This is a genomic window from Alitabrizicola rongguiensis, from assembly GCF_021491355.1.
GTDB classification, from domain to species: domain Bacteria; phylum Pseudomonadota; class Alphaproteobacteria; order Rhodobacterales; family Rhodobacteraceae; genus Aliitabrizicola; species Aliitabrizicola rongguiensis.
In genome coordinates, this window is sequence record NZ_JAKENF010000001.1 from 1122966 (window position 1) to 1179294 (window position 56329).

A 56329-nucleotide genomic window follows, 5' to 3' on the forward strand; every position below is an offset into this window, starting at 1 on the left:
ATTTCGGCGAGCCGGCCGACGGTCGGGGTTTCGTCCGCCAGCATATCTCCGATGAGCAGCATGGCAGAGGACCGGAAATCAAGCTCTTCCCGAAGCGGCAGCCATACCCCCCGTTCCTGCGCCATTGAGGGATGGCGCAGAAGCAAACAGTCGGCAATGCCGGGCTCGATCTTCACGTCAAGAGTCGAACTCGTGGCAATCTCGATCGGGCAGTCGAACCATGGCCGGATGGCATCCACGCTGCCCCTTGCGTCGGTTGGCACCCTGATTCTGGCAATGTGGCGCCCGGGAAAGCCGGTCGCCCGGCAAATGCTTGCGACCATTCCGAGGTTATACTGATGCGTAAGATGCGCCGCGTCTTTGTCAAAGGACTCTGGCAAACGGAACCGGACGGTTGGCGCATCGGGGTGCGAGTCGATGCTGATCCGTTGATGCGTACAGAATCGCGGTGAGGCGAGCGACACCAAGGTTAGCAGGTCGCGTGGTGTCTTTGCGGCAACCGCGAGCTGTCCGAGCCTGCCAAGTTCCCAGAAGCTGTCGCTACTGATCACGCGCAGCCCAAGGTCCGATGCCCCTTCCGCACGCGCTACCCGATGCAGAAACGACAAAGCGGCGAGCATCGCCACTGGCCGCTCTGTTTGGTCAAGATCGACCCGCCCAAGCCCAACTCCCGACAGATAGCGATCGGCAGAACCGCCATTGGCTTCGATCCATGCGGTAACCGGCCGGATGGAGCCAGTCCGGATCAGTGGAATACTGCTGGAAACCAAGAAACGCCCCCAAACAAACTAACTGCATAATTCCGCGCGAGAGCTTTCGACGGAGAAGGCAGGGTTGTAAAGGTGGCCGAACTCAGATTCAGCCCGACGGACGCTCGGAAGACGCCAAGGCAGCATCAAATTTGCGTAAATCGCTGGCCATCGCCATCCGGCGCTGTGCCAGGCTCGGCCGATTCTCGCTGTCATGCACTTCTGCCAAGAGGTCGTGAGCGACCGGATCGGCAGGGCTGGTTGCAATGGCAAGCTCTGCATGGAGCAGGGCAAGTTGGCCATCGCTGAGCGACATGGCTATTCGAGCCGCAGCAAGCCGCAAAGCCGATACCCTTGGGGCGAGCAGGATCGCTTGTTCAACCAAGACCTGAGCCTCCCTTGGCCGGCCGGCCGCATTCAGAAGGCCGACCAGGGCTTGCGTCGGTTCGGGAGAGTGGGGCGCAAGACCCGCAGCCATCGTGAAATGGGCGATCGCGCCATCGAGATTGCCCGCTGTGGCTTAGAGCGATCCCAGCCGTAGATGATAGCGCCAGTTCTGCGGGCACAGGCTCACCGCAGACTACGCCAGCCGTAACCTCATGCGTTGGCTTGCGGGCCTCGGCTCGATTTGCGACGCCGGATTTCTGTGCGATCCAGAGCCCTTGGGCGTAGCCCGGCCAGCGATGCCCATTAGGATCCGCGCCGTGTCAAGGTCACCTTTTTTGCTGCGGACAGGCCAGAGACCGTGTATCGGACTGCCGCCCTATCCGCGAGCTTTCGCGCCGCGAAACCGCAGCAACTGCGAAATGAGGTGCAGCTTGCCCGGAACCGGGTTTTCGACCGGCTCGCTGACAAGATGAGTTGGCGGCGCCCAAAGCCCGACGTCGTCGACGATGGCCGGGGAAAAGCGATGGGCAGGCGAGATGGCTTCTGTGAGCAGTTCGCGTTCGTCCGCAAGGTAGCGATAGCCGATCGATTGGCAACGCCGCCCGGGGTCGGCAGCCGCCTAGAGACCAAACGGAATTTGCCGCCCACAAGCCGTCCGACCGCTTGGTCGAAGCTGAAAGCATCTCGCGCAAGGCGAAAGTCCGAAGGACATGGCGCCCATGCCGAACGAAGTCGCCGATCCTGCTGGCCAGTGCATCCGAGAAGCGCTCGTCTTGTCGGAAAATCTGTTCCCCATCGGGGTTTCAATCATCCAAAGACGTCACATTCATGGCGAAATCCGCCTGCCTTGACCCGGGATGACCTGCCGCCATTGACGCCTTGGACCCAGCCCGGATACTGCAACCCACGGTCGGCAATCGGCCGCCCGACCATGCAAGGATCGATCTTGACCGTTTATCTGTACCAGAACGACCTGCCCGACAACCTCGCCCTTGGGCCAGTCGTTGCGATCGACACCGAAACGATGGGTCTTGATCCCCGTCGCGACCGGCTATGCGTCGTGCAACTCTCCTCAGGGGACGGGAATGCCCATCTGGTGCAGATCGCCATCGGCCAGACCTCCGCCCCAAACCTCGAGCGGCTCTTGACCGATCCGGGCGTGCTGAAGCTGTTCCATTTCGGCCGTTTCGACATCGCGGCGCTCAAGCGCGCATTCGGCGTCACCACCGCCCCAGTCTGGTGCACCAAGATCGCCTCGAAACTGGTGCGGACCTTCACCGACCGTCACGGGTTGAAATACCTTCTGGCGGATCTTGTCGGCGTGGATGTGTCGAAGCAGCAGCAGACATCGGACTGGGGCGCAGCAGAACTGACCGAGGCGCAAAAGGACTATGCGGCATCGGATGTCCTGTATCTGCACCGCCTGAAGGAAGAACTGGAGGCGCGGCTTGTCCGCGAAGGGCGGCTTGATCTGGCGCAGCGCTGTTTCGACTTCCTGCCGACGCGGGCCGAGTTGGACCTTCTGGGCTGGGACGAGCCGAATGACCTCTTCCACCACTGACAGCTTCCTGGACACGGCCCGCCGAGTCATCGACCGCGAGGCTGAAGCGCTCGCCCTGTTGTCGGCAAGCCTCGACGGCGCCTTCGATCAGGCGGTTCGCCTGATCCTGGATTCGACGGGGCGCGTCATCGTCTCTGGCATGGGCAAGTCGGGCCATGTCGGGCGCAAGATCGCCGCCACCTTCGCGTCTACCGGAACCCCTGCGCAGTTCGTTCATCCGGCGGAGGCTAGTCACGGAGACCTCGGCATGGTCATGCGTGGCGACGTGCTTCTCATGCTGTCGAATTCAGGAGAGACGCCGGAACTGGCGGATATGATTGCGCATTCACGCCGGTTCGGCATTCCTTTGATCGGGGTTGCCTCGCGTCAGGATTCGACTCTGATCCGCCAATGTGACGTGGCGCTGATCCTGCCTGCTGCACCGGAAGCCTGTGATACGGGAATTGTCCCCACGACCTCGACCACGATGACGCTTGCCTTGGGCGACGCGCTGGCGATCGCGCTGATGGAACATCGGCAGTTTACGCCCGAGCAGTTCCGCGTGTTCCATCCCGGTGGACGGTTGGGCGCCCGGCTGATGCGTGTCCGGGATCTGATGCACGACGGCATGCCTCTGGTCCTGGAGCAGGCTCCGATGAGCGAGGTGCTGCTGGAAATCAGCCGAAAAGGCTTTGGCGTGGTTGGTGTAACCGATGCCGATGGTTATCTGGCGGGCGTGGTCACCGATGGCGACCTCCGGCGGCATATGGACGGACTTCTGTCGCGCACCGCCGCGGAAGTGATGACACCCAATCCCCGGACTATTGGCCCGGACGCGCTGGCGGAAAAGGCCGTTGCCGTAATGAACGAACGCAAGATCACCTGCCTCTTCGTTGTGGACCCTGAAGGCAGCCGCAAGGCAGTCGGGATTCTGCATATCCATGACTGCCTTCGGGCTGGTGTGGTCTGAATGATGGCGCAGGCGGACAACGCCTATTCCCGGCTTATCCGCTGGCTGAAGATCGTGCTGCCCCTGGTCGCGCTGGCCTTGATGTCGTCGATCTTTCTGTTTTCGCGCAAGATCGACCCGACGGAGGCGCTGCCCTACAGCCGGGCAGAGCTGGATGACCGTGCGCGCGAACCGCGTCTGACCCAGCCGAAGTACTCTGGCATGACCAGTGACGGCGCGCTCATCACCATCGACGCGGCGGAAGCCCGACCGGATCTTGCCGATCCCGGGCGGGGAAAGGCGTCGCAGATGGTCGGAACCATGAAAACGCCGGATGGCGAAGTAACCGAGTTGACGGCAGAGGCCGGACAGGTCGACACGGCGAAACAGACCTATGCCATGCAGGGCAATGTGACGCTGACGAACTCCGCCGGCTATCGTATCGCTGCGCCCGTGGTCACCGGATCGACGGCCGAGACATTGATCGACGCCACTGGCGGCGTTGCAGGCCAGGCCCCGATGGGGCCGCTGACCTCGGATACCATGCACATCCGCCCTGACCCGAATGCGCCTGGGCAATACGTTCTGGTTTTCAACGGTCGAGTTCGGCTGATATACGATCCGAAACAATGAAAATTGCCGATTTGCGAGACCGGATGCCATTCATACTGCGCGCCATCTGCCTGAGCCTTCTTCTGATGCCGGCGTCGGACCTGGTGTGGGCTCAGGCGCAGGGTGCAAATGTTGCATTCGGCAGCATGAAGGGCGATCCGACCAAGCCCGTTGAGGTGACGTCTGACCAGCTTACCGTCAATCAAGCCGATGGAACGGCGATCTTCACTGGCAACGTGCTCGTCGTTCAGGGTGAAATGCGGCTGACCGCGCCGTCGGTCACCGTCGAATATGCCGAAACCACGAAGAAGATCACGCGGATGCACGCGACGGGCGGTGTCACGCTGGTGAATGGCGGCGAGTCGGCGGAATCGCAGGAGGCCGTCTATACGGTCGATGATGGCCATGTCCTCATGACGGGCAACGTACTTCTGACTCAGGGTAGCAGCGCGATCTCGGGCCAGCGCCTCAACGTCGATCTGGTGACAGGCACGGGTCTGATGGAGGGTCGGGTACAGACGGTTTTTGTCCCCGGCCAGACGTCAGGCGAGCAGCCGTGAGCCCTGATCCTGTCCTGACCGTGTCCGAAGGCTCGGCCGGGCTGCATGTGCGGCACCTGCGCAAGAGCTACAAGCGGCGTCCGGTAATCCGCGACATGAGCCTGCATCTGCAGCGGGGCGAGGTCGTGGCACTCCTTGGTCCGAACGGATCGGGCAAGACCACCTGTTTCTATTCGATCGCCGGGCTGGTTTCGCCCGAAGGCGGACAGATTATCATCGACGGGCGCGACGTGACGGGCCTGCCGATGTATCGCCGCGCGCGGCTTGGCATCGGCTATCTGCCGCAGGAGGTCTCGATCTTTCGCGGGCTCTCTGTCGAGGACAACATCCTTGCCGTTCTGGAGATTCGCGAACCGGATCAGCGTCGCCGGCGCGAACGCCTGGAAGAGTTGCTGTCGGATTTCTCGATCACCCACATTCGCCGGGCTCCTGCGCTGGCTCTTTCCGGTGGCGAGCGCAGGCGGGTGGAGATTGCGCGCTGCCTGGCTGCCGAGCCCAAATACCTGCTTCTCGACGAGCCCTTTGCCGGGGTGGATCCAATCGCGGTCGGCGATATTCGTCAGCTCGTTCATGACCTGAAGGAGCGCGGGCTTGGCGTCCTAATCACCGACCACAACGTCCGCGAGACTCTGGAAATCGTCGATCGCGCCTATATCTTGAATGATGGCGCCGTCTTGATGAGCGGGACGACGGACGAAGTGGTGCGGGATGAGAATGTTCGCCGCGTCTATCTGGGTCGGGATTTCCGCATCGGCTGAGTTCGGCGCATGGGTCGATGACAATCCCGTGACGATCCAGTTGACTTTGAACGCTGATCTGCCGCCAAATGAAGTGGATGCACGCGCAAGTCGCCCTTTTCGACTCCCCCAGCACAGGCAGGATTTCTGCCCCCTGTGAGGGCGTCCGCGCAGGACATGGGTTTTCCGAGAATTCAGGACGCGCAGGTGGCCGGGTCGTGGCACTCGCGCGTCTTTCTGGCCGAGCGACCATCTGAAGGAGCAACCATGCGGTACCAGATCAGCGGCAAGCAGATCGACATTGGGGAAGCGCTGCAGACCCATGTGAAAGCGGAACTGGGTGAGGTTATCGAGAAATACGCCCAGCGTCCGACCGAATGCATCGTGGTCTTCAGCCGGGTCGGCCATGAGTTCTTTTGCGAAAGCGTCATCCACCTGTCGACAGGGCTCACCGCGCAGGCAAAGGGTCATGCCTCTGAAATCTATGCAGCTTTTGAAAGTTGCCGCGAAAAGCTGGACAAGCAGCTTCGCCGCTACAAGCGCCGTTTGCGCAGCCATCACCGTGACCGTACGGCACCGGTTGAATTCGACCCCGGCTCCTCCTATATCCTCGCCCCATCCGAGGAGACCGAGGATGCGGAGCTTGATACGCTCCAGCCCATCGTGATCGCCGAGATGGAGACGAAGATTCCTTCGATCACCGTCGGCGAGGCCGTGATGCAGCTGGAGCTCGCCGGGCACCGAATGCTGGTCTTCCGCAACGAAGGACACGGCGGGGTCAATGTCGTCTACAGGCGCGATGACGGAAACATCGGTTGGATCGACCCGCGCAACAGCAAATAGCGCTCCTAGGCGCGGGATCTGATCAAAACATGGAACTTTCCAAGCTGCTGAAACCGGGTGCCGTGCGGGTTCTTGGCACCCTAACCAGCAAGAAACGCCTATTCCAGGAATTGGGTGACATAGGCGCCCAAGCCTATGGACTGAACGCAGCCGTGGCTGTCGATGGCCTTCAAGAGCGCGAGAGCCTCGGCCCGACCGGCGTCGGCCATGGAATCGCCCTGCCTCATGCCCGGCTCGAGGAGCTGCCCGGGATTGTCGGCATCTTCCTGCGGCTCGAAAAGCCGCTCGATTTCGACTCGGTCGACCGCCAGCCGGTCGATCTCGTCTTCGCGCTTTTTGCGCCGAAGGATTCCGGCGTCGATCATCTGAAAGCTCTGGCACTGGTCAGCCGCACGATGCGGGATCCTACTGTCTGTGCCAAGCTCCGGGCGAATACCGATCCGGCAAAGCTTTACGCCATTCTTACCGAAGCCCGCACCACCCAAGCCGCCTGAGCCTAACGCCAGCGCGCGAATCCGAAGGTGACGTAATCGCGCTGGAATGCCTCCTGCGCGGCACGCTCGATCCCGTCGTCGTAGATGGTCGCCAGGTCTTCCGGCGCTGTCGCCCCGGTATAGACATGCACGGGGCAACCCACCTGCCCGCAGAGTTCTGCCAGGGTTTCGGTCGCATCCGTCTCGCGCAGGATGGCATCAGGCGGCACGATCTGGGCAAATCCCTGGATGATCGCGGCCTGCGTTGCCCAATGGGCATCAACCTTCATGGCGGTCTGGCCTGAAAGGTTCATCCGCACAAATCGAAGGAAGCCCAGGAAGGCCGATCGACGCTGCTCTTGCGCAACCGTTTCCCCGATGGCGGGCAGATCCAAGCCGTGTTGCCGTTGCAGGGCGCGCCGAACGTCGCTGGCCGGTCCAGTCACGACCCGCTCAACGAAGGCTACATAAGCGCGCTCCACCGGATGGCGCAGGACTGTGAAGCTGCGATGGCCGGGCCGAGCCCGCTTCCATTGCCGCAAATCCTTTTGGCTGAGGCCACTATCCGTTCCGCCCCCGACTGCCGCCAGCCAGGCAGCCACCTCTGCCTCTGGGCCGCCCTTGATCGGCAAGAACAGCAGCGACGCGTCTCGGGCCACGATCATCGCCGGAACGGCAGGCCCTCGTCGGGGTTCGAAGTTCGGGGTGCGCGACAGGTTGAACCGATCCAGTCGCTGCAGCGCCGTCGCGATGGCGGCAGGATTGGAGACCTTTGTCTCGATCTCTTCCGGGTTCTGCTTTTTCAGGGTCGAATCCGGCGCCTCGATCGCCGCGTCCACCCCGAGAAAGCGGGCCAGGCCGGACAGCACCGCGACATCGCCGATATCCTCGTAGTCAAGATAGAAGGCGGTCTGGCCGCTGATCTGCAATGCGTGCAGGATCGACAGTTGAAATTCCTGCTGGGCGGCGACATGGGCTGCGAATTCCTCGCCATCGAACCTGACCTTGGCGGTCTTCAGGTTCTTTGGATTGCGCAGCATCCACTGGCCGGTTTCCTGTGCGATCTTCAGCGAGACGTAGCTGTCCAGCGGATTTCGAGTCAGCACGATCTTGGCGCAGCTGGCATCGGCCAGAACACTATCCAGGACCCTGACATCGTGATCGTGAAACAGACGAAAGCCGGTCAGGCCATCCTGCGCCGATCTGACCCGCGCAAGGACCGCCAGCGGATCGCGGTCGCGTGCTGCAAGGTCAAAGCCGAAGGCTTCGGTCTGATCCTTCTTGCCGATGAAATGCGGGTTGAACAGCTCGCCCAAGCAGTGGACCCCGGGAAGCGCGTTCAGGTTTGCCTCTAGAAAGTTGGACCCCGTCCTCATCCCTCCGAGCAGCACGAAACTGGTGAACCGACTCATGCTCTAGCGGACCAGATAGGGGCGGCCACGTCGGCTGTCGCCGGGCTGGCCATCGGCGCCAACAGGGAAATCGCCCATTAGGACAGGCTGCATGCCCTGGTTGCGCAGGTTCTGGAGGAACTGGCCAAAGCCGGTGAGATCCGTCATTCGCGGGACTTCGGTCAGGCGACGCAGCGACCGGGGGCTGATTTCGTCGACGATCGTCTGCAGCGGCTCCATCGGGTTCTCGATGAACTCTGCCAGCGTCCAGACCCGGACCCGCGCCTTCGACTGCGGACGGCGCAGCATGTCCAGATGAGCCAGCTCAATCTTCTGCAGTCGGGCTGCCTCGCGGCGGATCTCGGCGAAATTGAGGTTGGCCTTGAACAGCGGAATCGACCAGGCGCCGGAAATAACCGAGACGTGCGCATTCACGTCGGCCGCGACAATCTCGGATACCGTCTGTACATCGCGTGGTCCGAACAGGAAACACTGGCGTTCCCCGCGCGTGTTCCAGATCAGGCTGCTGAGGAATGCCGCGGGATTGCGGTCGCGCAGGCCGGCACCGTCACTTAGCGCACCGCTGTAAACCGTTTCTCCGCCCGCGAAATGCGCCCTGTCGGCCGCGAAGAGGTGGCCATGGACCCGCATGCCTGCTGCGCGCCCAAGCCAGGTGTCAAAGTTCTCGAAGACATCGGCAAAGCCTTCGAACACCGAGTAGGCCGAACAGGTGCGGCTCGGTTCCCAACCAGACCCTGGAAAGCGGCTTTGCATGTAAAGACCCGGGCGCCCTCGTGTCCGGCGTTCGACGGCCTTGGCGAACAGCCTGTCGATCTTGCCGGGATTGGGTTCCGCCCGAGGCTGACCGCCGATGTCATCAGACAGGAAGGTCGCGTAAAGCCGCTCGGCATGTGGCCAGATCTTGCGCGCTATGAAGCAGTCCGACCGGCGCAGAAGTTGCAGATGGTCGTCATAGAAAATGTGCGGCTTGCCCTGGAAGTCGAACTTCGAAAGGGTCAACGACCGGCTTTCGACCTGATCCGAATAGAGTCGCACCAGTGTCTGGAAGTAGCTTTCATCTGGGATCCAGACTTTGCGGAAATAGCGGTCATGCTCGGGCCGGCTGGGGCTTTCGAGAATGGCGGAAAGTGTCCGGCGGGTCAGGCACCACCATTGGCTGCCAAGATGCGGGATGACTCCGTCGGGTATGTTCCGGTGGAATCCCAGGTGGCGCTGAAGTTTCACGTAGACATCGAACAACCGGCGCTGTTTGCGCCACGAGAACGGGAACCTCAGCGTGAAGCGTTCCTCGTCCAGCCCGCCGACCGTCCAGCCGACATCGGTTGTCGTCACACTTTCGATGAAGTCGGTGTGCGGTCGGGCATCCAGATAGTCGACGAGTTCGGCGACCGGCCGCAGCGGCAGGCATGAGCCTGACGCCAGCATGACGTGGCGGACCTGCGGAAACTCCTTCAGCATCAGTTCGGCGGCGGTCTGCGTGGCAGCAACAAGGCCCCAACCACCCCATTCGCAGTGATGCCGCCGGCAGAATCGAATGTCCGGGACGCCCTTCAGCATTTCGTGCAGCCGATGGACCGGGCGTCGTCTGGTGCGGCGATCGACGTGGATGACGACGGGACAGCCGCGTTCCGCCAGATGGCGGGCAACCTGAGCCGCGCGATCCAGCGCCGTATGACACAGCATGATGAACCCGACGGTCATCCAGTGCTCGCCCTCATGCCCAGTTGCCCTTGGACATCAGTCCGAGGATCTCGAGCTGGCGCCAGTTGATGTATTTCTCTGACCACTTGCACCAAAGCTCGGGCTGGCGGGACAGTCCTTCACGATATGCGCGGTACTCGTGACTGGCGGCATAGTGTTGCCTGCGATCCATCTCCTCCTCGGCTTTGGCCGGGAAGGTGTCGAGAAACTTGGCATGCAGCAGGCATCCCGATGCCTTTTCCCCACCCTGTTCGTCATAGACAAGGTTCAGGCCTCGCGGCAGGAGCATGTGGGTGGAACTGGCAAAGACGTAGTTCCGGTGCCATTTTACCAGCGGGATCTTGTTCAGCGCCGGAGCCCGCGCCGGGGCGTCCTGAAAGAAATGCCGCGCTCGCGGGCCACCTTGTATCCACAGGTTGCCGTAGATCTTGTCTCGCGCGATCTGATAGTTTCCGGAGTCGAACCAACTCGCGATCTCGAACGGATCCTGACCTTCGCGATAGGCTTCTCCGTCGATCGGACCTTTCGGGTACATGTCGAGCAGCATGGCCGAGAAGGAACGGATCGCCGAACTGTCCAGCCAGTCGGTCAGCGCCCGAAGCGGGCGGGTATCGCAGAACGGATAGACGAAGAACTCGTCAGGATCGACTGTCAGCGTCCAATGCCCGTGGCCATAGCGGCGCAATAGCCCATTCAGCCAGTCCATCCCGAACCGGGCCCTCTTGTAGCTTGCCTCGGTATGCCAAAGTGAGACGTCAGGCTGTTGGGCAAGCCATTCGCGTGAACCGTCCGTGGAGTCATTGTCCACGATCAGGAAATGATTGACGCCCAGCTTGCGATAGTAGTCCAGGAAATAAGGCAGCCTGATGCGTTCGTTGCGCAGGACAGCGAATGCCAGGATGTCATGGTGCCGAATGCTTTGCACCCGGCTCATGAGCGGGCGCAATTCCCTGCCCTTGCGCCAGGCGCGGAACCGCCAGCGTCGGCGGATCAGCCGCAACCTATAACTTCTGAACAAGTTCAATCCGCGCCCTGCCCCCGATGCCCTGCCTCTTGGGTCGACCTATAGCGGCTGGCTTAAAACGCGGTTGAAATGGCTTCCCCATTCAGGTGGTCGGCGGATTGTATGTCTCCGTCGTTCCATCCTGTCGCGCTGCCGGCCTGTCTTCATCAGCCCGTCCATCGTCTCCAACCAAGAATAGCCATCGCCCTCCTTCAGGTAAACCGGATAGTCGCCGAGCATTTCTTCGAACACGGGGAGCGGCAAGCAAAGCACGGGGCATCCCCGCGCCGCAGCCTCGATGGGTGGGAGTCCGAAGCCCTCCGCCCTTGATGGGAAGAGCAGGGCTTCGGCGCCCACCATCAGCGAGGCAATTGCGCCGTCGGACAGGTTGGCGCATTCGAACACCGTTTGTCCGATCATGGGCAGCCTGTCGAGGCGGCTGAAGACGGCGTCATTGCGCCATCCCCGGCGACCGGCGATGACAAGGCAGGGGATTTCGGCCAAGGGACGGGTTCTGTGCATCTCCTCCCAAAGGTCGAGCAGGAAATCGTAACCCTTGCGCGGTTCGATCGTACCGATGGCCAGGAAGTAGGGCCGTCCTGCCAGCAGGTCGACAACCTGACGGTCTGGAGCGGCATCTACCTGGTCGATCCCCAGTGGCGCGACAACGATCGGCGGAACGCGACCAAGGTCTTTCAGCGCAGCGCGGACGTCTGCCCCCGTGGTGTTGCAGGTGCAGATGATACGGTCCGCTTCCCGGGCGACCGCCTTCATCTTGCGCCTGAAGCTGGCTTGCGTGCCGGGCCGGGTGAATTCTGGGTGCTGGAGTGGGATCACATCATGGATCAGCACGGTGATGCGGCAGCGAGCGAACTTCCGAAAGGCCCTCAGCCGCCAGCGAGACAGGTTGGCGTGACCGACATTGTAGTATTCGGCGCCGGCGGGCACATGCCGGCGAAGCGGGAGGGCTGCAATCGGCCCGCTCGCAATTGCGAGCGGCGCAAGCAGGCCTCGACCTCGCTTTGCCGGAGGCGCAGCGGCGTGCAACGCAAGCCGCAAGCGCTCCATGCCCGGGCGATCAAGCAAGTAGAAACCCCGCCCGGCCCTGGCCAGGCCGAAGACGGGGACCGTGTCATTCAGGAACCTGTCGAGATATGCAAGCTCGACGCGATCAACCCCGGTCGGCGGTCCTGACCCGATCCGTGACAGGAGTCGGGTCAGGTCGAGAATCCGCGCCCGAGGGGCAACCACCTGCTATTGCGCCGCCTTCTGCTGCGCGATCATGTGGTGCAGATAGTCCGAGAACTCTTCGGCCAGATCGCTCCGCGCCAGGCCGAAAGCCACTGTGGCCTGAAGGAAGCCGGCCTTGGAGCCGCAATCGTAGCGCTGACCGCGGAAGCGGAAGCCATAGACCGGGTTGCCCGCCGTGATCTCGTCGGCGATTGCGTCGGTCAGCTGGATTTCTCCGCCTGCGCCCTGCTTCATGCGGTTAAGGTTGTCCAGAACCGTAGGCGACAGGATGTAGCGGCCAATGACGGCAAGGTTCGACGGCGCTTCTTCGGCCTTCGGCTTTTCGACCATGCCCTTGACCGAGACGAGCGTACCCATGTCATCCTTGATGTCGAGCACGCCGTAGGACGAAGCCTTGGCCGGTGAAACCTCCATCGCGGCAACCATGTTGCCACCGGTTTCCTCGTAAGTCTCGACCATCTGCTGCAGACAGGGCTTTTCAGCAGCGATCACGTCATCGGGCAGCAGCACCGCGAAGGGCTCGTCGCCAACCAGACGGCGGGCGCACCAGACGGCATGACCTAGGCCAAGTGCCTTCTGCTGCCGCACATAGGCGATGGCACCCGACTCCATGTCGGTAGCCTTGAGGACCTCAAGCAGATCCTTCTTGTTCTTGGCTTTGAGCTCGGCCTCGATGATGGGCGCGTGATCGAAGTAGTCCTCGAGCGCGCTCTTGCCGCGAGACGTGACGAAGATGAATTCGGTGATGCCTGCCGCGCGCGCCTCGTCGATCGCGTACTGGATCAGGGGCCGGTCGACGAGCGTCATGATCTCTTTTGGGATCGACTTGGTCGCGGGAAGAAAACGGGTTCCAAGACCTGCAACCGGGAAGACGGCTTTAGTCACCTTGTATTTTGTCATTTCTCTTCTCTAATTCAGCTCTCAATAGGTCGCTGCGCGCGCCCTCATATCCGGGCAAGGCCGACTAGTCACATAGAAATCTGACAGGATTCTGGCATAAAGGCAAAGAAGCGTGACGTTGCCGGATATTCGTTGTTTCCGGCGAAACATCGCCGATCACGGCCACTCTCACGGCGATTTGCTCAACCCTCGCACAAATCGGAATCTTTTCGCCTCTCGCGCCAACCTTTTGCGCGGGTCGCGATCGGCGAGAACCGGGCTCGTCCGGTCGGATCTGCCCAGGATTCCTCCTGTCTGCCACCATATTCCGCTCACGAATCGCTCACGATGGCGCAGCAGGCCCGGCGTGAACTCCACGACCGACACGATGCGCCCGTCGCTGGCGTGATGCTCTGCCTCCTCACGCAGCCGGCGGCGAGTCCAGATCCAGCCTGACAGCAAGACCGCATCGCGCGGCCCGGTCCCTGGCATCAGGCAGAATGGGCTTTCTTGCGACTGGACCGGCTGAAGCGCGCGAAGCGCCCGGCTCATTCCATCGGCAATGCCTGTCTCCAGCGTGGCCTCGAGCTTTGCGATGTCGCCAGGTTCGATCGCACCGTCGATCATCAGCCGGATCAGGCGGTCGCGCTGCCCCCGCCGCAGCCGGTCGACAACCTGTTCAACCCGTGTCGGCGCATGGCGACGCGCGAAGACGGCGGCGCTGGCCCCGATCTCGTGCAGGTCACGCGGCGTTCGATCCGCGCGGCGCCGTTCGCTTGCCGCAAAGCCATGCTGCACGATGGCCAAGGGCACCACGGCCGCAAGGCCTCCGCTTTCGGCCAGGCGCAGGTTCACATCAGCATCATCCAGGAAGTAGCGAAAGGCTGGATCGAACCCGCCTGCCGCCAGCAACGTCTGTCGGCGAAACGCGCAATTGGTTCCTTGGGTCTTAACGGCGCCCCGGCCTGTGCCGCGATGCAGGCTGACCGCATCCGGAACATCCAACGGATGATCCTGGCCGTCGCTATCCACTTCCAGTGCGCGCCACTGCCAGGAAATGCCGTTACGCCCCCGGACAAATCCGCCGGCCTGGCCGACCAAGGGATCCTTGAACGGGGCGGTCAGCAAGCGCAGCCAGGTCGGCTCTGCCACCGCGTCGTCATCGATGAAGGCGACGACATCGCCTGCGGCCATTGCAAGGCCGACGTTTCGTGCAGCAGCGATGTTCGCCTCGTCGAAGACCGCCAGTTTCAGCGGCAATCCAAGCTTCGTCACGTCCTGGGCCGCGGCTGGATCAGCAACGACGATGACCTCCATCAGGGGATGGTCCTGCAGACGCAGCGCGGCGAGGCATCGAAGAAGAAGCTCCGTCCGATGACGGCTGACGACAATGACGCTGACCGGCGTGTCGGTCATGCGCCTCCCATCTCGGCCAGCATCGTCTCGATCCGGGCGACGTCCTCGGGGTTGTTCAGCTCCCAGAACAGCCTGCCGCGCGCCTGAACCTCGACGCAAAGGACGTTGCGCCCGTTTTCAAGGAAGCGCAGTTGCTCAAGGCCTTCCAGACGCTCAAGCGGTCCTTGTTCCCAGTCGGCATAGGCTTGAAGCGCGGCAGGGCGATACGCATAGACTCCGACATGATGGAATACGGGCGTCGCTTCGTGATCGCCATAGATCTGCCCGGTATAGGGAATGACCTCTTTCGAGAAGTAGAGCGCCCGCCCGCCCGCGCCGAAGACCGCAGTCGTGCCGCCGACACGACCGGCCCGGCGATCGGCCAGGAACCCGTTCAGCGCCCGGCCATCCGCACGCAGGACGGGGGTCGCAACATCGGCCCCGGGGGCTGCGCGAAGTCCAGCCACAAGGTCTTCGACGAACCAGGGCGGGGTCAGGGGCGCATCGCCTTGAAGGTTCACCACGATCTCGTAGCCCGGAAGGCGCGCCGCAACCTCGGCGCAGCGCTCTGTGCCGTTCAGCCAGTCGGAGGAGGTCATGATCACCTCCGCACCAAAGGCCTCGGCGTGGTCCCGGATCCGGGTATCGTCGGTGGCCACGACCACACGATCTGCCACGCGAACGCTGCGAGCTGCCTCCCAGCTACGACGGATCAGGCTCTTCGAGACGCCATCCGGTCCCTTGAGCTCGACCAGCGGCTTGCCCGGATAGCGGGTTGAGGCGTAGCGAGCTGGAATTGCGATCAGCACGCTCATTGCTTCAGGTCCACACCTGGCGCGAAAGCGATGAAGAAGGGATTGTCCCAGCCCGGCTTTCCGTAGGTCAGCGGGTCATGTGTGTCATAGCGCACCACTTTCCCGCCGGCGCCGCGCAGGACGGCATCGCCGGCGGCGGTGTCCCACTCCATCGTCCGCCCAAGACGGGGGTAAAGATCGGCCTCACCAGTCGCGACAAGGCAGAACTTCAGCGATGATCCTGCGCTGGTCATGTCGCGCACGGCATATTTCGCAATGTAGTCGTCCGTCGCCTGATCACGGTGAGATTTCGAGGCGACGACCATCAGCGCGGCATTGTCGGGGCGCGACACCCGCAGTTCGGTCTGTTTGCCGGGGCGGTCGCGATCGTGCGGGCCAACCTCCTCGACCGAGCGGCCGTCGGCCAGAGTGTAGAAGAGCCTCGATTTTGCCGGGGCGTAGACCACGCCGCGCGTTGGCACACCGTCTTCGACATAGGCGATGTTAACGGTGAAATCGCCGCGCCGCTGGACGAACTCTTTGGTGCCGTCCAACGGATCGACGATCAGGAAGGTCGAGGCGGTCTGACCATGCGAGGCCGCTTGCTCTTCGGTGATCAGCGGCAGATCGGGAAAGGCTGCGCGCAGCCCGGCAGAGATCAACGCATCTGCGGCTTCGTCGGCTTCGGTAACCGGGCTGGTGTCGGACTTTGCCTTCACCTGGAAATCCGGGCCGCTGTAGATTGCCATGATCCGGTCGCCAGCCTCGAGCGCCAGTCGGCGCATCACTGTCAGCAAGCGATCGTGATCCATATGTGGTCTCCAGCCTTGTCCAGTCGCCGCAGTTGAATAATTGCGGCATGTTCTTATGATGTGGCGCAAAGGGAACGGCAAGATTTCCCTGTGCAGATTGCGGCGAGACCCCTCTTCGCCCCCGAGGAAGCAGACAGGCATGTTCCGCACCCCGACGAACCCGTCACGCCTGCGCTCCGCTTTCGCGATGATGGAGGTGACGTTTCATGCCGCGGTGCGCCGGGTGCGCAAGTCGCACCGCAACGCGGCCTTCGGCCTTATGATGAACATCGCCCAGTCGGTACTGTTCGTGGTTCTGCTCTACCTGGTTTTCGACCTTCTCGGCATGCGGCGGACGGCAGTGCGGGGCGATTTCATGCTCTACACCATGACTGGCGTCTTCATGTTCATGACCTTCAGCAAGACGATGGGCGCGGTTGCGGGGGCCGAGAATTCAACTTCGCAGATGATGAAGCATGCGCCGATGAACACCTTCGTCTCGATAGGCGCGGCGGCGCTATCGTCGCTCTATATCCAGATCCTCTCGGCGGGGGTGATCCTTTTCTTCTATGACGTGGTTTTCAATCCGATCACCATAGATGAGCCCGTCGGTGCCCTGATGACGCTCCTCATGGCGTGGATCTGGGGCATGTCGGTAGGCATGGTCTTTCTAGCTGCAAGGCCTTGGTCGCCGAACCTGTTCGGGCTGGCGGCGACGATCTTTCAGCGGCTGAACCTGCTTTTCTCGGGCAAGATGTTCCTGGCCAATACTCTGTCCACGACGATGCTGGCGATGTTCTGGTGGAACCCCCTTTTCCATATCATCGACCAGAGCCGTGGCTACGTGTTTCTCAACTATTCGCCGCGATTCACGTCGCTGACCTATCCGCTGAAGGTGACTCTGGCCTGTTTCATGGTGGGACTGCTGCTCGAAAACTTCACGCGCCGGCATGCATCGGCCAGCTGGAACGCCACGAACTAATCGCCCAGGTCCACAACGCGCAGTGTCAGGTTGATCCGGCCCGCCTGCGGGAGCAGGCTTGACGAGCCATGTCGCACCCGGTCGATCCCGTGCCAGGCCAGCCGAGCCGCGCCCCCCAGTACGACAACGTCGCCAGAGGAAAGCCACAGGCTGCGCGTCGGGTCCTTTCGGTCGGTCCCGCCCATCCGGAACAGCGCGCTGTCACCGAGAGAGATCGACACGACCGGAAAGGTGAAGTCGCCCTCGTCCCGGTCCTGGTGCAGGCCCATCCGCGCGCCTTCGCCATAGAAGTTCACAAGGCAGCAATCCGGACGTCGGTCGAGACCCGTCACCTTGTCCCATAAGGAGAGAACCCGGGGCGGGATCGGGGGCCAGGCCATCCCCTGCGGATGGACAGGGGAATAGCGATAGCCATGGCGATCGGTTATCCAGCCCAGCCGGCCAGCGGCGGTCATGCGCACGCTCATCGGGCGGCCCCCTGGCGTCACTGGCGAAACGAAGGGAGCGGCGGCAACCACCTGACGCAAGTCTTCGACAAGCGCCACCTGCTCGCTGGGAGACAGAAGGCCGGGATAGACCTCGAACCCGCCGATCCTGAGCTCTGGTTCCACCCTGACTCGCATCTCGACCTTCCTGAACAGATTCCCTCAGAATCACGGGACCGTGACGCTTGCAGGCCCCATGACCCCCTCTTATATACCCCTCGAAGCCGGGGCGGGCGGCCGCCTGACCCGGATCGAAATGGGATCGGGGACGGGAGGCCGCAATCGGCTCTTGCCCCCACAACATCGCCGAAAGAAGAGGTAGCAGAATATGGCCAAAGTCATCGGGATCGACCTCGGGACCACGAACTCCTGCGTTGCCATCATGGATGGCGCTCAACCGCGGGTCATCGAAAACTCGGAAGGCGCCCGCACCACCCCCTCCATCGTCGGTTTCACTGAAACCGAACGTCTGGTCGGCCAGCCGGCAAAACGCCAGGCGGTCACCAACCCCACGAACACCGTCTTTGCCGTCAAGCGCCTGATCGGGCGCCGGGTCGACGACCCGATGATCGCGAAGGACAAGAAGAACCTGCCGTACCACGTCGTGAACGGTGGTAATGGCGACGCTTGGGTCGAAGTGCGCGGCGAGAAATACTCGCCCAGCCAGATTTCCGCCTTCATCCTTCAGAAGATGAAGGAAACGGCGGAGTCGTATCTGGGTGAGCCGGTGACGCAGGCCGTCATCACGGTTCCCGCCTATTTCAACGACGCTCAGCGTCAGGCGACGAAAGACGCCGGCAAGATCGCCGGTCTTGAAGTGCTGCGCATCATCAACGAACCGACGGCGGCGGCGCTTGCCTACGGTCTCGACAAGAAAGAGACGAAAACGATCGCGGTCTATGACCTTGGTGGCGGTACATTCGACATCACCATTCTCGAGATCGACGACGGCCTGTTCGAAGTGAAGTCGACCAACGGGGACACCTTCCTCGGTGGCGAAGACTTCGACATGCGCATCGTGACCTACCTGGCCGACGAGTTCAAAAAGGAACACGGCGTCGACCTCACGCTCGACAAGATGGCGCTCCAGCGCCTTAAGGAAGCGGCGGAAAAGGCCAAGATCGAGCTGTCTTCCAGTCAGCAGACCGAGATCAACCAGCCGTTCATCAGCATGGACAAGAACACCGGGCAGCCTTTGCACCTGGTGGTCAAGATGACCCGCGCCAAGCTGGAAAGCCTGGTCGGCGACCTCATCAAGGCCTCGATCAAACCTTGCCAGGCCGCGCTGAAAGATGCTGGCCTGACCGTGGGCGACATCGACGAGGTGGTTCTGGTCGGCGGTATGACCCGGATGCCGAAAGTCATCGAAGAGGTGACCAAGTTCTTCGGGAAAGAGCCGCACAAGGGCGTGAACCCGGACGAAGTCGTGGCGCTTGGCGCGGCGATCCAGGCCGGCGTGCTGCAAGGTGACGTCAAGGATGTCGTCCTGCTCGACGTGACCCCGCTGTCGCTCGGCATCGAGACCCTCGGTGGCGTGTTTACCCGCCTGATCGACCGCAACACCACGATCCCGACCAAGAAGTCGCAGATCTTCTCCACGGCCGAAGACAACCAGAATGCCGTGACGATCCGCGTCTTCCAGGGCGAGCGCGAGATGGCGGCCGACAACAAGATGCTGGGCCAGTTCAACCTGGAACAGATCCCGCCGGCGCCGCGCGGCGTGCCGCAGATCGAGGTGACCTTCGACATCGACGCCAACGGCATCGTGTCGGTGAACGCCAAGGACAAGGGCACGGGCCGCACGCAGCAGATCACGATCCAGGCGTCCGGCGGTCTGTCGGATGACGAGATCGAGAAGATGGTCAAGGACGCCGAGGCCAACGCCGAATCCGACAAGATGCGGCGCGAGCTGGTCGAAACCAAGAACCAGGGCGAAAGCCTGCTGCACTCGACGAAGAAATCGCTCGAGGAGCATGGTGACAAGGTTGACCCCTCGACGGTCGAAGCGATCGAGCTTGCGATGGGTGCGCTGGAAGAGGCCTTGAAGTCGGAGGACGCCGGCAAGATCCGCGGCGGCATCCAGAACCTGACCGAAGCTGCGATGAAGCTGGGCGAAGCCATCTACAAAGCCAGTCAGGCCGAGTCGGAGGGTAGCGAGGAAGGTCCGCGCGACGTGGATGACGAGATCGTCGACGCAGATTTCGAGGATCTCGGGGACAACAAGCGGAAGTAAGACCGCGCAGAACCACAGAGGGGCGGTCCGGCAACGGGCCGCCCTTCTCCGGTTCAGTCAGGGAGTTTTGCCATGGCAAAGCGCGACTATTACGAAGTGCTCGGGGTCTCCAAGGGGGCATCGGCGGAAGAGCTGAAGAAGGCCTACCGGACCAAGGCCAAAGAGCTTCACCCAGACCGAAACTCTGACAATCCGCAGGCCGAGGCCCAGTTCAAGGAAGTGAACGAGGCCTACGATGTGCTGAAGGACGCCGACAAGAAGGCGGCGTATGACCGCTTTGGGCATGCGGCCTTCGAAGGCGGCATGGGTGGCGGCGGTGGTCAACGCGGTGGCTTCGGGCAGGGCGATTTCGCTTCGGCCTTCTCGGATGTGTTCGAGGACCTGTTTGGCGATTTCATGGGCGGTCGTGGCGGCGGGCAGGCCCGGTCACGGGCGCAGCGCGGGTCTGACCTGCGCTACAACATGCGCATCTCGCTCGAGGAAGCCTATTCCGGCATCCAGAAGACGATCAATGTTCCCGCCTCGGTCACATGCGAGGCCTGCCACGGCAGCGGTGCGGAAGGCGGAGCAGAGCCGGTCACCTGCCCGACCTGTTCGGGCATGGGAAAGGTTCGGGCGCAGCAGGGCTTCTTCACGGTCGAGCGCACCTGCCCGACCTGCGGCGGCATGGGCCAGATCGTCAAGAACCCGTGCAAGGTTTGTGGAGGCGCGGGCCGGGTCGAGAAGGAGCGCTCGCTGTCGGTGAATATCCCGGCCGGGGTCGAGACGGGCACGCGGATCCGCCTGGCAGGCGAGGGGGAGGCAGGTCTGCGCGGCGGGCCTTCTGGAGATCTATACATCTTCATCGAGGTGAAGGATCATGCCTTGTTCCAACGTGACGGAACGACTCTTTACTGCCATGTGCCGATCAGCATCACCACTGCCGCGCTTGGCGGCGAGGTCGAGGTCCCGACGATCGATGGCGGGATGAGCCGGGTCAAGGTTCCGGAAGGCAGCCAGACCGGCAAGCAGATGCGACTGCGCGGCAAGGGTATGCCCGCGCTCCGCGGCGGCGGATCGGGAGACATGCTGATCGAGCTTTCTGTCGAGACGCCTGTCAAGCTGACATCGCGGCAGAAAGAGTTGCTGCGCGAGTTCGAGTCGCTCAGCCGCGAGAACAACCCGGAAGGGTCGTCCTTCTTCTCGAAGGTCAAGGGTTTCTGGGATAGCAAGAAGAGCTGAGAGCTGCCTGGCGCGATCTGTTGAGGCCGTCCCGAATGGGGCGGCCTTTGTCTTTGCGGATTGTCTGCAAGGGGCTGAAAAGACAAAGGCCCCGCTTGCGCGAGGCCTTTCGTAGACTTGGTGCCCAGGAGAGGACTCGAACCTCCACGTCTTGCAACACTGGTACCTGAAACCAGCGCGTCTACCAATTCCGCCACCTGGGCAGGTGTCGTGACGGGCGATGTATCCATGCCGAATGTCGGTGTCAACGGGGCGAGGTGAAAAAACGTCGCGCCAATTGCGGCTTGTTCCTGCCAGAGTGAAAAGCTATTCCCGGGGGCAGGTTTGCAGCAATTCCAAGAGGGCGCGGCAGATGAGCAAGCTCGTCACGATCTATGGCGGTTCTGGTTTCATCGGACGCTACATCGCGCGGCGGATGGCGCTTGAGGGCTGGCGCGTGCGCGTCGCCTGCCGCCGCCCGAACGATGCCTTGTTCGTAAAGACTTACGGCGTCGTGGGCCAGGTCGAACCGATCTTCTGCAATGTCCGCGACGATGCCTCGGTTCGGGCAGTGATGCTTGGCGCGGATGCCGTGGTGAATTGCGTGGGAATTCTCGCGGAAGCCGGAGCCAACCGCTTCGATGCCGTGCAAGCCGAAGGCGCGGGCCGCATTGCCCGGATCGCGGCCGAGCTTGGCGTTGAAAAGCTGGTCCATGTCTCGGCCATCGGGGCCGATGCGGATTCGAACAGCTCGTATGCCCGGACCAAGGCAGAGGGAGAGGCAGCGGTTCTGTCGGCCTTCCCGAATGCCGTGATCCTGCGCCCCTCGGTGGTCTTCGGCCCCGAAGATCAGTTCTTCAATCGTTTCGCCGGCATGACGGTTCTCAGCCCGATCCTGCCGATCGTCGGCGGCAATACGAAGTTCCAGCCGGTCTATGTCGACGATGTTGCGCAGGCAGCTGTGAAAGGCGTTCTCGGCTCTGCGGCTCCCGGCGTCTACGAGCTTGGCGGACCCGAGGCTGCGACCTTCCGCGAGCACATGAAGCAGATGCTCGACGTTGTTCAGCGCCGGCGTCTGATCCTGAACCTGCCGTTCTTCGTGGGGCGCATCGTGGGCTTTGCGCTCGATGCCCTGCAGTTCGTTACGCTTGGCCTGGTGAAGAACAGGACACTGACCCTCGATCAGGTCAGAAATCTGGCACATGACAACGTGGTTGATCCGAAAGAGAAAGGTCTCGCGGACCTTGGGATCACGGCTTCGTCATTTAACGCAATCGCGCCCGAATACCTGTGGCGCTATCGGCCGTCGGGGCAGTATGCCGCGATCAAGGACTCTGCGAAGAACCTTCGCAAGGTCTGAGACGGTCCTGACAAGACGAGGTGACCATGCCGGAGTCGACCACGCTGGTCGCCGCCCTTCTCGGGATGCTCGAAGGGCTGACCGAGTTCATTCCAGTCTCTTCGACCGGACATCTGCTGCTTGCGGCGCATTTCCTTGGTTTCAAGAGTTCGGGCGACACGTTCGAGGTCGTCATCCAGTTGGGCGCGATCCTGGCGCTTCTCAGTGTCTATGCCCATAAGCTGTTCGACCTGTTCCGCAGGGCACCCCACGATGCCGACGCCCAACGCTTCATTGTCGCGGTCCTCGTCGCCTTTCTGCCGGCTGTCGTGATCGGGCTGGCGGCCCATGACTTCATCAAGAAGGTCCTGTTCGAGACACCGGTCCTGATCGCGGTGATGTTGATCGTGGGCGGAATGGTCTTGTTGTTCGTCGATCGTCTGGCTGGAGAACCCAAAGTCGATGACGCGATGAAATTCCGCTTCGGCATGGCGTTCAAGATCGGTCTGTTCCAATGCCTCGCGATGATCCCGGGCGTTTCACGGTCGGGTGCGACCATTGTCGGCGCGCTTTGGCTGGGGGCCAGCAAGCGCGCCGCCGCCGAATTCTCGTTCTTCCTGTCGATGCCGACGATGATCGCCGCAGTCGCGCTTGACCTATTCAAGAACCGCCATGCGCTGGATTTCGCAGCTGTGTCAGACATCGCTGTCGGTTTCATCATGGCCTTCATAACTGCCCTTTTCGTGGTCAAATGGCTGCTCGGTTACGTGAGCAGGCATGGCTACGCCCTGTTTGGCTGGTGGCGAATCATCGTTGGCTCTCTAGCCTTGATTGGGCTTCTGATGGGCAGATGAGTACTTAGGTAATCAAATCTGACCTAAATTTCGGAAGTTTCCCGCGAAAAACTCGAAACCAGCGCAGAAAAGCAGGAATTAGGTCAGTATAATTGACTTTTATTCCTGATTGCCCTGCCGTATGAAGGCGCACCCGCAGATCATTGGGAGGCGCAGCCATGGCCAAGCAACGCATGCTCCAGTTCGTGACCGTCGCGAAGGAGATGCCCGAAAAGCGTCCGCCAAATCTGCGTGCGCAGGATTTCCACGAGATCTATCGCGACTATGCGACCGCGAAGGCGGAAGAGCAGGCCGGGCGCTGCAGCCAGTGCGGCGTGCCTTATTGCCAAAGCCATTGCCCGCTGCACAACAACATTCCCGACTGGCTGCGCATGACCGCCGAGGGCCGCCTCAAGGAGGCGTATGAGATCAGCCAGGCCACCAACACCTTCCCCGAGATCTGCGGCCGCATCTGCCCGCAGGACCGCCTGTGCGAAGGCAACTGCGTTATCGAGCAATCAGGCCATGGCACGGTCACGATCGGTTCCGTCGAGAAATACATCACCGACACCGCCTGGGAAAACGGCTGGGTCGTGCCGATCCGACCTGCAGTGGAGCGGGCGGAAAGCGTAGGTATCATAGGTGCAGGACCGGGCGGGCTTGCCGCTGCCGACCGGCTGCGCCGCGCTGGCGTTCAGGTCACGGTCTATGATCGCTACGACCGTGCTGGTGGGCTGCTGACCTACGGGATCCCCGGTTTCAAGCTGGAGAAACCAGTGGTCATGCAGCGGATAGAACAGCTGGAGCGCAGCGGTGTCTCCTTCGTTCTGAACTGCGATGTCGGCACGGACATCACCTTTGACGCGATCCGCGGCCAGCATGACGCCGTGCTGATCGCCACTGGCGTCTACAAGGCGCGCGACATCCAGGCGCCGGGGGTAGGGGCCAAGGGGATCGTTGCGGCGCTGGACTATCTGACGGCCTCGAACCGCAAGAGCTTCGGCGACGAGGTGCCAGCGTTCGACACCGGCGACCTCGACGCACGCGGCAAGAGGGTGGTCGTGATCGGCGGCGGAGATACGGCGATGGACTGCGTGCGCACGGCGATCCGTCAAGGCGCGCTCAGCGTCAAATGCCTTTACCGCCGCGACCGGGCCAACATGCCGGGCTCGCAGCGCGAGGTACAGAATGCCGAAGAGGAAGGCGTGGAATTTGTTTGGCTGACCGCGCCGCGCGGCTTCACCGGTGGCGAACTGGTGGATGGTGTCATGGTTCAGCGCATGCGCCTGGGTGCCCCCGATGCGAGCGGCCGCCAGATGCCCGAGGTCATCGAAGGCGCAGACTATGTTGAACCCGCCGATCTAGCGGTAATGGCGCTGGGCTTCGAACCCGAGGAATTGCCTACGCTCTGGGGTGTGCCGGACCTGGCAGTCACCCGTTGGGGAACGATCAAGGCCGATTTCCGCAGCCACCAGACCAGCCTTCCCGGCGTATTTGCCGCGGGCGACATCGTGCGCGGGGCAAGCCTTGTCGTCTGGGCGATCCGTGACGGTCGCGAGGCTGCTGACGCAATCCTCGACTACATCGCGCAATCTGCGCAGGTCGCTGCGGAGTGATCTGGAAAGCGTCGGGTTTCGATATGGCAATCGTATGTCGACAGGAGCATTCGGGTGTTTGGCGATCCGCCAAATGCGTCAGCCTTGCTGCCGCGCTTGCCGCAGGTACGCCCGCGCTCGCCCAGTCCCCCGCCGCGACGCCTGACGGCGCCCTGTTCGACCCGCCCGAGGGCTGCAGCGTGTTCATGACCGTGCAGTCACGCGGATGCCGGGTGGCAAACCATTATCGTTGCGACGCAGATCCGGCGGGTGACCAGTGGCGGGCGGATTTCGACCAGGAAGGTCTCTTCTTCGTCAGCCATACGGATTACGAGACCCAGTGGATCGAGAGCTACGAGTTCTTTCCTCTTGTCCGCCAATCCCTCGACCCCAATCCGGTCGATGCGGCATCGTACAGCGAGCTTCTTTCCAAGGGCGTCGACAGCTTCGACTTCAACCTGACGAAGGACGATGGCAGCCGCAGCCACGTTACCGGGTTCGACCGCCTGACAGGCGAGAAGGTAACGATCGACGGTATCGATCTGCAGGAAACGGAGTTCAGCTTCAGCGAAACTGCAGAGGACGGCACGGTACTGCGCAGCGCCAAGGGCAACGAATACATCAAGGCCGACTGGCGGATGTTCTTCTCAGGCCCGTCGGAATGGATGACGGAAGAGGGAAGCCTGCCTGTCGATGGCAGTCCTCTCCAGTTCATCTTTCCCGGTGAACCGGGCTTCCGCACGACCGAGCCGCTGTTTGACTGTGACGCTGTCCTGTCGCGCGCGGAAGGCGCGGCGTCGATCCAGCCCGTGTCGGTGCGGAAATGAGCGCGCCGATGGTTGGGCATTGCCTGTGCGGCGCCGTGGTCATTTCGGTCGCCGGCCCGCATGATCCGCGCCCGGGCGCCTGCCATTGCCGGATGTGCCAGCGCTGGTCGGGCGGGTTGTTCCTGTGCTTCAACGCAGAGGCTGAGGGGGTAAAGGTCGAGGGGCCCGTGACCCGCTATGCCTCGTCTGCATTCGCCGAGCGGGCCTTCTGCAGCGTCTGCGGAAGCCATCTGTGGATGCGCAATACGAACGTCGGAAACACCAGCTACGAATTGATGCCGGGACTGTTCGACGGAGAACTGACGGTGCCGCTGCGGTCGGAAGTCTACTCCGATCGGGCGATGGCCTCGGTCCAGCTCAAGGGCGATCACCGCCGGGCGACGCAGGCTGAATACGAACAGAAGAACCTCTTTGTGAAGGGAGATGCGCCATGACCTATGATGCCGCCTGGGTTGCCGCCGAAGAGGCCAAGCGCGCCTACATGAACGAGCATTCGCTTTACAAGACCGAGGATGAGCATTCGTCCTGCGGCGTCGGTCTTGTGGTGTCGATCAACGGCAAGCCCAGTCGCAAGGTCGTGCAGAACGGGATCGACGCGCTGAAGGCGGTCTGGCACCGGGGCGCAGTCGATGCTGACGGCAAGACCGGCGACGGCGCGGGCATCCACGTGCAGATCCCGGTCAAGTTCTTCTACGACCAGGTCCGCCGCACGGGCCACGAGCCCGACATGCACAAGCTGATCGCGGTCGGCCAGGTCTTCCTGCCGCGCACCGATTTCGGCGCGCAGGAACGCTGCCGCACGATCGTCGAGACCGAAGTGCTGCGGATGGGCCATTACATCTATGGCTGGCGGCACGTCCCGGTGAACACCGAGGTGCTGGGCGAGAAGGCCAACGCGACCCGGCCCGAGATCGAGCAGATCCTGATCCGCTGCGAGAAGGGCATCGACGAGGAAACCTTCGAGCGCGAGCTATACATCATCCGCCGCCGGATCGAGAAGGCGGCCATCGCCGCGCAGATCCAGGGGCTGTACCTCTGCTCACTCTCCTGCCGGTCGATCATCTACAAGGGCATGATGCTGGCCGAGCAGGTTTCGGTCTTCTATCCCGACCTTCTGGACGAACGCTTCGAAAGCGCCTTCGCGATCTATCATCAGCGTTATTCCACCAACACTTTCCCACAGTGGTGGCTCGCGCAGCCCTTCCGCATGCTGGCCCATAACGGCGAGATCAACACGCTGAAGGGCAACGTCAACTGGATGAAGAGCCACGAGATCCGCATGGCCTCTTCGGCCTTTGGCGACGCGGCGGAGGACATCAAGCCGATCATCCCCTCGGGGACGTCGGACTCGGGTGCGCTCGATGCGGTGTTCGAGGTGATGGTGCGCTCGGGCCGCTCGGCGCCGATGGCGAAGACCATGCTGGTGCCCGAGGCCTGGTCGAAGATGACCGGCGAGATGCCCAAGGCCTGGGCCGACATGTATGCCTATTGCAACTCGGTCATGGAGCCGTGGGACGGGCCTGCTGCGCTGGCGATGACCGATGGCCGTTGGGTCTGCGGCGGCCTTGACCGCAACGGCTTGCGTCCAATGCGCTATGTCGTGACCGGCGATGGTCTGCTGATCGCGGGGTCCGAAGCCGGCATGGTGCCGGTCGATGAAACGACTATCCGTGAGAAGGGCGCGCTCGGGCCGGGCCAGATGATCGGCGTTGATATGGGTGAGGGCAAGCTCTACCACGACCACGCGCTCAAGGACCGTCTGGCGGCGAGCCAGCCCTATGGCGAGTGGATCGAGAAAGTCATCGACCTGAACGCGCTGCTGCGCGACGTGCCCGAGCAGACGCTGTTCACCGGGGCGGATCTACGCAAGCGCCAGATCGCCGCTGGCTACACGCTCGAGGATCTTGAACAGGTTTTGGCGCCGATGGCCGAGGACGGCAAGGAGATGGTGGCGAGCATGGGCGACGACACGCCGCCCGCCGTGCTGTCGAGCGTCTATCGCCCGCTGAGCCACTACTTCCGCCAGAACTTCAGCCAGGTGACGAACCCGCCGATCGACAGTCTGCGCGAAAGCCGGGTCATGAGCCTCAAGACGCGGTTCGGCAACCTCAAGAACGTGCTCGAGGAGAACTCCAGCCAGACCGAGATACTCGTTCTGGAAAGCCCCTTCATCGCCAATGCCGAATTCGATGTGATGGTGAAGCAGTTCGGGCCGCAGGTGGCGTTCATCGACTGCACCTTCCCCGTCGGGCCGAGCCTTGATGACCTGCATCAGGGGCTGGAGCGTATCCGCGCCGAGGCCGAGGATGCGGTGCGCTCGGGTGCCGGTCATCTTGTGCTGAGCGATCAGCATCAGGGGCCGGACAAGGTCGGGATGCCGATGATTCTGGCCACAAGCGCGGTGCATAGCTGGCTCACGCGCAAGGGCCTGCGGACCTTCTGCTCGATCAACGTGCGGGCGGCGGAATGCATCGACCCGCATTACTTCGCGGTGTTGATTGGCTGTGGCGCGACGACGGTGAACCCCTATCTTGCGCAGGATTCGATCGCCGACCGCATCAGCCGCGGCCTTATCGACGGCAATCTGACCGACGCGATGCGCCGCTATCGCGATGCGATCGATGCGGGCCTGCTCAAGATCATGTCGAAAATGGGGATCAGCGTGATCTCCAGCTATCGAGGGGGCCTTAACTTCGAGGCGGTGGGCCTGTCCCGCGCGATGGTGGCCGAATACTTCCCCGGCATGAACAGCCGCATTTCGGGCATCGGTGTTTCCGGCATCGAGCAGAAGCTGGAAGAGGTCCATGCCAAGGGCTGGCGCGCGGGTACCGACGTGCTTCCGATCGGCGGCTTCTACAAGGCGCGCCGCTCGGGCGAGAAGCACGCTTGGGAAGCGCAGACGATGCACATGCTGCAATCGGCCTGCGACCGGGCGAGCTATGACCTGTGGAAGCAGTATTCCGCCGCGATGCGGGCGAACCCGCCGATCCATGTCCGCGACCTTCTGGACATCAAGCCGCTCGGCAAGCCGGTGCCGATCGAAGAGGTCGAGTCGATCACCTCGATCCGCAAGCGCTTCGTGACGCCGGGCATGAGTCTTGGCGCGCTGAGCCCCGAGGCGCACAAGACACTCAACGTCGCCATGAACCGTATCGGCGCCAAGTCCGACTCGGGCGAAGGCGGCGAGGACCCGGCGCATTTCCTGCCCGAGCCGAACGGCGACAACCCGAGCGCGAAGATCAAGCAGGTGGCCTCGGGCCGCTTCGGTGTGACCGCCGAATATCTGAACGCCTGCGAGGAACTGGAGATCAAGGTGGCGCAGGGCGCCAAGCCCGGCGAGGGCGGACAGCTTCCCGGCATGAAGGTGACAGCGCTGATCGCGCGGCTGCGCCATTCGACGCCGGGCGTGACGCTGATCTCGCCCCCGCCGCACCACGACATCTACTCGATCGAGGACCTGGCGCAGTTGATCTATGACCTCAAGCAGATCAACCCGCGCGCCAAGGTGACGGTGAAGCTCGTCTCCTCCTCGGGCGTCGGCACGATCGCGGCGGGCGTGGCAAAGGCCAAGGCCGACGTGATCCTGATTTCGGGCCATAACGGTGGCACCGGGGCCTCGCCTGCGACCTCGATCAAGTTCGCCGGCCTGCCCTGGGAGATGGGTCTGACCGAGGCGCATCAGGTTCTGGCGATGAACAACCTGCGCGAGCGGGTGACGCTGCGCACCGATGGCGGTCTGCGGACGGGCCGCGACATCGTCATGGCGGCGATGATGGGGGCCGAGGAATACGGCATCGGCACTGCCGCGCTGATCGCCATGGGGTGCATCATGGTGCGCCAGTGCCAGTCGAACACCTGCCCGGTCGGCGTCTGCACCCAGAACGAAGCCCTGCGGCAGAAGTTCACTGGCACGGCGGACAAGGTGGTGAACCTCATCACGTTCTACGCTCAGGAGGTGAGGGAGATCCTCGCCAGCATTGGCGCGCGCTCGATCGACGAAATCATCGGCCGGGCCGACCTCTTGACCCAGGTCAGCCGGGGAGCGGCGCATCTTGACGATCTGGACCTCAACCCGCTGCTCATCACGGTGGATGGGGCGCAGAAGATCACCTACGACCGCTCGAAGCCGCGCAATGCCGTGCCGGACACGCTCGATGCCGAGATCATCCGCGACGGGGCGCGTTTCTTCGAGGATGGCGAGAAGATGCAGCTGTCCTACGCGGTGCGGAACACGCACCGCACCATCGGCACGCGGGCGTCGAGCCACATCGTGCGGAAGTTCGGGATGCGGAACAACCTGCAGCCCGATCATCTGACGGTGAAGCTGACCGGCAACGCAGGCCAGTCGCTTGGTGCCTTTGCCGCGCCGGGGCTCAAGATCGAGGTGATGGGCGATGCCAACGACTATGTCGGCAAGGGCCTGTCGGGCGGGGTGATCGTGGTGCGCCCGCAGATGGCCTCGCCGCTGGTGGCATCGGAGAACACGATCATCGGCAACACGGTGCTCTACGGGGCTACGGCGGGCTATCTGTTCGCCGCCGGCCGTGCGGGCGAGCGGTTCGCGGTGCGGAACTCGGGCGCGAAGGTGGTGGTCGAGGGCTGTGGCTCGAACGGCTGCGAATACATGACGGGTGGTGTCGCGGTGATCCTTGGCCGGATCGGCGCGAACTTCGCCGCGGGCATGACCGGGGGCATGGCCTATGTCTATGACCCGAAGGGCACGGCCGAGGACATGATGAACCTTGAGTCGGTCGTGACCTGTGGCATTGGGCACCCGCATTGGGAGGCCCAGCTGAAGGAGCTGATCGAACGCCATGTCGCCGAGACCGGTAGCCGCAAGGCTGCCGAGATCCTTGCGGACTGGGCGACAGAGCGGGCGAATTTCCTGCAGGTCTGCCCCAAGGAAATGCTCATCCACCTGCCCGCGCCGCTGAGCGACGAGGTGCAGGCAGTTCCGGCCGAGTAAGGCATTCCGGTGCAGGCGGGCGACCGCCTGCGTCATCCCGTCTGACGTGGTTTTGACCGAATACGTCTTGTTGCCGTATCAATCCCGCGCCTAAGCTGGCGCGGGATTTTAAATTGGCTCTTGGAGGGCACCCATGTCTGACCTGATTGTCGTGGCATTCGATGACGAGAAAACCGGCTTTGACCTGCGGGACGCGCTGGTGAAACTGCAGAAGGAATACCTGCTGGAGATGGAAGACGTCGTCGTCGTGACGAAAGGCACCGACGGCAAGGTTGTCCTGCACCAAGCGGTGAACCTGACCGCGACCGGCGCTGCAGGCGGCGCGCTTTGGGGAACGCTGATCGGTCTTCTGTTCCTGAACCCGCTTCTCGGCGCGGCCGCAGGGGCGGGCGCAGGTGCGCTTTCGGGCTATCTGACCGATATCGGCATCAACGACAACGTCATGAAGGAAATCGGCTCGAGCCTGCCGAATGGCGGCTCGGCTGTTTGCGTCCTGGTTCGGAAGGTCACGGGCGACAAAGTTCTCGCTGGTCTCGAAGCCTTCAAGCACAAGGGTCGAGTGGTGCAGACCTCGCTGTCGAAGGAACAGGAAGACAAGCTCAAGGCTTTCGTCGGCACGGATGCAGCAGCGCCCAGCGCCTGAGGTCGTGTTGCGGGCTTGACCTTGCCTCTGGCGGCATGGTCATTCTGCCGCAATGGCAAGCTCGCCCAAGAAATCGACAACGTCCAAGGCCGGATCCGCGAAGGCGGGCCCGGCCAAATCTGTTGCCGCGGAACCCGAGCAGGGGTGGCGGCGGCGACTGTGGTTCTGGACCAAGCGGGTCTTGGCCGGCTTCGCTGGCCTTATCCTGGCGCTGACGCTGATCTATGCTTTCGTCCCCGTACCGACCACCCTTTACATGATCGGTGAGCGGATCCGACTTGGCGGGATCGAGCGCGACTGGGTTGGTGGCGACGAGATCGCACCCGTGATGTTCCGGTCCGTCGTTGCCGCGGAGGATGCGAACTTTTGTCTGCACTGGGGCTTCGACATGGCCGCGATCCGGGATGCGGTGGACCGTGGCGCGAACCGTGGCGCATCGACGCTCAGCCAGCAGACGGTGAAGAACGTCTTTCTCTGGCACGGGCGCTCCTGGGTCAGGAAGGCACTCGAGGCTGCGATCACCCCGGTCGTCGAGCTGGTCTGGACCAAGCGCCGCATCCTTGTAGTCTATCTGAACATCGCCGAATTCGGCGAAGGTGTCTTCGGGATCGAGGCGGCGGCCCAGCACTATTTCGGGGTCAGTGCCGCCGAGCTGTCGCCGGTACAGGCGGCGCGACTTGCGGCCGTGCTTCCCGACCCGAAGCGCTGGGATCCCGCCAAGCCCACCAGCTACCTTCGTCGCCGTGCCAATTCGATCGTGGATGGCGCTGCCACCATTCAAGTCGACGGGCGGGCAAGCTGTTTTGAGCCGAAAGCGGCGTCGAAGGATTGAAATCCGCGGCCTGTCACGGCATGAACCGGCACAGCCCGAAAACGAGCATCTCCATGAACCGCCTGTTCCACTCTCCCCTCTCTCCGTTCTGCCGCAAGGTTCGCCTGACGCTGGCCGAGAAGAAGATCGAGGTGGAGTTGATCGAGGAACGCTATTGGGAGCCGAGCCCCGACTTCCTGCGCCGCAACCCTGCCGGGAAGGTGCCCGTCCTGCGGATCGAGGGCCGGGTGATGTCGGAAAGCCAGGCGATCTGCGAATACCTGGAAGAGACGGTGCCGACACCCGCCCTGATGCCGCGCGACCCCGAGGGGCGTTACGAGGTACGCCGCCTTTGCGCCTGGTTCGACGACAAGTTCCACGACGAGGTGACGTCGAAGCTGCTCTATGAGCGCGTCAACAAGAAGATGATGGGGCTGGGCTACCCGGACTCGAAGAACGTCAAGATGGGCGCAGGCAAGATAAAGTACCATCTCGACTATCTGGGCTGGCTGCTGGACCAGCGGCGATGGCTTGCAGGCGATCAGATGACGCTGGCCGATTTCACCGCCGCGGCGCATCTGAGTTGCCTCGACTACATCTCGGACGTCGACTGGAACCGCTCGGCGACAGTCAAGGACTGGTACGCCAAGATCAAGTCGCGCCCCTCGTTCCGACCGCTCTTGGCCGATCAGGTGCCGGGCTTTCCGCCGCCCGCCCATTATGCCGACCTGGACTTCTGATTTGGGCGGCAGACGGGGGCTTTCAGCCCCCTCTTGGCCTGTGGCCAATTCATCCCCGAGGGTGTTTTCGCAAAGAAGAAGTCGGGATGACTCATGTCCGCCGATCTGAAGGCGCGACTTGCGGCCAAGGCGGAGTCCGAAGGGTTCGTCCACATGGGGGTGTGCCGGCCCGATGCCGTGCCCGAGGCGAGGCAGCGTCTTGCCGAGTGGCTGGAAAAAGGGCGGCAAGGGCAGATGGGCTGGATGGCCGAGCGCGCCGAATGGCGCGGCAGTGCCGCAGCGCTCTGGCCCGAAGCACGGTCGGTGGTGATGCTGGCCGAGAGCTATACGCCCGCAATCGATCCCTTGGCCGTGCTCGAAAAGCGCGACCTCGGGGCCATCAGCGTCTATGCCCAAGGAAAGGACTACCACGACCTCGTCAAAAGGCGGCTGAAGCGTGTTGGTCGCTGGCTGATCGATGAGGCGGCCAGGTCCGGCCTTGCCTGCGAGATCAAGGTCTTTGTCGATACGGCGCCCGTGATGGAAAAGCCGTTGGCGCAGGCGGCGGGGCTGGGCTGGCAAGGCAAACATACGAACCTGCTCGGGCGCGAGATCGGCAACTGGGTGTTCCTTGGCGCGATCTTCACCACCCTGGACTTGCCGCCTGATGCGCCGGAGGTCAGCCATTGCGGCAGCTGTACAGCTTGCCTCGACATCTGTCCGACGCAGGCTTTTCCCGAGCCGTACCAACTCGATGCGCGGCGTTGCATCTCCTATCTGACGATCGAGCATCGCGGTCCTGTCGATGAGGAACTGCGGCCGCTGATGGGCAACCGCATCTATGGCTGCGACGATTGCCTTGCCGTCTGTCCATGGAACAAGTTTGCCGTCTTGGCGCGCGACGCGGGTTATGCCGCCCGCGTCGGGGCCCCTCCGCTGGCGGAGCTCGCGGCCCTCGATGACCCTGCCTTCCGGGCGCGTTTTGCCGGTTCGCCGATCAAGCGGATCGGGCGTGACCGGTTCGTGCGCAATGTCCTTTACGCGGTCGGAAACTCGGCCGATCCCACCCTGCGCGACGTCGCGCTCTGTCTCACGCATGACAACGATCCTGCCGTCGCCGATGCGGCACGTTGGGCTGCCGCGCGCCTGAGCCAGTGCGCCCTGCGTTCGTAGGGGAAAGGGAAACCTGTCGCGCGACTGCCCGGGTCTGTCCCGAATTCTGCCGTGATGCCAGGGCAGTACAAGGGGAGGCAACCCTTTCGGACGGAAATGATGACCCAAGACCTTGACCAGTATCTGCCGGCCGTCGGCGACGAGCGTATGTTTGTGCTCGGTCTTGTGGCTTATCTTCTTCTGGCGAACGGTCTCACTTTACTTGCCTTCTGGCTGGACAGTCGTCGCACGGCGCAGGGACTGGCTCCAATGCCGTCGCGAACCCTGCTGATCCTTGCCGTCATGGGCGGTTGGCCGGCGGGGCTCTTTGCCCGCGTTGTGTTCCGACACGGCGGCCGGGGCCGGGCCTTTGCTCTGGGACTGAATGGCATCGCGGCCGTTCAGGTGCTGGGGCTGGCTGCGCTGTCCCTGCCTGTGGACCGGATCACCGAGCAGGTGATGGCTTTGAAGTCGCAGGCGCTCGCCGCGGCCGTCGGTGAAGAGGAGCAGAACGAACCCGACAGGGTCCTGCCACGCCGTTTCGGGCCAGGAAGCGATGCCGCACCAAGCGTCAAGATCGGCGGTTAGCGAAAGCTGGCCGATTCCCTTGGATCCGGTGGCTGGAAACGGCCTGTTATCTTGCCCGGGGCTTTTTGCGATGGGGGATTCGTGATCTACTTCTGCAACCGGCAGGAGGACCGACCATGACAAAGCATCTGGCTGATCGCAAACGGACCAACGAGGGCGCCCGCCTGAGCCGCTACCTCGAAATTGCTCGCCAGGATGGCGAGGAGGGTTCACATCCCGCGACCAAGGCGCTTCATTCGCGCGAGGCCACCCGGCTTGCCGGCCAGCGGATTCGCGAATTCACCGAGATTGAGCGCGGTCGGACGGTCTGAGCATCAGACGGAACGCTCCGCCGCTGCCTGTATTCGAGTGCCTTCAAGGCGGGTCTTCCGGTGGAAACCATGCTGGTCTGACTTTGGGCCGGCCCTGTGCGGGTGCGGCCTGAATGGTGGTGGCGGGCGGCTTCGGCGCTGAGTAATCTGCGCGGACCGAACCGGAAGGACCATCATGACAAACCCGCATTGGATCTACACCCAGACCATCAAGACCTTCGCCGCAGGCGCGACCCCGGCTTTCGAAGACGAGGGCGAACTCGCCTCGACCTGGGGCCGCGTCTGGGGCATCGACAATGATGTCGGGCGAATCCGCGATATCCTGATGCATCGGCCTGGCCCCGAGATGGCCGTCGTCGATCCGTCGAAGCGCATCGCCGAAATCGGCTCCTTCGGCGATCCGGCGGTCGGCTGGTATTTCCAGTCGGACACGCCGCCCGACATCCCGCTGATGCAGGCCCAACATGACGGCTTTGTCGCTGCGCTGCGGGCCGAGGGGATCAACGTCCACTTCATGGAGGGTGAGGCGGGCAATCGCCTGAAGCAGATCTACACGCGCGACCCGGTGATCATGGTCAAGGGCGGCGCAATCGTTTGCCGCATGGGCGCGCGCATCCGCCGGGGCGAGGAGCTGGCGGTGACGCGGACACTGGCGAAGCTTGGCATTCCGATCCTCAGAACGATCAATGGCGCCGGGATCATGGAAGGTGGCAGCTTCACCTGGCTGAACGAGAAGACCTGCGCGATCGGCGCCGGCGTTCGGGTGAACCGCGAAGGCGCAGCGCAGGTGGGCGAGGTGCTGGCGCGGCAAGGGGTGGAACTGCTGGTCGTCGATCTGGCGGGCTATGACATCCACATTGACGTGAGCTTCCTGATGATCGACCGCGACCTGGCGCTGCTCAATCCTCAGGGCCTGCCCTATTCCTTCCTTGAGGCGCTGACCGAACGCGGCATCCGCTATATCGAGACCGATCCGGGCGACGATCCGTGGATCGTCAACTCGCTTGCCGTTGCGCCAGGCAAGGTCTTGATGCCGGAAGGTGCAACGAACCGCACTCTGGATAGGCTGGCGGCGGCGGGTGTCAGCTGGGTGACCGTGCCCTATGCGGCAGTCCACAAGAACGGCGGTGGCCTGCACTGTTCAACGACACCGCTGCGGCGCGACAGTCTGTAAAGGCCCCGCACAAGCCGATCGCGTCCGCCCGGTCGCCGGACGGACGCGCTGTCAAAGATCTGCCGAACAGCCTGCATCGGATGGTCTGCGCCTGGGCACGAGCGACGCTGAGTTGGCCAAATCCGTGATCGAGGGCTGAAGCCGATCCTGTGAAGCGAAGCGGCCCGGATCATGTGATCCGGGCCGCTTCGTAGTTCTTGGTCGCAGCTTTACCGCTGATCTCGTGTCAGGCCCGCACGAGTTTCTCGTAGTCCAGCGCCACGCGCCGGACCAGTTCGCCGACCTCGAAGTTATAGTCGCCGATCTGGCCGACGGGCGTAACCTCTGCGGCCGTTCCGGTCAGCCAGCACTGCTCGAAGCCTTCCAGTTCCTCCGGCATGATGTGCCGCTCGTGGACCTTGATCTGCATGTCCTTCAGCATCCCGATCACCGTCTGGCGGGTCAGGCCGTTCAGGAAGCAGTCGGGCAGCGGCGTGTGCACTTCGCCGTCCTTGACGAAGAAGATGTTGGCGCCGGTCGCCTCGGCCACATAGCCGCGATAGTCCATCATCATGGCGTCCGAGCAGCCCTTGGCCTCGGCTGCGTGCTTGGACATGGTGCAGATCATGTAAAGGCCGGCGGCCTTGGCGGCCGACGGGATGGTCTCGGGCGAGGGGCGTTTCCATTTCGAGATGTCGAGCTTTGCACCCTTCATCTTAGCATCGCCGTAATAGGCGCCCCATTCCCAGCCGGCGATGGCTAGCCGCACGGGGTTTTTCGCGGCGGAAACGCCCATGTCGGGACCTGCCCCGCGGAAGGCGAGGGCGCGGACATAGGCATCGGTCCAGCCGTTGGCCTTCAGCATGGCATATTTCGCCTCTTCGATCTGCTCGACCGTGTAGGGGATCGGCATGTCGAGAAGCTCACCAGACTTCAACAGTCGCTTCGAATGCTCGACGCCCTTGAAGATCTTGCCGTTGTAGCAGCGCTCGCCTTCGAAAACCGACGAGGCGTAGTGCATTGCGTGGGTCAGGATATGCACCTTGGCATCGCGCCACGGCACCAGCGCGCCATCAAACCAGATCCAGCCATCGCGATCGTCATATCCTGCCATTTCAAGCTCCTACCTCGGTAGCGTTTTGCAAATCTTGCGCCAACCAAGTCCAAACGAGACATAAAGTTGCGCGAAATCACCGTCGAGCTATCAGTTGATTCCCGGAAAGTCAATAAAGCTGACGTAAATCCCGCGTCGCGCGATGCCGTTGGCGGGAAAGCCCGTATTGCGCCCCGCCCGTCTTACGGGCAGACCTGACGCGCGGCGGAGTCCGCGTCAAATGCCGGAACCGGAGCCGCAGCATGTCACTTTCAAATGCCTTTTCCTTTGCCGTCGCGCTGACGGTGGCAACTGGGCCCGCCCTGGCCGAGGGGGTAACGGTCGGCCCGCAGGGGCTGGCTTTCTACGATGCGCCCACGCTCCCGGCCAATGGCAAGGCAGGCGATGTCCTGCAGGCCCGCCCCCTTGATCCGACCATGACCATGGCCTTGCCGGATGCAGGGCGCACGACCCTGGTGATGTACCGGTCGCAGGACCCGTTCGATGCGCCCGTGGCGGTCACGGGAACCGTGTCCGTTCCCAAGGGCGTTCCGCCCGAGGGCGGCTGGCCTGTCATTGTCTGGACCCACGGCACGACCGGTCTGGCCAATGTCTGTGGCCCCTCGCGGGACGATGCCGATGGACCGGAGCACGGATACATCGAGGTGATCCGTGGGCTGCTCGACCAGTTCGTGGCGCAGGGATATGCCATCGTCGCGACCGACTATCAGGGCTTGGGAACCGGTGACTTCCATCCCTTCCTTCAGGGCGTGCCCAACGGAAAGAATGCCCTCGACATGCTGCGCGCGGCGCGGGTTCTGGAACCCGGCATCGGGACACGCTTTGCAGTCATGGGCCATTCCCAAGGGGGTCATGCCGACCTCTTCACCTCGGCTGAGGCGCGGGATTACCTCGGGTCGGGTTATGACCTCGTCGGCAACATCGCGATGGCGCCGGGATCGCAGATTGCCGACCGTATCGAGATGGTCCGCAAGTCGGGCAACGTCGAACTGTCGCTGCCCTACACAATGTATGTGATGACGTCCTATGCGCGGACCTACCCTGAAATAGACCTGTCGCGCATTCTCACGGAACAGGCGATCGAGGCGCTTCCCCAGCTTTATGTCCAGTGCATGACCCATGCCCTGACGCAAGGCTACTGGTCGACCGCCATTGCCAGCGAGCAGTTCCTGCCTGCACCCGACTTCGACCCCCTTTACGAAGCGGCCGCCCTGAACGAACCCGGCGAGCAGACGATCCCGGTGCCGACGCTGATCCTTCAGGGCAACAAGGATGTCACCGTCTTTCCTCAGGCCACAGATATGCTTACGCGTCAGTTGTGCAGCCGGGGCAACGACCTTGAGTATCGTGTCGTCGATGGCGCGGACCATGACGGCGCAATGGTGCTTGGGGCACCGACAGCACTGTCATGGATCGCCGAGCGCTTTGCCGGAAAGCCCTCGACACCCAATTGCGATGAACTGCCGAGCGCCTATACCCCCTGACAGGTCGTCGCGGCTTGCCTTCGGGCTGGACCTTGAGGCTGAGCCGTCGGATACTTGAGGTTCAAGGGCCGGAACGGCCAAGAGCAGACGCGGGGGCAGCATGGCGGACGGCAAGTCGGCGCAAGGCGGGGGCGAAAGCCTGCTCTTCCTTACGGACGAGCAGCTGCGCAAGGGCATCGAGGCGATGTTCTTTGCCTATCGCGGCTTTACGGCTGATCCGGACCGCATTCTAGAAGGCATGGACTATGGCCGGGCGCATCACCGGGCCATCCATTTCATCCATCGCAGCCCGGGGACGACGGTGAACAACCTCCTGTCGATCCTGGGCGTGACCAAGCAAAGCCTGAACCGGGTGCTGCGAACCCTGATCGAGGACGGTCTGGTGGACAGTCGCGTCGGTCGGCAGGACAAGCGCGAGCGGCATCTTTACCTGACAGAGAAAGGTGCGGCGCTGGAGCGGGAGCTGTCGGATGCGCAACGTGCGCGCATGCGCGCGGCATATCGCGCCGCGGGGCCGGAGGCGGTGAAGGGGTTCCGCACTGTGCTCGAGGCGATGATGGATCCCGACCAGCGCCGGCAGTATCAGGGCCTTAAGGAGAGTGGGCCATGACTGCCGACCCTCAGCCGCATCTTCTGATCGTCGACGACGATGAACGCATCCGGGGTCTTCTGCAGAAGTTCCTGATGCGCAGCGGCTTTCTTGTCAGCGGCGCGCGGGATGCGGCGCATGCCCGGCGGCTGCTTGCCGGGCTGGAATTCGACCTGATCGTCCTGGACGTCATGATGCCCGGCGAGGATGGCATCAGCCTCACCCAGTCGCTCCGGCAGCATCTGATGACGCCGATCCTCTTGCTGACGGCCAAGGGCGAAACCCAGAACCGCATCGAAGGTTTGGAAGCCGGCGCGGACGACTATCTTGTGAAGCCCTTCGAGCCGAAGGAGCTTCTCTTGCGGATCAATGCCATCCTGCGCCGCGTACCGCAGATGCGCGCCGCGGAAACCGTGCCTAAGGTGCTGCATCTGGGGCAGGTGCGCTATGACGTGGACCGCGGCGAATTGTGGAACGGCACCGACCTTGTGCGTCTGACGGCGACCGAGGCCGCCCTGATGCGGATCTTCGCAGCCCAGCCCGGCGAGGCGGTGACCCGCGAGAAGCTGGTTGGCGATCTGGGTCGCGACGAAGGACAAGCGCAGGAGCGGGCGGTGGACGTGCAGATCACCCGTCTGCGCCGCAAGATCGAGGCCGATCCGAAGCAGCCGCGCTATCTGCAGACGGTACGGGGCGAAGGCTACATGCTGGCGCCGGATTGAGTGTGGCAGGCGCCGAGGCGAGGTTTCGCGTCTCCACGCCGGCCAAAGCTCGGGCATTCCTCCCTGGACTGCTGGACAGGAGCATTCTTTTGACGCTCTTCACACCCGTGGGATATCTCCAGACGGAAGACACACAATCGAGTCGGGGGCACAGTTGACCACAGCTTACTTCCACCACCCGAGCTATGCCGCGCACCGCACGCCGGAGGGTCATCCCGAGCGCAGCGCCCGGATCGAGGTGGTCGAACGTGCGCTTGCCTCCAAGGAACTTGACCGACGCGAGGCGCCTCTGGCGCAAGAGGCCGATCTCCTCCGATGCCACCCGCAGCGCTATCTCGACCGGATCCGCGGCGCTGCCCCGCATGTCGGTTTGGTGCAGTTGGACCCGGACACCTGGATGGGGCCAAAGTCGCTGGACGCGGCGCTGCATGCGGTCGGCGGGGTGACGGCGGCGGTCGACCTTGTTCTGGACGGAAGCGCCGCGAATGCGTTTGTAGGCTGCCGCCCCCCGGGCCATCATGCCGAACGCGAGACGCCCATGGGCTTCTGCCTGTTCGGCAATGTGGCAATCGGTGCAAAGCGGGCGCTCGACCACCACGGGCTTCTTCGGGTCGCGGTCGTCGACTTCGATGTGCATCATGGCAACGGCACGCAGGACCTGCTTTGGGACGAAGAGCGAGTGTTGTTCATCTCGTCCCACCAGATGCCGCTCTGGCCCGGCACCGGAGCGGCGGGCGAACGCGGTGCGCATGGGCAGATCCTGAACGTGCCGCTCAAGCCGGGATCGGGCGGAGCCGAGATGCGGCGCGCCTACGAGACGGTCGTTTTGCCCCGCATCGCCGCCTTCGAGCCGGAACTGATCCTGGTTTCGGCCGGGTTCGACGCCCATGCAGACGATCCTTTGGCCGCGCTCGAGTGGCGCGAAAGGGACTTTGCCTGGCTGACCGGGCGCATCTGCGACCTTGCCGAAACCTATGCCGGGGGGCGGGTGGTCTCGGCGCTTGAGGGCGGCTATGATCTGGACGCGCTGGCAGCGAGTGTCGCGGCGCATGTGGATGTCTTGAGGGAGCGGGGCGCATGACGGCCGATCTGTCCGCGATGAGTTTTGAAGAGGCGATGGCCGAACTGGAAAAGGTCGTGACCCAGCTGGAAAAGGGGGATGTGGCCCTCGAGCAGTCGATCGCGCTTTACGAGCGCGGGGCGGCGCTCAAGGCTCATTGCGCCGAGAAGTTGCGTCAGGCCGAAGAGAAGGTCGAACTGATCCGCGCGCAGGAAGGCCGTGCCGTGGGCACCACCCCGGCGGAGGGGCTGTGACCTTTCAGACCGCGCTGAACGCAGCGTCAGAGACAGTTCTGGCGCGGCTTGGCAAGGCGCTTGATGGCCGTGCTGACCTGCCCCTTGTCCATGCGATGCGCTACGCCTTGCAGGGGGGAAAGGGGATGCGCGGCTTCCTCGTTCTGGAAAGCGCTGCGCTGTTCGGCGTGAAGGCCGAGGTGGCGGTCAGCGCTGCTGCAGCCGTCGAGGCGCTACATGCCTATTCGCTTGTCCATGATGACCTGCCCTGCATGGATGACGACGACTTGCGCCGGGGACAGCCGACGGTCCACGTCAAATGGGACGAAGCGACGGCGGTTCTGGCCGGGGACGCCCTGCAGACGCTTGCCTTCGAGCTCCTGACCGATCCTGCTCTGGGAAGTGGCGATGTCCGGGTGGCATTGGTCGCTGGTCTTGCGAAGGCTTCGGGTTCCGAGGGGATGGTGCTGGGCCAAGCGCTCGACATTGCTGCCGAGACGGCAGGCCGACCGCTGACGCTGCCCGAGATCACCACACTTCAGGCTGGCAAGACCGGTGCCCTGATCCGTTGGTCGGCCGAGGCCGGCGCGGTGATTGCCGGTGCCGATCCCGCTCCGCTCGGCCGCTATGCCGCGGCCCTGGGCCTTGCCTTCCAGATCGCGGACGACATCCTTGACGTGGAAGGCGATGCGGCGAAGACCGGCAAGCGCCTGCGCAAGGATGCCGAGGCCGGGAAGGCGACTTTCGTCTCGCTGCTTGGGCTGGATGGCGCCAAAACGCGGGCCCGGGCGCTGGTGGCAGAGGCCGAGGCGGCGCTGGGCCCCTATGGCGACAGGGCCGCGACCTTGATCGATGCCGCGCGCTTCGTTATTGCGCGCGAGAACTGATGCGGCGCCGCTGGGGCGCGAGAAGGCAGGCATGACCGACCGACCGATGACCCCGATGCTCGACCGTGTGACGCTGCCCGCCGACCTCAAGGCGCTGTCGGATCGCGAGCTTCACCAGCTGGCCGACGAACTGCGCGCCGAGACCATCAGCGCCGTGTCGGTGACGGGCGGGCATCTTGGCGCCGGGCTGGGCGTGGTCGAACTGACTGTGGCGCTGCACGCCGTCTTCGATGCGCCGCGCGACAAGATCATCTGGGATGTCGGCCACCAATGCTATCCGCACAAGATCCTGACCGGGCGCCGCGACCGTATCCGCACCCTGCGTCAGGAGGATGGGCTCAGCGGCTTCACCAAGCGCGCCGAAAGCCCCTATGACCCCTTCGGCGCCGCGCATTCCTCGACTTCGATCAGTGCCGCACTGGGCTTTGCCGTGGCGCGTGACCTTGGCTGCGATGGCGGCGATGCGATCGCGGTCATCGGCGACGGCTCGATGAGCGCCGGCATGGCCTTCGAGGCGATGAACAACGCCGGTCATCTGAAGAAGCGGCTGATCGTTATCCTGAACGACAATGAAATGTCGATCGCCCCACCGGTCGGTGCGCTGTCATCCTACCTGACCCGTCTTTACGCCGAGGGTCCGTTCCAGGAGCTGAAGGCCGCCGCCAAGGGCGCGGTCAGCCTGTTGCCGCCGCCCTTCCAGGAAGGCGCGCGGCGCGCGAAGGAAATGCTCAAGGGCATGGCCGTCGGCGGAACATTGTTCGAGGAGCTGGGCTTTTCCTACATCGGCCCGATCGACGGGCACGACCTCGACCAGCTTCTGCCCGTCCTGCGCACCGTCAAGGCGCGGGCGCAAGGGCCGGTCCTGATCCATGTGCTGACGAAGAAGGGCAAAGGCTATGCCCCGGCCGAGGCGGCGCGTGACCGCGGCCATGCCACCGGAAAGTTCGACGTGCTGACCGGGGCGCAGGCCAAGTCGACGCCGAATGCGCCCTCCTACACGAAGGTCTTCGCGCAAAGCCTGATCCGCGCAGCCGAGACCGACGAGAAGATCGTCGCGGTGACTGCTGCCATGCCTGATGGCACCGGGCTCGATCTCTTCGCCGAGCGCTTTCCGCGCCGCTGCTTCGACGTGGGCATCGCCGAGCAACACGCGGTGACCTTCAGCGCCGGGATGGCTGCGGCGGGGCTGAAGCCCTTCTGCGCCATCTACTCGACCTTCCTGCAGCGCGGCTACGACCAGGTCGTGCACGACGTGGCGATCCAGCGTCTGCCCGTCCGTTTCGCCATCGACCGGGCCGGGCTCGTCGGCGCCGACGGCGCGACCCATGCCGGCGCCTTCGACGTGGCGTTCCTCGCCAATCTGCCGGGCATGGTGGTCATGGCTGCAGCCGACGAGGCTGAACTGGTTCACATGGTCGCCACCGCGGCAGCGCATGATGCCGGCCCGATTGCCTTCCGCTATCCCCGCGGCGAGGGGGTGGGGGTCGACATGCCGGCGCGGGGCATTCCGCTCGAGATCGGAAGGGGACGGGTCATCCGAGAAGGCGCGCGCGTCGCACTCCTCTCCTTCGGGACGCGGCTGCGCGAAGTTCTTCTGGCGGCCGAGGCGCTGGCACAGCGCGGCATTGGCCCGACCGTCGTCGACGCCCGCTTTGCCAAGCCGCTTGACCGCGACCTGATCCTGCGCCTGGCGCGTGAGCACGAGGCGCTCATTACCATCGAAGAGGGCGCGGTTGGCGGCTTTGCCAGCCATGTCGCGCAGCTTCTGGCCGAGGAGGGCGTCTTCGACAAAGGGCTCAAGTTCCGCTCGATGGTCCTGCCTGATACCTTCATCGATCAAGCCAGCCCCGAGGCGATGTATGCCACCGCTGGCATGAACGCTCCGCAGATCGAGGCGAAGGTGCTCGAGACACTGGGCGTGGCGGTGGTGGGAAAAAGGGCCTGAACCCCAGTTCAGCGCAATCCTAAACACGAAAGCTGTGTGCGGTCTGATGCGCCAGCCATTCCCCAGGCACATCCCGGCCATGCAACCGGCGAAGCCACTCTGCCCTTGCCGACGAATGTTTCCGCGCGTCAAATGAAGCGCGAAGTCTGATCTTTCCTTTGGCGGCATGCCGTCGCCCTGCCGGAGCCTCTCCCTTGTCCAGCATCGATTGCGTGCCTACCGGGCGCATGGTCCCCGTTCGTGCGAACCCCTTCCTTGTTCACCTCGCACTGGCGATGGGTGGCTTTGCCATCGGCACGTCGGAATTCGCCGCCATGAGCCTGCTGCCCTATTTTGCGCCGGACCTGCAGATAGATGAGGTGGTCGCGAGCCACGTCATCAGTGCCTATGCGCTTGGCGTTGTCGTAGGTGCGCCGGTGCTTGCTGTGCTGGGTGCGCGCATGTCGAGGCGGCGTCTGCTCATCGCACTGATGCTGGCCTATGCAGTGGCCAACCTGCTGACAGCCTTCGCCGCAAGCTATGGGCAGATGCTGGCCGCGCGGTTTCTGGCGGGACTGCCGCATGGCGCCTTTTTCGGAGTCGCGGCGCTGGTGGCCGCAAGTGTTGTCGGACCGAAAGAGCGCAACAAGGCAGTCGCGCGGGTGATGATCGGTCTGACGGTGGCGACGGTGCTGGGTGTGCCTTTCGCCAACTTGCTCGGTCAAAGCATCGGTTGGCGATGGGGCTTCGGCCTTGTGGCGATCCTCGCCTGCCTGACGGCGACGGCCGTGTTCTTCAAGGCGCCCAAGGATGCCCCCAGGCATGGCATCAATACGCTTTCGGAACTGGGCGCCCTGGCCAATCGGCAGGTTCTTCTGACCCTGGCAACTGCGGCCATCGGTTTCGGCGGGTTCTTTGCCGTCTATACCTATGTCGCCTCGACGCTGATCGACGTGACAGGCGCCGGCGAGTCCGCCGTTCCGCCGGTGCTTGCTCTGATGGGGATCGGCATGACGCTTGGCACGCTGCTTGCGGGCTGGGGCGCCGACCGTAACCCGGTCGTGACCGCCTGGACGATCCTCGGGGCCTCGTTCCTTCTGATGCTGGTCTACCCATCGACCACAGGGAATGTCTGGCTGATGGCGCTGGTCCTGTTCGGGATCGGGCTATCCGGGGGGTTTGGCACGGTTCTGCAGACCCGGCTCATGGATGTTGCGGGCGAGGCCCAGACGATGGCGGCTGCGATGAACCATTCCGCATTCAACGTGGCTAATGCCCTTGGCCCGCTCTTCGCCTCGATGGCGATTGCGGCAGGCTACGGCTTGCAGTCATCGGGTTATGTGGGGGCGGCGCTCACCGCGGCAGGGATGGTTGTCTATGGTCTGACCCTGTGGGATGCCCGGCGCAGCCCGCGCTGGCGGATCGTCACTCCCTATCGAGAAGCGAACGAAGCCCTTCCCGATAGGTCGGATAAAGCAGCCTGACGCCGAGCCGCTCCTTGATCCGGTCATTCCTGACCCGCTTGCTTTCGGCGTAGAAGCTGCGGGCCATCGGCGTCATGTCCGCCTCATCATAGGCGATGGATGGCGGGCGCGGCAGGCCGAGGAGTTCCGCGGCATGGATCAGCACGTCCTCGGGCGGGGCCGGATCGTCGTCGCAGACATTGTAGATCGCGCCCGGATCGGGGGCGTGGATCGAAGCCTCCAGCACCTGTGCTATATCCTCGACATGGATGCGGCTGAACACCTGCCCCGGCTTGATGATCAGCCGCGCCGTTCCGTCACGCACCTTTTCGAACGGCCCGCGACTGGGCCCATAGATCCCCGCCAGACGGAAGATGTGGAGCGGCAGATCGAGGGCCCGCCACTCTGCCTCGGCCGCTACCCGCTGGCGCCCGCGCTCGGTGCCGGGGGTCAGGGGCGTGGTTTCGTCGACCCAGCCGCCCTGATGATCGCCATAGACGCCAGTGGTCGAGAGATATCCGACCCAGTTCCATTTGTGTGCCGCGATCAGCGGGCCAAGCTGGCGCAAGGCCGGATCGCCCGCGGTATCGGGTGCGATCGAACTGAGAAGATGCGTCGCTTCGGCGATCGCCGGGCCCGCGTCCTCGCCCCAGATCAACGGCTCCACGCCTTCTGCCGCAATCTCTGCCACATGGTTGGCGCTCCGCGTCGTGCCGATGACCCGCCAGCCTTGCGGGATCAGCCGGCGGGCAAGCGCGCGGGCAGAATAGCCGTGGCCGAGCGAAAGAAGGACGGGTTGCATGCGCCGGTTATCGGCGGCGCGGCGCCAAGGTGCAAGCCTGTCATCGTCCCGACACCGGATTGCGGCAGGGAGGAGCACTTGCACCAGCGACCCGGTTTCGTGTTAGATGCCGGATCAAACTTCGGGACCCCGAGATGAAAGACGATCAGACCCTGCCGATCCTGACCCCGCCTGCGCTGCCGCACGAGGCTTTCACCGATGCCGCAGCCGCCGTGGAACGGCTGGAGAGAATCTATAGAGACGCGACGGCCTTTCTCGTCGAGCAGTTCAGCAAGGCAGTCAGAAGCGGCCGGCCACAAGCGAGGGTGCGCGCCTTCTACCCCGAGATCCGTCTGACGGTCGGCACCTATGTCAAGGTCGACAGCCGCCTGAGTTTTGGCCATGTCTCGTCGCCCGGCACCTATGCCACGACCGTCACGCAGCCCGAACTGTTCCGGAACTACCTGGTCCAGCAACTTGGCCTTCTCATCCACAATCACGGCGTGCCGGTGATCATCGGTCCTTCCGAGACCCCGATCCCCGTCCACTTTGCCGTCGCGGGCGAAAAGGGCGTGACAGTGCCGCATGAAGGCGTGCTGGACTTCAGTCTGCGCGATGTCTTCGACGTGCCCGACCTGGCCACCACCAATGACGATATCGTCAATGGCCGGCAGCTGGAGAACGCGGACGGTTCTTTCCCGCTTGCACCCTTCACGGCGCAGCGGGTGGATTACTCTCTGGCGCGGCTCACGCATTACACTGCCACGGACCCTGTGCATTTCCAGAACCACGTCCTGTTCACCAACTACCAGTTCTATGTCGACGAGTTCGAAGCCTTCGCCCGCGCCGCACTTGGCGATCCGTCGAGCGGCTACACCTCCTTCGTGGCGCCGGGGAACCAGGAGATCACCAGCCCCGATGCGGACATCGCGCTGCTGACCAAGCTGCCGCAGATGCCCACCTACCACCTCAAGCGCCTCGACGGGCAGGGGATCACGCTGGTCAACATCGGTGTCGGCCCCTCGAACGCCAAGACCGCGACCGACCATATCGCCGTTCTGCGCCCCCATGCCTGGCTGATGGTCGGCCATTGCGCTGGCCTCAGGAACAGCCAAAGCTTGGGCGATTTTGTCCTGGCACATGCCTATGTCCGCGAGGATCACGTTCTTGACGACGATCTGCCGGTCTGGGTGCCGATCCCGGCACTGGCCGAGATCCAGATCGCGTTGCAGCAGGCGGTCGCCGACGTGACGCAGCTCGACGGATACGAGCTCAAGCGCATCATGCGCACGGGCACGGTTGCCACCATCGACAACCGCAACTGGGAGCTGCGCGACCAGTCCGGCCCGGTCGCCCGCCTCAGCCAGAGCCGCGCCATCGCGCTGGACATGGAAAGCGCAACTATCGCCGCGAACGGGTTTCGCTTCCGTGTGCCCTACGGCACGCTTCTCTGCGTCAGCGACAAGCCGCTCCATGGCGAGCTGAAACTGCCGGGGATGGCCAGCGAGTTCTACCGCACCCAGGTGGCTAGCCACCTGCAGATCGGGGTGCGGGCGATGGAGCTTCTCCGCAACACGCCGATCGAAAAGCTGCACAGCCGTAAACTGCGCAGTTTCGAGGAGACGGCCTTCCTTTAGGACCGTTCCCGACTTTCCGAAGGAGAAAGGCGGCGTTTCAAGGCGAAATCGCTTGATTTGCGCGTCAAAACCCTGTCGAACGGGCGGCATCGCCCCGACCGCGGGGCTAGGATGACCCCGTGCATCGGGGCAAGAACAAGGAGACAGGAAATGTCGAAACCAATGACCAAGACGCAACTGGTCGCCGCGCTGGCTGAAGAAATGGGATCCGACAAGAAAACCGCCTCGGCCGCGCTTGACGCCATTGCGGCCCTCGTGTCCCGCGAAGTCGCCGCTGGCGGCACCGTGACCCTGCCGGGCCTCGGCAAGGTCGCCTGCAAGTCGCGCCCCGAGCGTCAGGTCCGCAACCCGGCCACCGGCGAGACCATCACCAAGCCGGCTGACAAGCAGGTGAAGTTCTCGATCGCCAAGGCGCTGAAGGACAGCGTCAACGGCTGATCCAGCCCCGCCGCTTGCGCGACGTGGAACCAGGTCAGGGTCGCCTTTCGGCGACCCTTTCCTTATGGAGGTTGACAGGCACCGGACGGTGGCTCAGGCCGCCCACCGCGCCATCGCCGCAGCATCGCGCGCACGCGCCCTTTCGGCAGCGGGACGGGATTTGCAGCGCTCGACCCAGTCGCGGATCGCCGCGCTGTCCGGCGTGATCTGCGGTGCCCAGATGAAGGGCGAGTGCAGGAGCAGGTCCACCGTCGTGAACCGGTCCCCCATCAGCCATGGCCCCTTTGCAAGCGCCGTCTCGAGGCGGGCAAAGACCTCTGGCAGGCCGCGCAAGCTGGCCTCGAAGCCCGGATGCGAAAGGCCGCAGAGATGGGCGATTATCACCGGCTCGACCACGCCCGCGTACCAGAACATCCAACTCAGGTAGCGCCCGCGCTGCGGATCGCCTTGCGCCACACCAAGGCCGCACTGCGGATAAAGCCCGGTCAGATAGAGCAGGATCGCCGCAGTCTCCCAGATCTCGACCCCGTCATGAACCAGAAGCGGAACCTTCCCCTCGGGATGCGGGTTGTTGGGGTCGCGCTTGCCTGTTCCGCTCATCATCCGTGGAATGTCCACCTCGACGATCTTGATCTCCGGTGGGTTACCCAGTTCCTCGATCAGGGACAGGACGCGCGACGAACGGCTTTGCGGGGCGTGGTACAGGGTCATCATCGCCGGGGTTCCTTTGCTCTGGCGGTTTCCGATGCCCTCTTTATGCTGCACCTCTGCTGACAGTTTCCGGCAGGAGGCCATGTCCCGCTCCGATCGCCTTTTTCGTCTGCTCGACACGCTCCGCCGCCTGCCGCAGCCGGTCACGGCTGCGCGGCTTGCCGAGGAAACCAGCGTCTGCCTGCGCACGCTCTATCGCGACATCGACACGCTTCGGGCGGGCGGGGCGCTGATCGATGGCGAGGCAGGGTTGGGCTATACGCTGACTGAGGATCCCGCCCTGCCGCCGCAGATGTTCGACCGGCTGGAGGTCGAGGCGCTGGTGCTGGGGCTGGCCGAGGTGCGGCTTCTGGGCGATCCCGAATTGGCCCGCGCCGCCGAAGGCGCGATGGCCAAGATCACGGCCACCTTGCCTGAGCGTGTCCAGCGGCAGGCGATCCACGCGGCGCTCATGGCCTACCGCTTCGAACGGCGCCCGCCGCCTCCGCCGCATATGGCGCAGATCCGTCAGGCGATCTGGGATGAGCGCGCGATGGACATCGCCTATCGCGATCAGGATGGCACCGAGACTCGCCGCAGGATCCTGCCGCTAGCCATCGTGTTTCTCGACAAGACCCTGCTCCTGCTTGCCTGGTGCAACCTGCGGCAGGATTTCCGCCGCTTCCACCTGTCGCGTATCGCTGAAGCGCACTCGACCGACGACAGTTTCCGCCCCCGCCGTGTGCCTATGCTGCGCGCCTTCATACGGCAGCTCAGAGGCGAACAGGCACCCGTTCGCACATAGGTTGTAACAATTCCTCACAGAAGCTTGGAGTGACAGAACGCTTCCTCTGCGTCAGTGTGACGGCATGGGGGCATGCCGCCTCCGCTGGAGCCCGAGGGGGGCGACCATGACTAGAACCGATTTCAAGCTTCTGACCCAGACGGTCAGCCTTTCGATGCCGAAGATCCGTACCATTTCCAAGGCCGCGGCAAGACCCGCCAAGCCCGTCGCTCGCAAGCCGCGCTGACGTTCAGCCGATCCGGCCGCGCCGACCGCCGGTCTGCGCGCGATCCAGCAGCATCTGGTCGAGCAGCACGCAAGCCATCATCGCTTCGCCCACAGGAACGGCACGGATTCCCACGCAGGGGTCGTGCCGGCCTTTCGTCACAAGATCGATCTCTGCGCCGCCGGAGGTGATCGTCTGGCGGGGGGTCAGGATCGACGACGTCGGCTTCACCGCGAAACGCACCACGACCGGCTGACCTGTGGAAATCCCGCCAAGGATGCCGCCTGCGTGGTTTGACAGGTATTCCGGCCCGTCCTCGCCCATGCGGATCTCGTCGGCATTCTCGACACCTGTCAGCGCTGCCGCCGCCATGCCCTCACCGATCTCCACACCCTTTACCGCGTTGATCGACATCATCGCGCTGGCCAGCTCGCTGTCGAGCTTGGCGTAGAGCGGTGCGCCAAGGCCCGGCGGCACGCCGTCGGCAACCACCTCGATCACCGCGCCGACCGAGTTGTGCGACAGGCGCAGCTCGTCGAGATAGACCGCCCAGTCGGCCGCCGCGACCGGGTCCGGGCACCAGAAGGGATTCTGCGGAATCTGGCCTGCATCGAAGCGCGAGCGCTCGATGCCGCGCGGCCCCATCTGCACCATGTAGCCGGTGATGGACAGGTCGGGCGCCTGCTGTGCCAGCACAGCGCGGGCCACGCCCCCTGCGGCGACCCGAGCCGCCGTTTCGCGCGCGCTCGACCGCCCGCCGCCGCGATAGTCCCTCACCCCATACTTTTGATGATAGGTGATGTCGGCATGGCCGGGCCGAAAGCTCTGGGCGATGTCGCCGTAGTCCTTCGACCGCTGGTCGGTATTCTCGATCATCAACTGGATCGGCGTGCCGGTCGTGACCCCCTCGAACGTGCCCGACAGGATGCGCACCGCATCTTCCTCGCGCCGCTGTGTGGTGAATTTCGACGTGCCGGGCTTGCGCTTGTCGAGCCAGGGCTGAATGTCGGCCTCGGTCAGGGGCACGCCCGGCGGGCAGCCATCCACCGTCGCGCCAAGCGCCGGCCCGTGGCTTTCACCCCAGGTGGTGACGCGGAAGACATGTCCGAAGGTGTTGAAGCTCATGGTCCGATCCTCGTGGTCAGGGCCGGAATAGGCGAAAGCGCGGCGGAACGAAACGACTTTTCTGCGCAAAGTTCCGCCCGGATGCAGGCCCTTGCGCACGGCGTGCCCCGCGCTATGTTCGGGCTTACCTCGGGGTGTCCCTCACAGGGCTGAGACGCATTTGCGAACCCGTTGAACCTGAACCGGCTCATACCGGCGGAGGGAAGGTGCATGGAACTCCTCCTGCCCGACCTGTCCCGTCGCAACTGGAGGAAGACATGAACGCTTCGATTCTGGCTGCGGGGATCCTGACCATTGCCACGATGGCGATGGCGGAAACCCCTGTCCTGACTGTTCTGACCTATGACAGCTTCACCGCCGAATGGGGCCCCGGCCCTGCGATCGAGAAGGCCTTCGAGGCCGAATGCGGCTGCGACCTGAAATTTGTCACCGCTGGCGATGGGGCCGCAGTTCTTGCCCGGCTCAAGCTGGAAGGCACGCGGTCGGATGCCGACGTCGTGCTTGGCCTCGATACCAACCTGACCGCGGATGCAGCGGCGACGGGTCTCTTTGCGCCGCATGGCCAGACGGTGGCGACGAATCTGCCGGTCGCCTTCAACGACCCGCTTTTCCTGCCCTTTGACTGGGGCTGGTTCGCCTTTGTCTATGACAAGGCAAAGGTGCCCACTCCCCCGAAGTCCTTCGAGGACCTTGCGGCGTCGAGCCTGAAGATCGTGATCGAGGATCCCCGGTCCTCGACTCCCGGCCTGGGACTACTGATGTGGGTGAAGGCTGCCTATGGCGACCGCGCGCCCGAAATCTGGGCGGCACTTGCCGACAACATCGTGACGGTCACGCCTGGCTGGTCCGAGGCCTATGGCCTGTTCCTGAATGGTGAAGCGGACATGGTGCTGAGCTACACCACGTCACCAGCATATCATCTGATCGCGGAAAAGGATGACAGCAAGGCAGCGGCGGCCTTTGACGAAGGCAACTACCTGCAGATCGAGGTTGCAGGAAAACTCGCTTCGAGTCCGCATCAGGAGCTGGCCGACAAGTTTCTGGCCTTCATGCTGACCGAGAGCTTCCAGGGTGCCATCCCCGAGACGAACTGGATGTATCCCGCTGTCACCCCGAAAGACGGCCTGCCCAAGGGCTTTGAAACTCTGGTGATCCCGTCGAAGTCGCTGCTTCTCCCTGCCAATGAGGCGCAGGCGCTGCGGGCGCCGAGTATCGAAGAATGGCGCGCCGCGCTGGCCCGGTAACGCGCGCGGGCCGGGCTGTCGCGCTCGGCGTTGCGGCTCTGACGCTCGGCACGCTGCTGGCGGTCCTGCTGCGGGCAGAGACCGCCAGTTTCGGCCCAGCCGACTGGTCTGCCCTGCGATTCACCGTGCTTGCGGCTCTGACGGCGGCGACCCTTTCGGTTGGGCTGGCCGTTCCTGCGTCGCGTGCGCTCACACGCCGGCGCTTTCCGGGGCGGGGTCTGGTCATCACGCTGATGGGTGCCCCGTTCCTTCTGCCGGTCGTCGTTGCAGTTCTTGGGCTGCTGGCCGTCTTCGGGCGATCGGGGCTGATCAATCGCACATTCGAGGTGCTCGGGCTGTCTCCGGTCTCGATCTATGGTCCCCATGGTGTGATTCTGGGTCTCGTCTTCTTCAACTTCCCGCTTGCAGTGCGCATGGTGCTGTCCGGCTGGCAGGCGATACCGGCAGAGCGGCTGCGGCTGGCTGCGGCCTTGGGTTTCGGGCCTGACGCCGTCTTCCGTCACCTTGAGCTGCCGATGCTGCGCCAGACGTTGCCCGGTGCCTTTGTCGCGATCTTCCTCGTTTGCCTGACCAGCTTTGCCATTCCCCTGACGCTTGGCGGTGGGCCGCGGGCCACGACGCTTGAGCTTGGCATCTATCAGGCGCTGCGCTTTGACTACGATCTGGGCCGAGCCGCGCTGCTGGCGGCCGCGCAATTCGCGCTATGTGCGGTTGCTGTCGGCCTGGCCGCGCGCCTGGCACTGCCGACGCGGTTCGGAGCGGGGCTCGACCGACAGGTCGAGCGTTGGGACACCAGGGGCTGGGTCCTGCGCTTGCAGGACAGCGTTGTCCTGATGCTGAGCTGCGGATTCCTGATGCTGCCTTTGGCGATGATCGCCTTGCGCGGAGTCGAGGGGCTGCCCGAAATGCCCGCCTCTGTCTGGCCGGCGGCGCTGCGATCGGTGCTGGTCGCATTGGTGTCCACCGCGCTTTGCATGGCTGCGACCGTCACGCTGTGCGCCGCCATTTCGGCTGGCCCCGCCGCGCGCTGGATCGAGACGGCAGGGATGCTCCCGCTTGCGGCATCGTCGCTGGTGCTCGGGACGGGTCTTTTCATCCTTGTCCATCCCTTTGCCTCGCCGGAAAGGCTGGCGCTGCCGGTCACGGCACTGGTCAATGCCGCCATGGCCATGCCCTATGCCCTTCGCCTGATCCTGCCCGCGCACCGCGAGGTCGAAGCAGCGTTTGGGCGTCTCTCCGACTCGCTGGCGCTGACTGGCCTTGCCCGCCTGCGATGGCTGATCCTGCCGCGGCTGCGTCCGGTGATCGGATTCGCCTCCGGGGTGGTGGCCGCGCTCTCGATGGGCGATCTGGGCGTGATTGCTCTGTTCGCGAATGAAAGTCAGGCAACCCTGCCGCTGGTGGTGCAGCAACTTATGGGCGCTTATCGGATGCCGGCGGCCGCGGGCGCCTCGCTCTTGCTGGTGGGGCTGAGTTTCGCGCTGTTCTGGATCTGCGACAGGGGAGGACGGCGCCATGCTGCGTCTTGACAGGCTGGAGATCCGGCAGGGCGACTTTCGCCTGAACGCCGACTGGCAGGTTGCGGCGGGCGAACGTGTCGCAGTGATCGGGCCGTCTGGCGCGGGGAAATCGACCCTGCTGATGGCAATCGCGGGATTCATTGCGCCCGAGCGGGGAGACATCCTTTGGGAAGGCAGAAGTCTGCTTCAGGTGGCGCCCGGGGATCGCCCGGTCAGCACCCTGTTTCAGGACCAGAACCTGTTTCCGCATTTGACCGTCGCCCAGAACCTTGGCCTTGGGGTGTCGCCCGCGCTGCGACTTGCCCCGGTCGATCGTGCACGAATGGAAGAGGCGTTGATCCGCGTCGGGCTAGGGGGCCTTGGCGGGCGCCGTCCGGGCGAGCTTTCGGGTGGCCAGCAGGGTCGGGCTGCGTTGGCGCGGGCACTCCTGCGGGCGCGGCCCATCCTGCTTCTGGATGAGCCTTTTGCAGCGCTCGGGCCAGCACTCAAGGCCGACATGCTGGGCCTCGTCTCGGAAATCGCGGGCGAAACGGGGGCGACGGTCCTTATGGTCACCCACGATCCTGCCGATGCGGTCGCCTTCGCGCCGCGGACAGCCGTCGTGGCCGGTGGGATCGCATCACCTCCTGCCGATACGGCCGATCTGATGCGCAACCCGCCGCCGGCGCTGGCCGAATATCTTGGCAGGTTCCGAGCCTGAAACGAAAAGGCCCCGCAAAAGCGGGGCCTCTCCCTGTCTTCATGCCTGCGGATCAGGCGTGTTTCTTCTTGCCTTTGACGCCGGCCCAAAGGCGCTTGTTCGTCAGGTAGAGCAGCACCGAGAACACGCCCAGGAAGATCACCGCGACAAAGCCCGCCTGCTTGCGTGCCATCATATGCGGTTCGGCGGCCCACATCAGGAAAGCAGCGACATCCATGGCCATGTGGTCGAGGTCATTCGGGCTGCCATCGGCGAACTCGACCTGACCGTCTGACAGCGGCGGCGGCATGGCGATCCAGCCGGTCGAGAAGGCGTGGTTCTCATAGAAGGTGTTGCCCGCCTCATCCTTGGTCTCGCCGGTATAGCCGGTGAGGATCGCATGGATGTGCTCGGGTCCGCCGATCCCGTTGAACAGCTGGCTCAGGCCAGTGCCATAGGGGCCATGGAAGCCCGCGCGAGCCTTGGCCATCAGGCTGAGGTCCGGCGCGTTCGGCATGCTCGACGACGGGAACATGTCGTTCGGGGTGCGCGCGCGCGTGTCATCCAGCGCCGGATCGAAGATGTCGAACTGCGCCGCATAGGCACGAACCTGATCTTCCGGCAGTTGCGGGCCGCCTTCATCCGCCAGGCTGCGGATCGGCACGAACTTCATGCCGTGGCAGGCAGAGCAAACCTCGGTCCAGACCTGCAGGCCCCGCTGAAGTTGGTGACGGTCGTACGTGCCGAAGGGGCCTTCAAAGTTGAAGGACACATCCTCGGTATGGCCCGCCTCACCGGCGGCCAGCGCGGGACTTGCCGCGATGGCCATCAGCAGGGCGGCGCCGAGTGCGATTTTCCTGAGCATCTTGTTCAGTTCCTTTCTCACTCGGCCGGCGTGCCGTAGTGCGCTTTGAAGTCGTCTTCGATGGTCGCCGGCTGCACGAGCGGCTTCTCGATCACGCCGAGGAGCGGCAGGATGACGAGGAAGTACACGAACCAGTAAGTCGCGGCGATGAGCGAGATCCAGGTATAGATCCCCTCTGCCGGCTGAGCGCCGACCCACATCAGCACGACGAAGTCGATCGCCAGAAGCCAGAACCACCACTTGAACATGGGCCGGTACTTGCCCGACCGCACCGAAGAGGTGTCGAGCCAGGGGGCCAGCGCCATGACCGCGATCGCACCGAACATCGCAAGCACGCCAAAGAACTTGGCGTCAACGATGCCGAAGGTCACGAACTGCACGAGCTGCACGATCCAGACGTCACCGGTGAAGGCGCGCAGGATGGCGTAGAACGGCAGGAAGTACCATTCGGGCACGATATGGGCCGGCGTCGCCAGCGGGTTGGCCTCGATATAGTTGTCGGGGTGGCCCAGGTAGTTCGGCATGAAGCCGACGATGGCGAAGAAGACGGCCAGGATCAGCGCCAGCGCGAACAGATCCTTGATCACGTAGTAGGGCCAGAACGGAACAGTGTCCTTCTCGGCTTCCTGCTTGGACGTGCGGCGGACTTCCACGCCGGTCGGGTTGTTGTTGCCCGTGGTGTGGAAGGCCCAGATGTGGACCGCAACCAGCGCCGCGATGACGAACGGCAGCAGGTAGTGGAGGGAGAAGAAGCGGTTCAGCGTGGCGTTGTCCACCGCCGGGCCGCCCAGCAGCCAGGTCTGGATCGGCTCGCCGATTCCCGGGATCGCGCCGAACAGGCCGGTGATCACGGTTGCACCCCAGAACGACATCTGACCCCAGGGAAGCACGTAACCCATGAAGGCCGTGCCCATCATCAGCAGGTAGATCAGCATGCCGACGATCCAGGTC

General features: G+C 63.6%; 53 protein-coding genes, 1 tRNA gene, 1 pseudogene and 1 riboswitch (2 of these 56 only partly in view). Of the genes and pseudogenes, 37 read left to right on the forward strand and 18 right to left on the reverse strand.

What is annotated here, in order from left to right:
• Both L0V05_RS05545 and L0V05_RS05550 read right to left on the reverse strand, forming a co-directional pair.
• Window positions 1–770, reverse strand: partial view of an AraC family transcriptional regulator gene (locus L0V05_RS05545; protein WP_234869087.1) — the 5' portion only. It extends 238 nt beyond the left edge of the window; 770 of the gene's 1008 nt are visible here — the first part of the coding sequence; the start codon lies at window positions 768–770; its stop codon lies beyond the left edge, outside the window.
• Between the two features lie 88 nt (window positions 771–858).
• A pseudogene (locus L0V05_RS05550) lies at window positions 859–1251 on the reverse strand (hypothetical protein); the annotation flags it as partial.
• A gap of 816 nt (window positions 1252–2067) precedes the next feature.
• Here L0V05_RS05550 and L0V05_RS05555 point away from each other — a divergent pair.
• From L0V05_RS05555 to L0V05_RS05585, 7 genes are all read left to right on the forward strand, one after another.
• Entirely contained in the window at window positions 2068–2697 is a 630-nt protein-coding gene (locus L0V05_RS05555; protein WP_406565952.1) for a ribonuclease D, read from the forward strand.
• Window positions 2678–3646 (forward strand): KpsF/GutQ family sugar-phosphate isomerase, encoded by a 969-nt coding sequence (locus L0V05_RS05560; protein ID WP_234869090.1) that lies wholly within the window; start codon window positions 2678–2680, stop codon window positions 3644–3646. Before L0V05_RS05555 ends, L0V05_RS05560 begins: the two co-directional genes overlap by 20 nt.
• A 3-nt stretch (window positions 3647–3649) precedes the next feature.
• Window positions 3650–4258, forward strand: a complete 609-nt coding sequence (locus tag L0V05_RS05565) for a hypothetical protein (RefSeq protein WP_234869091.1) — start codon at window positions 3650–3652, stop codon at window positions 4256–4258.
• A gap of 23 nt (window positions 4259–4281) precedes the next feature.
• The gene (lptA, locus tag L0V05_RS05570) at window positions 4282–4797 is read left to right on the forward strand and encodes a lipopolysaccharide transport periplasmic protein LptA (RefSeq protein ID WP_234869092.1); all 516 of its coding nucleotides are present in this window, start codon (window positions 4282–4284) and stop codon (window positions 4795–4797) included.
• On the forward strand, window positions 4794–5555 hold the full coding sequence (gene lptB, locus L0V05_RS05575) for an LPS export ABC transporter ATP-binding protein (RefSeq protein WP_234869093.1): 762 nt from the start codon (window positions 4794–4796) through the stop codon (window positions 5553–5555). Before lptA ends, lptB begins: the two co-directional genes overlap by 4 nt.
• Before the next feature lie 246 nt (window positions 5556–5801).
• Window positions 5802–6377: a ribosome hibernation-promoting factor, HPF/YfiA family gene (hpf, locus tag L0V05_RS05580; RefSeq protein ID WP_234869094.1), complete on the forward strand. Its 576-nt coding sequence runs from the start codon at window positions 5802–5804 to the stop codon at window positions 6375–6377.
• Window positions 6378–6406: 29 nt separating this feature from the next.
• Window positions 6407–6871: a PTS sugar transporter subunit IIA gene (locus L0V05_RS05585; protein ID WP_234869095.1), complete on the forward strand. Its 465-nt coding sequence runs from the start codon at window positions 6407–6409 to the stop codon at window positions 6869–6871.
• Window positions 6872–6873: 2 nt separating this feature from the next.
• On the opposite strand, the gene L0V05_RS05590 is transcribed toward L0V05_RS05585, so the two are convergent.
• The 8 genes from L0V05_RS05590 to cysQ form a co-directional block, all read right to left on the reverse strand.
• Complete coding sequence (locus L0V05_RS05590; protein ID WP_234869096.1) at window positions 6874–8262, reverse strand: sulfotransferase family 2 domain-containing protein; 1389 nt, start codon at window positions 8260–8262, stop codon at window positions 6874–6876.
• Between the two features lie 3 nt (window positions 8263–8265).
• Window positions 8266–9963, reverse strand: a complete 1698-nt coding sequence (locus L0V05_RS05595; protein ID WP_234869097.1) for a DUF5927 domain-containing protein — start codon at window positions 9961–9963, stop codon at window positions 8266–8268.
• Window positions 9964–9976: 13 nt separating this feature from the next.
• On the reverse strand, window positions 9977–10963 hold the full coding sequence (locus tag L0V05_RS05600; RefSeq protein WP_406565953.1) for a glycosyltransferase family 2 protein: 987 nt from the start codon (window positions 10961–10963) through the stop codon (window positions 9977–9979).
• Window positions 10964–11026: 63 nt separating this feature from the next.
• Complete coding sequence (locus L0V05_RS20620) at window positions 11027–12217, reverse strand: glycosyltransferase family 4 protein (RefSeq protein ID WP_234869099.1); 1191 nt, start codon at window positions 12215–12217, stop codon at window positions 11027–11029.
• A 3-nt stretch (window positions 12218–12220) separates the two neighbouring features.
• Window positions 12221–13117 carry a UTP--glucose-1-phosphate uridylyltransferase GalU gene (galU, locus tag L0V05_RS05610; protein ID WP_234869100.1) on the reverse strand — a complete coding sequence of 299 codons (897 nt, stop codon included), beginning with the start codon at window positions 13115–13117 and terminating at the stop codon, window positions 12221–12223.
• 168 nt (window positions 13118–13285) lie between these two features.
• The gene (locus L0V05_RS05615) at window positions 13286–14512 is read right to left on the reverse strand and encodes a glycosyltransferase (protein WP_234869101.1); all 1227 of its coding nucleotides are present in this window, start codon (window positions 14510–14512) and stop codon (window positions 13286–13288) included.
• Window positions 14509–15306 (reverse strand): 3-deoxy-manno-octulosonate cytidylyltransferase, encoded by a 798-nt coding sequence (locus tag L0V05_RS05620; protein ID WP_234869102.1) that lies wholly within the window; start codon window positions 15304–15306, stop codon window positions 14509–14511. Before L0V05_RS05620 ends, L0V05_RS05615 begins: the two co-directional genes overlap by 4 nt.
• A complete protein-coding gene (gene cysQ / locus L0V05_RS05625) occupies window positions 15303–16097 on the reverse strand; it encodes a 3'(2'),5'-bisphosphate nucleotidase CysQ (RefSeq protein WP_234869103.1) in 795 nt (264 codons plus the stop codon). The genes L0V05_RS05620 and cysQ overlap by 4 nt, the downstream gene beginning before the upstream one ends.
• 139 nt (window positions 16098–16236) lie before the next feature.
• Between cysQ and L0V05_RS05630 the strand changes: the two genes are divergently transcribed.
• Entirely contained in the window at window positions 16237–17058 is an 822-nt protein-coding gene (locus L0V05_RS05630) for an ABC transporter permease (protein ID WP_234869104.1), read from the forward strand.
• Here the strand turns inward: L0V05_RS05630 and L0V05_RS05635 are convergent.
• Entirely contained in the window at window positions 17055–17681 is a 627-nt protein-coding gene (locus L0V05_RS05635) for an alpha-ketoglutarate-dependent dioxygenase AlkB family protein (protein WP_234869105.1), read from the reverse strand. The two genes, L0V05_RS05630 and L0V05_RS05635, sit on opposite strands and share 4 nt — an antisense overlap.
• Window positions 17682–17871: 190 nt before the next feature.
• Between L0V05_RS05635 and dnaK the strand changes: the two genes are divergently transcribed.
• Window positions 17872–19776 (forward strand): molecular chaperone DnaK, encoded by a 1905-nt coding sequence (gene dnaK, locus L0V05_RS05640; protein WP_234869106.1) that lies wholly within the window; start codon window positions 17872–17874, stop codon window positions 19774–19776.
• A gap of 72 nt (window positions 19777–19848) precedes the next feature.
• Window positions 19849–20997, forward strand: a complete 1149-nt coding sequence (dnaJ, locus tag L0V05_RS05645) for a molecular chaperone DnaJ (protein WP_234869107.1) — start codon at window positions 19849–19851, stop codon at window positions 20995–20997.
• 118 nt (window positions 20998–21115) lie between these two features.
• Here dnaJ and L0V05_RS05650 read toward each other — a convergent pair.
• A tRNA-Leu gene (locus L0V05_RS05650) sits at window positions 21116–21200 on the reverse strand.
• Window positions 21201–21349: 149 nt separating this feature from the next.
• Between L0V05_RS05650 and L0V05_RS05655 the strand changes: the two genes are divergently transcribed.
• The 13 genes from L0V05_RS05655 to L0V05_RS05715 all read left to right on the forward strand — a co-directional run bounded on the left by L0V05_RS05655 (window position 21350) and on the right by L0V05_RS05715 (window position 35934).
• On the forward strand, window positions 21350–22336 hold the full coding sequence (locus tag L0V05_RS05655; RefSeq protein ID WP_234869108.1) for a complex I NDUFA9 subunit family protein: 987 nt from the start codon (window positions 21350–21352) through the stop codon (window positions 22334–22336).
• A gap of 26 nt (window positions 22337–22362) precedes the next feature.
• Window positions 22363–23169: an undecaprenyl-diphosphate phosphatase gene (locus tag L0V05_RS05660; RefSeq protein ID WP_234869109.1), complete on the forward strand. Its 807-nt coding sequence runs from the start codon at window positions 22363–22365 to the stop codon at window positions 23167–23169.
• Window positions 23170–23327: 158 nt separating this feature from the next.
• Window positions 23328–24764: an NAD(P)-dependent oxidoreductase gene (locus L0V05_RS05665; protein ID WP_234869110.1), complete on the forward strand. Its 1437-nt coding sequence runs from the start codon at window positions 23328–23330 to the stop codon at window positions 24762–24764.
• 23 nt (window positions 24765–24787) lie between these two features.
• Complete coding sequence (locus L0V05_RS05670; RefSeq protein ID WP_234869111.1) at window positions 24788–25570, forward strand: hypothetical protein; 783 nt, start codon at window positions 24788–24790, stop codon at window positions 25568–25570.
• The gene (locus tag L0V05_RS05675) at window positions 25567–26004 is read left to right on the forward strand and encodes a GFA family protein (RefSeq protein WP_234869112.1); all 438 of its coding nucleotides are present in this window, start codon (window positions 25567–25569) and stop codon (window positions 26002–26004) included. The genes L0V05_RS05670 and L0V05_RS05675 overlap by 4 nt, the downstream gene beginning before the upstream one ends.
• Window positions 26001–30536, forward strand: coding sequence for a glutamate synthase large subunit (gene gltB / locus L0V05_RS05680; protein ID WP_234869113.1), 4536 nt, complete (start codon window positions 26001–26003; stop codon window positions 30534–30536). The genes L0V05_RS05675 and gltB overlap by 4 nt, the downstream gene beginning before the upstream one ends.
• Before the next feature lie 133 nt (window positions 30537–30669).
• Window positions 30670–31179: a DUF1269 domain-containing protein gene (locus L0V05_RS05685; protein ID WP_234869114.1), complete on the forward strand. Its 510-nt coding sequence runs from the start codon at window positions 30670–30672 to the stop codon at window positions 31177–31179.
• Window positions 31180–31231: 52 nt separating this feature from the next.
• The gene (gene mtgA / locus L0V05_RS05690) at window positions 31232–32011 is read left to right on the forward strand and encodes a monofunctional biosynthetic peptidoglycan transglycosylase (protein ID WP_234869115.1); all 780 of its coding nucleotides are present in this window, start codon (window positions 31232–31234) and stop codon (window positions 32009–32011) included.
• 53 nt (window positions 32012–32064) lie between these two features.
• Window positions 32065–32730 (forward strand): FtsZ-binding protein FzlA, encoded by a 666-nt coding sequence (fzlA, locus tag L0V05_RS05695; RefSeq protein WP_234869116.1) that lies wholly within the window; start codon window positions 32065–32067, stop codon window positions 32728–32730.
• A 93-nt stretch (window positions 32731–32823) separates the two neighbouring features.
• The gene (gene queG / locus L0V05_RS05700) at window positions 32824–33882 is read left to right on the forward strand and encodes a tRNA epoxyqueuosine(34) reductase QueG (RefSeq protein WP_234869117.1); all 1059 of its coding nucleotides are present in this window, start codon (window positions 32824–32826) and stop codon (window positions 33880–33882) included.
• A gap of 99 nt (window positions 33883–33981) precedes the next feature.
• Window positions 33982–34449, forward strand: a complete 468-nt coding sequence (locus tag L0V05_RS05705) for a DUF1294 domain-containing protein (RefSeq protein ID WP_234869118.1) — start codon at window positions 33982–33984, stop codon at window positions 34447–34449.
• A gap of 116 nt (window positions 34450–34565) precedes the next feature.
• Window positions 34566–34760 carry a hypothetical protein gene (locus L0V05_RS05710; protein ID WP_234869119.1) on the forward strand — a complete coding sequence of 65 codons (195 nt, stop codon included), beginning with the start codon at window positions 34566–34568 and terminating at the stop codon, window positions 34758–34760.
• A 175-nt stretch (window positions 34761–34935) separates the two neighbouring features.
• A complete protein-coding gene (locus L0V05_RS05715; protein ID WP_234869120.1) occupies window positions 34936–35934 on the forward strand; it encodes a dimethylarginine dimethylaminohydrolase family protein in 999 nt (332 codons plus the stop codon).
• A gap of 226 nt (window positions 35935–36160) precedes the next feature.
• Here the strand turns inward: L0V05_RS05715 and L0V05_RS05720 are convergent, their stop codons facing one another.
• Window positions 36161–37027, reverse strand: a complete 867-nt coding sequence (locus L0V05_RS05720; protein WP_234869121.1) for a branched-chain amino acid aminotransferase — start codon at window positions 37025–37027, stop codon at window positions 36161–36163.
• 242 nt (window positions 37028–37269) lie between these two features.
• Here L0V05_RS05720 and L0V05_RS05725 point away from each other — a divergent pair, with 242 nt between their 5' ends.
• The 8 genes from L0V05_RS05725 (at window position 37270) to L0V05_RS05760 (ending at window position 45410) form a co-directional block, all read left to right on the forward strand.
• Window positions 37270–38511 carry a lipase family protein gene (locus tag L0V05_RS05725; protein WP_234869122.1) on the forward strand — a complete coding sequence of 414 codons (1242 nt, stop codon included), beginning with the start codon at window positions 37270–37272 and terminating at the stop codon, window positions 38509–38511.
• Window positions 38512–38611: 100 nt separating this feature from the next.
• Window positions 38612–39121 carry a MarR family winged helix-turn-helix transcriptional regulator gene (locus L0V05_RS05730; RefSeq protein ID WP_234869123.1) on the forward strand — a complete coding sequence of 170 codons (510 nt, stop codon included), beginning with the start codon at window positions 38612–38614 and terminating at the stop codon, window positions 39119–39121.
• The gene (locus tag L0V05_RS05735) at window positions 39118–39822 is read left to right on the forward strand and encodes a response regulator (protein ID WP_234869124.1); all 705 of its coding nucleotides are present in this window, start codon (window positions 39118–39120) and stop codon (window positions 39820–39822) included. Before L0V05_RS05730 ends, L0V05_RS05735 begins: the two co-directional genes overlap by 4 nt.
• Before the next feature lie 154 nt (window positions 39823–39976).
• Window positions 39977–40903, forward strand: a complete 927-nt coding sequence (locus L0V05_RS05740) for a histone deacetylase family protein (RefSeq protein ID WP_234869125.1) — start codon at window positions 39977–39979, stop codon at window positions 40901–40903.
• Complete coding sequence (locus tag L0V05_RS05745) at window positions 40900–41136, forward strand: exodeoxyribonuclease VII small subunit (protein ID WP_234869126.1); 237 nt, start codon at window positions 40900–40902, stop codon at window positions 41134–41136. Before L0V05_RS05740 ends, L0V05_RS05745 begins: the two co-directional genes overlap by 4 nt.
• Entirely contained in the window at window positions 41133–42002 is an 870-nt protein-coding gene (locus L0V05_RS05750; protein ID WP_234869127.1) for a polyprenyl synthetase family protein, read from the forward strand. Before L0V05_RS05745 ends, L0V05_RS05750 begins: the two co-directional genes overlap by 4 nt.
• Before the next feature lie 31 nt (window positions 42003–42033).
• On the forward strand, window positions 42034–43947 hold the full coding sequence (gene dxs, locus L0V05_RS05755) for a 1-deoxy-D-xylulose-5-phosphate synthase (protein WP_234869128.1): 1914 nt from the start codon (window positions 42034–42036) through the stop codon (window positions 43945–43947).
• Between the two features lie 194 nt (window positions 43948–44141).
• A complete protein-coding gene (locus L0V05_RS05760) occupies window positions 44142–45410 on the forward strand; it encodes an MFS transporter (protein ID WP_234869129.1) in 1269 nt (422 codons plus the stop codon).
• On the opposite strand, the gene L0V05_RS05765 is transcribed toward L0V05_RS05760, so the two are convergent.
• Entirely contained in the window at window positions 45352–46191 is an 840-nt protein-coding gene (locus L0V05_RS05765; protein ID WP_234869130.1) for an SDR family oxidoreductase, read from the reverse strand. The genes L0V05_RS05760 and L0V05_RS05765 overlap by 59 nt on opposite strands.
• A 134-nt stretch (window positions 46192–46325) precedes the next feature.
• Here L0V05_RS05765 and L0V05_RS05770 point away from each other — a divergent pair, with 134 nt between their 5' ends.
• Both L0V05_RS05770 and L0V05_RS05775 read left to right on the forward strand, forming a co-directional pair.
• Complete coding sequence (locus tag L0V05_RS05770) at window positions 46326–47807, forward strand: AMP nucleosidase (protein WP_234869131.1); 1482 nt, start codon at window positions 46326–46328, stop codon at window positions 47805–47807.
• A gap of 150 nt (window positions 47808–47957) precedes the next feature.
• Window positions 47958–48245 carry an HU family DNA-binding protein gene (locus tag L0V05_RS05775; RefSeq protein ID WP_234869132.1) on the forward strand — a complete coding sequence of 96 codons (288 nt, stop codon included), beginning with the start codon at window positions 47958–47960 and terminating at the stop codon, window positions 48243–48245.
• A gap of 93 nt (window positions 48246–48338) precedes the next feature.
• On the opposite strand, the gene L0V05_RS05780 is transcribed toward L0V05_RS05775, so the two are convergent.
• Window positions 48339–48956, reverse strand: coding sequence for a glutathione S-transferase family protein (locus tag L0V05_RS05780; RefSeq protein ID WP_234869133.1), 618 nt, complete (start codon window positions 48954–48956; stop codon window positions 48339–48341).
• Window positions 48957–49038: 82 nt separating this feature from the next.
• Here L0V05_RS05780 and L0V05_RS05785 point away from each other — a divergent pair, with 82 nt between their 5' ends.
• A complete protein-coding gene (locus L0V05_RS05785) occupies window positions 49039–49740 on the forward strand; it encodes a helix-turn-helix transcriptional regulator (RefSeq protein WP_234869134.1) in 702 nt (233 codons plus the stop codon).
• Between the two features lie 229 nt (window positions 49741–49969).
• On the opposite strand, the gene aroC is transcribed toward L0V05_RS05785, so the two are convergent.
• Complete coding sequence (aroC, locus tag L0V05_RS05790; RefSeq protein ID WP_234869135.1) at window positions 49970–51070, reverse strand: chorismate synthase; 1101 nt, start codon at window positions 51068–51070, stop codon at window positions 49970–49972.
• A 120-nt stretch (window positions 51071–51190) separates the two neighbouring features.
• Window positions 51191–51291, forward strand: a riboswitch (TPP riboswitch).
• Window positions 51292–51327: 36 nt separating this feature from the next.
• On the opposite strand from aroC, the gene thiB reads away from it, so the two are divergent.
• Genes thiB through L0V05_RS05805 form a run of 3 tightly spaced genes read left to right on the forward strand, consistent with a single transcriptional unit; the run spans window position 51328 to window position 54534 of the window.
• Window positions 51328–52314 (forward strand): thiamine ABC transporter substrate binding subunit, encoded by a 987-nt coding sequence (gene thiB / locus L0V05_RS05795; RefSeq protein WP_234869136.1) that lies wholly within the window; start codon window positions 51328–51330, stop codon window positions 52312–52314.
• Window positions 52290–53843: a thiamine/thiamine pyrophosphate ABC transporter permease ThiP gene (locus L0V05_RS05800; protein WP_234869137.1), complete on the forward strand. Its 1554-nt coding sequence runs from the start codon at window positions 52290–52292 to the stop codon at window positions 53841–53843. Before thiB ends, L0V05_RS05800 begins: the two co-directional genes overlap by 25 nt.
• Window positions 53830–54534, forward strand: a complete 705-nt coding sequence (locus L0V05_RS05805) for a thiamine ABC transporter ATP-binding protein (RefSeq protein WP_234869138.1) — start codon at window positions 53830–53832, stop codon at window positions 54532–54534. Before L0V05_RS05800 ends, L0V05_RS05805 begins: the two co-directional genes overlap by 14 nt.
• 52 nt (window positions 54535–54586) lie before the next feature.
• Here the strand turns inward: L0V05_RS05805 and L0V05_RS05810 are convergent, their stop codons facing one another.
• Window positions 54587–55378 (reverse strand): cytochrome c1, encoded by a 792-nt coding sequence (locus tag L0V05_RS05810; protein WP_234869139.1) that lies wholly within the window; start codon window positions 55376–55378, stop codon window positions 54587–54589.
• Window positions 55379–55395: 17 nt separating this feature from the next.
• Window positions 55396–56329, reverse strand: partial view of a cytochrome b gene (gene petB / locus L0V05_RS05815; protein WP_234869140.1) — the 3' portion only. The gene runs 380 nt beyond the window's last position; only the last 934 of its 1314 coding nucleotides appear in the window; the start codon falls outside the window, past its right edge — the gene reads right to left on this strand; the stop codon is at window positions 55396–55398.

Bases quoted from the DNA above. Each gene is read 5' to 3' on its own strand.
- L0V05_RS05555 (WP_406565952.1), top strand. From the start codon at position 2,068: ATGCAAGGATCGATCTTGACCGTTTATCTGTACCAGAACGACCTGCCC.
- L0V05_RS05560 (WP_234869090.1), top strand. From the start codon at position 2,678: ATGACCTCTTCCACCACTGACAGCTTCCTGGACACGGCCCGCCGAGTC.
- L0V05_RS05565 (WP_234869091.1), top strand. From the start codon at position 3,650: ATGGCGCAGGCGGACAACGCCTATTCCCGGCTTATCCGCTGGCTGAAG.
- lptA (WP_234869092.1), top strand. From the start codon at position 4,282: ATGCCATTCATACTGCGCGCCATCTGCCTGAGCCTTCTTCTGATGCCG.
- hpf (WP_234869094.1), top strand. From the start codon at position 5,802: ATGCGGTACCAGATCAGCGGCAAGCAGATCGACATTGGGGAAGCGCTG.
- L0V05_RS05585 (WP_234869095.1), top strand. From the start codon at position 6,407: ATGGAACTTTCCAAGCTGCTGAAACCGGGTGCCGTGCGGGTTCTTGGC.
- L0V05_RS05590 (WP_234869096.1), bottom strand. From the start codon at position 8,262: ATGAGTCGGTTCACCAGTTTCGTGCTGCTCGGAGGGATGAGGACGGGG.
- L0V05_RS05595 (WP_234869097.1), bottom strand. From the start codon at position 9,963: ATGACCGTCGGGTTCATCATGCTGTGTCATACGGCGCTGGATCGCGCG.
- galU (WP_234869100.1), bottom strand. From the start codon at position 13,117: ATGACAAAATACAAGGTGACTAAAGCCGTCTTCCCGGTTGCAGGTCTT.
- L0V05_RS05615 (WP_234869101.1), bottom strand. From the start codon at position 14,512: ATGACCGACACGCCGGTCAGCGTCATTGTCGTCAGCCGTCATCGGACG.
- L0V05_RS05620 (WP_234869102.1), bottom strand. From the start codon at position 15,306: ATGAGCGTGCTGATCGCAATTCCAGCTCGCTACGCCTCAACCCGCTAT.
- cysQ (WP_234869103.1), bottom strand. From the start codon at position 16,097: ATGGATCACGATCGCTTGCTGACAGTGATGCGCCGACTGGCGCTCGAG.
- L0V05_RS05630 (WP_234869104.1), top strand. From the start codon at position 16,237: ATGTTCCGCACCCCGACGAACCCGTCACGCCTGCGCTCCGCTTTCGCG.
- L0V05_RS05635 (WP_234869105.1), bottom strand. From the start codon at position 17,681: ATGCGAGTCAGGGTGGAACCAGAGCTCAGGATCGGCGGGTTCGAGGTC.
- dnaK (WP_234869106.1), top strand. From the start codon at position 17,872: ATGGCCAAAGTCATCGGGATCGACCTCGGGACCACGAACTCCTGCGTT.
- dnaJ (WP_234869107.1), top strand. From the start codon at position 19,849: ATGGCAAAGCGCGACTATTACGAAGTGCTCGGGGTCTCCAAGGGGGCA.
- L0V05_RS05655 (WP_234869108.1), top strand. From the start codon at position 21,350: ATGAGCAAGCTCGTCACGATCTATGGCGGTTCTGGTTTCATCGGACGC.
- L0V05_RS05660 (WP_234869109.1), top strand. From the start codon at position 22,363: ATGCCGGAGTCGACCACGCTGGTCGCCGCCCTTCTCGGGATGCTCGAA.
- L0V05_RS05665 (WP_234869110.1), top strand. From the start codon at position 23,328: ATGGCCAAGCAACGCATGCTCCAGTTCGTGACCGTCGCGAAGGAGATG.
- L0V05_RS05670 (WP_234869111.1), top strand. From the start codon at position 24,788: ATGGCAATCGTATGTCGACAGGAGCATTCGGGTGTTTGGCGATCCGCC.
- L0V05_RS05675 (WP_234869112.1), top strand. From the start codon at position 25,567: ATGAGCGCGCCGATGGTTGGGCATTGCCTGTGCGGCGCCGTGGTCATT.
- gltB (WP_234869113.1), top strand. From the start codon at position 26,001: ATGACCTATGATGCCGCCTGGGTTGCCGCCGAAGAGGCCAAGCGCGCC.
- L0V05_RS05685 (WP_234869114.1), top strand. From the start codon at position 30,670: ATGTCTGACCTGATTGTCGTGGCATTCGATGACGAGAAAACCGGCTTT.
- mtgA (WP_234869115.1), top strand. From the start codon at position 31,232: ATGGCAAGCTCGCCCAAGAAATCGACAACGTCCAAGGCCGGATCCGCG.
- fzlA (WP_234869116.1), top strand. From the start codon at position 32,065: ATGAACCGCCTGTTCCACTCTCCCCTCTCTCCGTTCTGCCGCAAGGTT.
- queG (WP_234869117.1), top strand. From the start codon at position 32,824: ATGTCCGCCGATCTGAAGGCGCGACTTGCGGCCAAGGCGGAGTCCGAA.
- L0V05_RS05705 (WP_234869118.1), top strand. From the start codon at position 33,982: ATGACCCAAGACCTTGACCAGTATCTGCCGGCCGTCGGCGACGAGCGT.
- L0V05_RS05710 (WP_234869119.1), top strand. From the start codon at position 34,566: ATGACAAAGCATCTGGCTGATCGCAAACGGACCAACGAGGGCGCCCGC.
- L0V05_RS05715 (WP_234869120.1), top strand. From the start codon at position 34,936: ATGACAAACCCGCATTGGATCTACACCCAGACCATCAAGACCTTCGCC.
- L0V05_RS05720 (WP_234869121.1), bottom strand. From the start codon at position 37,027: ATGGCAGGATATGACGATCGCGATGGCTGGATCTGGTTTGATGGCGCG.
- L0V05_RS05725 (WP_234869122.1), top strand. From the start codon at position 37,270: ATGTCACTTTCAAATGCCTTTTCCTTTGCCGTCGCGCTGACGGTGGCA.
- L0V05_RS05730 (WP_234869123.1), top strand. From the start codon at position 38,612: ATGGCGGACGGCAAGTCGGCGCAAGGCGGGGGCGAAAGCCTGCTCTTC.
- L0V05_RS05735 (WP_234869124.1), top strand. From the start codon at position 39,118: ATGACTGCCGACCCTCAGCCGCATCTTCTGATCGTCGACGACGATGAA.
- L0V05_RS05745 (WP_234869126.1), top strand. From the start codon at position 40,900: ATGACGGCCGATCTGTCCGCGATGAGTTTTGAAGAGGCGATGGCCGAA.
- dxs (WP_234869128.1), top strand. From the start codon at position 42,034: ATGACCGACCGACCGATGACCCCGATGCTCGACCGTGTGACGCTGCCC.
- L0V05_RS05765 (WP_234869130.1), bottom strand. From the start codon at position 46,191: ATGCAACCCGTCCTTCTTTCGCTCGGCCACGGCTATTCTGCCCGCGCG.
- L0V05_RS05770 (WP_234869131.1), top strand. From the start codon at position 46,326: ATGAAAGACGATCAGACCCTGCCGATCCTGACCCCGCCTGCGCTGCCG.
- L0V05_RS05775 (WP_234869132.1), top strand. From the start codon at position 47,958: ATGTCGAAACCAATGACCAAGACGCAACTGGTCGCCGCGCTGGCTGAA.
- L0V05_RS05780 (WP_234869133.1), bottom strand. From the start codon at position 48,956: ATGACCCTGTACCACGCCCCGCAAAGCCGTTCGTCGCGCGTCCTGTCC.
- L0V05_RS05785 (WP_234869134.1), top strand. From the start codon at position 49,039: ATGTCCCGCTCCGATCGCCTTTTTCGTCTGCTCGACACGCTCCGCCGC.
- aroC (WP_234869135.1), bottom strand. From the start codon at position 51,070: ATGAGCTTCAACACCTTCGGACATGTCTTCCGCGTCACCACCTGGGGT.
- thiB (WP_234869136.1), top strand. From the start codon at position 51,328: ATGAACGCTTCGATTCTGGCTGCGGGGATCCTGACCATTGCCACGATG.
- L0V05_RS05800 (WP_234869137.1), top strand. From the start codon at position 52,290: ATGGCGCGCCGCGCTGGCCCGGTAACGCGCGCGGGCCGGGCTGTCGCG.
- L0V05_RS05805 (WP_234869138.1), top strand. From the start codon at position 53,830: ATGCTGCGTCTTGACAGGCTGGAGATCCGGCAGGGCGACTTTCGCCTG.
- L0V05_RS05810 (WP_234869139.1), bottom strand. From the start codon at position 55,378: ATGCTCAGGAAAATCGCACTCGGCGCCGCCCTGCTGATGGCCATCGCG.